The sequence below is a fragment of the Legionella maioricensis genome (genome assembly GCF_023618015.1).
GTDB classification, from domain to species: domain Bacteria; phylum Pseudomonadota; class Gammaproteobacteria; order Legionellales; family Legionellaceae; genus Legionella; species Legionella maioricensis.
The window spans coordinates 1-57,671 of record NZ_JAJKBJ010000010.1 but is presented as its reverse complement, the minus strand read 5'-3'; the positions used below and the strand labels follow the sequence as shown (position 1 = coordinate 57,671).

The following is a 57,671-nucleotide window of genomic DNA, read 5'->3' as shown; positions in this document are numbered from 1 at the left end:
AGTGCGTCCCAAGTACAGTGTCATCAACGTAGTAAGCCCTGTGATGACGTAGTAGGCGATCATAGGAATATTAAAACTTGCAATAGAAAGGACAAGTAAGCCTACTCCCCAAACCAAGCCTAATGCAGCTTTAAGCCAATGATTGTCATGTCCATGAGAATGATCATGAGAACACTCATGGGAGTCATCAGAGCACTCATGAGAATGATCATGAGAACATTCATGGGAGTCATCAGAGCACCCATGGGAATGTTCATGAGAGAGCTCATGGGAATGTTCATGAGAGCACCCATGGGAATGTTCATGAGAGAGCTCATGGGAATGTTCATGAGAGAGCTCATGGGAGTGTTCATGAGAGAGCTCATGGGAGTGTTCATGAGAGAGCTCATGGGAGTGTTCATGAGAGTGCTCATGGGAGTGTTCATGAGAGAGCTCATGGGAGTGTTCATGAGAGAGTTCATGGGAGTGCTCATGAGAGAGCTCATGGGAGTGCTCATGAGAGAGCTCATGGGAGTGCTCATGAGAGAGCTCATGGGAATGTTTATGAGCGTGCTCATGAGAGTGCTTATGGGAATGTTCTTGTTTAGTCTTCTTTTTCCGTTTTTTAATACGGTCAGGATGTACAGGTCTGGATGCATGTACATGATCTTCATGCCCCATTTCCTCTTCATCAAAAATTTCTTCTGTTTCTATTTCTTCATTTACAGTAATCCCTTCTTTTAACAAAAGCTGCGTCACTTGGGCTTGTATGGCTATAGCATCTTGAGATTTACATAATAAACTGATGCTTTTATTTTGACTGTTCAAATCGATGGCTACCCGCACTAACTCCAGGTTTTGATCTTCATTCAAAATCTGTTCGATTTTTTTTGCAGCTTTTTCCGAGTCGGGAAATTGGGCATCATCTGAAAGGCGGAAGCGATAATTATAATAATACATTAGTTTTCTCTATTTAAATGAATACCAGGATGCAAAGAAGGCAATGGCTTATAAAAAGTGTTATAATATAACACTCAATTGCTGAAAATCAAGAAACATTAAGTAATTTTTAGACAGAAAATGTTCTTTGTTAAATCATTGGGGACAGTTGTTGGATTATTTTTCCATAGAGATTATGGTAAACTACAGTGTACTAACTAAACTTGAAGATGGTTGATGAAACATAATTTGTTGGACAGGGCCTATAAACATTGCATACACCATGGCTATCGATTTACAGAGCCAAGAGAGCGTGTCCTCAAAATATTAGCGGATGAGAGAAAGCCTCTTGGTGCTTACGAAATACTGCAGAAACTATCCATGGAGGTTGAGAACCCCAAGCCGCCTACAGTCTATCGTGCCATTCAATTTTGGCATCAAGAGGGATTTATTCATTGCATCGACAGTCTTAAGTCCTACGTTGCCTGTTTGCATGGCCATCACGTGGGGCAGGCTCAGTTCCTCATTTGCAGTCAATGTGATTTTGTCAAAGAATTAGAGTGCATTCTTGATTTTACTTCTGTAACTGAATCAGCTAATGCCATTCAATTTTCAATTATAAATTGCACTGTAGAAATCAAAGGTTTATGCGCTGATTGCAATCTGACGAATCGAGGCAATTAAGGCTTAGACTCTGGGTCCTTTTGGTTCCTGAGTTTCTCTAGGCGCTTCATTCAGATTAGGTGTTTGATTATTACTCAATTTTACTTTTTCATTCTTTATAGAATAGACCAGATAAAATAGGGTGCAGCCATACAGGCCCATTTCCAAAAAAGTAAATATAGGAAAGTGAGTTTTCAATTCATGGCGGGGTATGGAGTTATTTTGAGATGAGTGATGATGAGACCGTTGATGCGTCTGTTGCGACTGTCGACTAAAAAATGTACTTCTCCTCAGGGGCGGTACTCCTGTTAGCCAACGTTTTAACATAACAATCCTTTCTTATTAAATAAAGTAAGCTGGGTCATCCGACATAACCGCCAAGCTGAGATTTATTGCTCTGCCCACAAGATCTTTGACAATTTATCTTAAAATATCGAGGACTTGAAGAGTTCTCAAAAAATTCTTTATTACAGTTGAATACGTAGGTTGGTGCTGAAGCAAAGCGAAGCCCAACACCCAAGGCTAAATAATGCCATGATTTCTAATTTATTGTTGGGCTTCGCTGAGCTCAGCTCCTACCTACTCTCGTTTTTTCAATAGTGGTTATAAGGTATTTTCAGGTTAATTCATTAAGTATTCGGCTTTATAACAACGTTTGCTGACATTCTCTCAGGTCAATTTTGCTATATTTTAATTATAGAAACCGGGGCAACAGATACCGTATCTGTTGTGTGAGTTTGGGGTTGGAAAAAGCCAACCCTTCCGGAGTTACGAATGACATGATTGCTTTTTAATTGTTTTTCCTGTGCTGGCTGAGTGAAGTTACATTCAGGATGTGAATCTAAATAATGACGCACATTGTCAGTGCAAGCTACCTCTACGGCAAAAGATACCATTTTCTTTTTTCCCTCATCAATTTGTTTATCCAAACCTCTTATTTCTCGAGCGACACGTCTCCCTTGTTGGCCAATAGATTGTATGTCTTTCTCCAAATCCTCCAGACTTGTTTTCAATTTCTGCTTATCGTCTTTTAAAATCTTAATCTGCGGTGAAGTCTGGAGTTTTTCTAACTCTGATTTTTTTTGTAATAATTCTTTGGTGAACGCCTCTTGCTCTCTTGCATGAGCCAAATATTTATCTTGTTTTTCCAATATTTTTTCTAATCGGGTAGCTATTGTACTTCCACTGCCTCCAAAAAAATGTCCGCGAATATCTTTAGCTGTAAGATCAATTAAAGCTAATGCTTCTTGCAGTTTCGTGTGCTCGTCTTTAGATGATTGGTCAATTACATCAATTTTTAACAGTAAATCACGGGTCTTATTCTTCCATTTTGAATTATTGTCTATGGCATCCTGCCCAATGGTGTTTAAGAGGGATTTAAGTGAACTAAAAGAAGTGATGTTTTCTTTGTTATCCATCACATCTTGAAGTGCGTTAGCGGTAGTACTTTTTCTACCACTAAAAAAATGGCTGCGAATATCTTTTACTGCTCTCTCTATGGCTTTCATAATTACGCTGGATTTTTCTTGCTCGGGCTGTTGAGAGGAATTTATTTTCCTGATTTCTTGATCCAAAGAAACTGCCTTGGCTTGCCATTTAGATTTGGTTTTTTTTGCATAATCAACAACTGATTCAATACTATCCTGTAATTTTTCAGATGAGAATTTTTTAGTATTATGAGTTTTTAATTTTTCTTCCAATACTTTAATTTCTTTTGTTAAGGAGTTATAACGTCCTTGCATTTTTTCCATCTCATCTTGAACAATTTTATGTTTTTCTTGCTTCTCCTTTTTTTCATTTTTTTTGGCTGCAAATTTTTCCATTAGTTCTGCTAATTCACATCCCTTACATTCTTTTTCTTCTATATCCTTGGCAATGACCACTTTCATCTGGTCATATTTTTCTTGATGAGCAGGGCTGGAAAATCCACGAATATAGAGTTTTCCTTCTTCTACACTAGGCATGGAAATCATGCTTGAAACAGCATGGGGCTGGGGAAGGCTTCGATTGGTAAATGCATTAACACGAATATTAAAACCTGCTTCTAACAGTCGTTCAGCTACTCTTCCAGCAAAACTTTTGCCGGTGGGAGAAACGTACCCGGTCAAACATCCTATTAAGTCAATGTGCATAAGATTGTCTGTGAAGCCATTCTTTTTTCCGGATGATTCGTTGGCTTCTTTGAGTCGTGCGATCAGTAAATCTGAGAAATCCTCTACTTCATAGCCCCCATAACACTGAACTCCCGTACCTTCTTCATAGGCGCTATGTCCAATAAAAGTTATTCGAGTGATGGGTTTATTGTTATGTTCTGTTAAAAATGATTTTCGAGTGCCTTGTAAAGTGTAATTTCCATCTCTTGTTCGTTGAACTTTTTCAACTTGATCTTTTCCCTTAATTAATTCCTTGGTTTTGATAATAGTTTTATCGGCATCTAACATTATTATCATAATAACCACCAACTCTATATTTTAAACCTTGCTATAATTATTAGAATAACTGGTGAACATTAATGGTTTATTAACTTAATTGAAAAGAAACTGAAAAGTTAAACTGAGCTCACTGTCGTTTTAAACGGGTAAATAATATGATTATTTCTTTTTTTGATTCAGCTCTTAATAGAAAAGGCATTGGCTCTCTGAAGTCAGAAAACGGACATTCCCTGATTATTAATTTTCCTAATTTTGAGTTTGATCAAAGTGATAAACTTACTTTAGTTTCTTTAAATGCAGACGGCTCTTTTCAAAATCTTATTGCCCCCCAAATGCTAGCCGCAAAGTTGTTACAAAGCGGCCTTCCTGCCTCTATCAAGGAGATAGAAATTATTGTTTCTGATATAGATAAGGATAATCCACTTTTAGATTATGCCATGCGCTTAGGTAAGGCTTTTTTTAATAAAAATAGAGAAATAACCATCAAAGCGGTCATGAGTATGGAGGGAGAAACCTTAATAGTGCCTCCTGACAAAGAGAGTGGTGATTGGCGTGTGTATTTAATTAATAGATCTTCTGATGCAGAAGGAAAATGCTTTGATTTTTATTGTTCCCAACCTAAAACCCTTCTTTTTGAAGGTAAGATACAAGATTTTTTACAAGAAGATTGTGTGATAACCCCCAAAGAGATTTCGTCCAGTAGTCAACAGGCTGAGATTAGTCAAAATCCATTTTATCAGCCTCAATAAATATACGGACATCATTCAACTTAAATTTTCAGAAAATCCATTTTATACCCAGTTGTGCTAATATTTAAACATATTGTCCGGTAGATTTCTTTTTAGCACGGGAATAAGTGCTAAAAACCTCATAAGCATCCGGAAAACATTCTAGTGAACAGAGGTATATATGAGCAAAAAGAAGATAGAAATCAAACATTCTATGGACACTTCAAGTGAAGAAGGAAAAGAAAAACAAACTGATGACTACCCACAAGAAGAGATGCAGGAAGCCAGAACCATTACCACGTCCGATAACGCAATTTATACGGAAGAAATGCTTCTAAATCGCATCGATAGGACCGGTTTGCTCGATGATTATATTGGCGGCAGGGAAATTACTGAACGAAGCACACATTGGGTTGAATGCTTTTCAAGAGAAGACCTTCTGCGAATATTTACAACGTTTCCCAGTGTATACGAGCGTTGCAATGTTTTGATGAGTAAAACCCTTGGCCCTGCTGTGAAAGATGTTCCACTGTTTCATGATACGTTTTGCAATCTGTTTGAAAATATTTTAGAAAAAGCAAAAAATGTCCACTTACGATACCGTTGGGCCTTTGGTGAAAATACCGCCGAATTCCATGAATTTGAGTTAGCAATATCTTTATTGTACACCTTTCTGGAGGAGGATTCTCAAGCATCCACACCAAAAGAACCGAGTCTGGCCAAGGCATTGAATAAATTCGCTGAGTCTGAATTTGTCAAATTGAGAGATACAGGGTTAGCCCCCATATATTCTCAATTATATCAAATTAGCCAACATGGACATTGCAGTGCAGGATTTACTGAGCAATTATCGAAAATTTACACGGCAATGATGCTCGTGCGCGCCATACTGTTCTACGGAAATGTGCTGCAAAAGCAAGCGATTGAAAATACTGGCGAACAGCAGGGTAATTCCAAATTGTGGGATTATAGAAAAGCGGCCGTATTTTTTAAAATGAAACCAGAATTGAAAAAAGAGATGGATTCTCCATTATATCACGGTAATATTGATACAGAGGCTGCAAAGCGGCTACTCAGTAACCCTGGTGAGTACCTGGCCAGATATTCAGCCAGAAAAGAGCATTATTTAAGCATTCTAATTGATTCATCTCCATACAACAAGATCGTCTTAAACTTGACAATCCCTGGAGATAAACTTGAATCCTGGATAGAAAAACCAATAGAAAATCGTGAGGAAATAGAACTCTTCATAAAAGAACAATTGTCTAAGGAACAACCAAAAATCGTACAGCCATTCATAGCTAACTTTTTTGCAAATGAACAGTATTCTCCAGTGTTTAATTCGGTGTGCAGTGCGGACATTCGCAATGCAGCACTCGGCACAGGCTAATCTTGTTCCCATTAGCCATACGAAATTAATCTAAGGCAATTCTCGCCCAAAGTCCTTCATTATTATTCGTCCTTAGATAAGAGCTGTCAGTTGTATCCTGACTTGATGAGTATATGAATTAGAAACATGCAAGGTGTCGTTTGTCAGTTGGGCAGGGCTCAAACCTAATGATGCCTTACCTAAATCGGCAAATTGATATCCTATACCCAGTCTTACTGGCGCGTTGAGATCGACATCCAGACCAACCCCAGCTCCCCAGGTGAACGAGCTCTGTGTTGCGCTCCTAAATGGCGACATGGGCAGTACTTCAGGTATCAGGGGAATTTCATGATATCCTGAGACTCTATTGAAACCAACTCCTAATTCTCCAGAAAGATACGGATGTATCCTTTGTTTTACCGTGCTTAATATTTTACCTGAAGCCACTATTCGCGAGTATTGAGTCTGATAACTGTAGGTCAAATTATTAAATTCAGGCAAGCCAAATTGCCATACGTCGCCACTATTAGTAACCTGAGAATCAAAATAGGCAGATACACCTAATTGCCAGAAGAGTCTTTCGGATTTAAATGACTCTATGCCTAAACCGCCCCCCAAGCTTCCGCTGCTTTGATAATTATCTGAGTTAGTATAATGATTTGAAAATGGGGGAAGCAAAGTTACTGTTTGAGATCTTCCAGAGCGAATAAAGTCAGCCCCCACATTAAAAACTCCAAATGGACGAAAAATTAAATCTGTGGATTCTTTTAATAAATGTTTCGCTAAAACTGACTCAGAAACCAAAAGCAACACGGCACAGGCTATATAGTTCTTTCTTGACATCAAAATCCTCCCTTAAATCAACAAATCAATAGAATCAAAAAATTCATTATAATTAGGGCTGTGGATATTTTATTTTGCTAATTGCTTAAAAGACCTACGTACCCAGGAAGTTGAAAGTTACATTCAAATAACTATCAGAAAATTAGTTAATATATCATTGACATAATGAGAACTAAAGGATGTTTAGAAAATTATAAATAACCGGTATGGAGTTTTCCGTATTTAATAATTAAGTGATGCATTACTGCGTCAGAAGGAGTCTGCCGGAAAGAGCACCGGCAGATTGAGCATGTTACACTAAAAAATTTGCCTTAATCTTCATCTTCCCAACTTAAAGTACCGCCTGCCTGGTACTCAATGACGCGTGTTTCAAAGAAATTTTTCTCTTTCTTTAAGTCCATCATTTCACTCATCCATGGGAATGGATTTTCAGCGCCGGGGTATTGTTCAGTCAGGCCAATTTGATTGAGACGACGATTGGCAATGAAATGCAGATATTCTTCAAACATTTCTGCATTCATTCCTAAAATACCATGAGGCATAGTATCTTTAGCATATTGATATTCCATTGCTACGCCATCTTTGACGAGTTGAATAATTTCATTTTTAAACTCAGGCGTCCATAAATGCGGATTTTCGATTTTAATTTGGTTGATGACATCAATACCAAAATTCATATGCATGGATTCGTCACGCAATATATATTGGAATTGCTCTGATGTCCCTACCATTTTATTACGACGTCCCATAGAGAGAATCTGAGTAAAACCAACGTAGAAAAATATACCTTCAAAGATGACATAAAATGCGATCAAATCGCGTAATAGACGTTGATCATCCTCAAGAGTACCAGTATGGAAACTTTCATCACCTAAACTTTGGGTGAAAGGCAATGCCCAGGCTGCTTTAGTGGCCACTGAAGGGATTTCCCGATACATATTAAATACTTCTGCTTCATCAAGTCCTAAACTTTCAATGATGTATTGATAAGCATGAGTATGCAGGGCTTCTTCAAAGGCTTGACGTAATAGATATTGTCTGCATTCAGGATTGGTAATGTGTTTGTAAACAGCAAGAACCAGATTATTGGCAACCAATGAATCAGCAGTGGAGAAGAAACCTAAATTACGTTTAATAATTAAGCGCTCATCTTCAGTAAGTCCATTAGGATCTTTCCATAATGCCACATCGGCACTCATGTTTATTTCATTAGGCATCCAGTGATTAGCGCAGGCAGTTAAATATTTGTCCCAAGCCCATCTGTATTTGAAGGGAACCAATTGGTTTAAGTCAGCACGACAGTTGATTATTTGTTTGTGATCAACCTGAATGCGCGCAGCACCCATTTCGGGCATTTCTAGTCCTGTCGCGCCCAGAATCCGGGGCGCGTCAGCAGCTTGTTGTGTATTGTTGAATGACATTAAAATTTCTCCTGATTATTGGCACGCTTCACAGTCTGGGTCCAGAATAGAGCATACTTTAGGGGCTTCATCTATTAGTTTTACCGCGTTTAGTGCGCCATCAGTAACCGTAGATTTTTCGGCATTACTTGCACCTAAACTACGTAAGTAATAAGTGGTTTTTAATCCACGTATCCATGCATGCATGTAGAGTTGATCCAGTTTCTTACCTGAGGGTTGGGCCATGTAAATATTGAGAGACTGGGCTTGATCTATCCATTTTTGTCGGCGAGATGCTGCTTCAACCAACCAGATGGGATCAATTTCAAAAGAAGTGGCATAACGTCTTTTTAACTCTTCTGGAATACGGCTAATGGGCTGTACGCTGCCATTAAAGTATTTCAGATCATTTACCATGACTTCATCCCAAAGATTCAGCGCTTTTAAATCAGCAACCAAATAAGGATTCACTACCGTAAACTCACCTGATAAATTGGATTTTACATACAAATTTTGATAAGTCGGTTCAATGGATTGCGCTACACCACAGATATTGGAAATGGTTGCTGTAGGAGCAATAGCCATTACATTAGAATTACGCATTCCTTGAGTACGAACTTTAACTCTTAACTTTTCCCAATCTAATCGTTGTGAGCGATCTTGTTCCAAATATTTACTACGAGCCTGTTGCAATAAATTAATTGAATCAATGGGCAGTATGCCTTTGCTCCACAGTGATCCTTCATAACTTGAGTAGCTGCCACGCTCTTGAGCCAGATCACAAGAAGCTTCTATTGCATAATAACTGATTAATTCCATAGAGGAGTCAGCGAACTCAATAGCCTCCTGAGAGGTGTAATCAATTTTTAACTCATACAATGCATCCTGGAAACCCATTAAACCCAAACCAATAGGTCTATGCTTCAAGTTAGAGTTTCGAGCTTGGGGTACTGAGTAATAGTTAATATCGATTACGTTATCCAACATTCGAATAGCAGTTGTAATAGTACGCTTTAACTTCTCTTTATCCAATTGACCGTTTTTAATGTGAGCGGGAAGATTCACACTACCTAAATTACATACTGCAATTTCTTCCTCGGAAGTATTTAAAGTAATCTCAGTACATAAGTTCGAACTGTGGATCACCCCAGCATGTTGTTGTGGCGAACGCAGATTACAAGGATCTTTGAAAGTCATCCAGGGATGGCCAGTTTCAAAAAGCATGGATAACATTTTGCGCCATAATTTTACAGCAGAAACGGTCTTGATATTTTTAATGATCCCTTGGCGGCCTTTTTCTTCATATTCCAGATACAATTTTTCAAAGGCTTTGCCGTATTGGTCATGTAATTCTGGTACTTCATCAGGAGAAAATAAAGTCCAATCACCTTCTTCACGAACACGCATCATAAATAAATCAGGTATCCATAAAGCAGTATTCATGTCATGAGTACGACGACGGTCATCCCCTGTATTTTTTCTCAGCTCGAGGAATTCTTCTACATCTCGGTGCCAACATTCCAGATAAGCACAAACCGCACCCTTACGTTTCCCCCCCTGGTTTACAGCTACAGCGGTCGCATCCGCAACATTTAAGAAGGGTACTACTCCTTGAGATTTTCCATTGGTTCCTTTGATATGTGAGCCCATAGCACGTACAGGAGTCCAGTCATTTCCTAAACCACCTGCAAATTTGGAAAGTAAGGCATTATCTTTAATCGCACTGTAAATACCATCCAAATGATCGGGGACTGTAGTTAAATAGCAACTGGATAATTGTGGTCTTACAGTACCTGAGTTGAATAGAGTAGGGGTAGACGACATATAATCAAAAGAAGAGAGCAGGAGATAGAATTCAATGGCTTTCGCTTCTTTATTTTTTTCGCGCATGGCAAGGCCCATGGCAACGCGCATGAAAAAGGCCTGCGGAAGCTCATAACGTACGCCACGGTCATGGATAAAATAACGATCGTATAATGTTTGCAGACTTAAGTAAGTGAATTGCATGTCACGCTCAGGCAACAAGGCGTTGCTCAGTTTATCTAAATCAAAATCAGCCATTTTGGCATCAAGCATTCCTTGAGCAATACCATGTGCTATGTAGGACTTGAAGTAAGAGGGATAGAGAGCGCTCATTTCATCAAAGGTCGCGTCTGATTGGATTTTTAATTTACTGAGTGCTTCCATACGCAAGCTGTCTAATAATAGCCGAGCGCTGACATAGGTATAATTGGGTTCTTTTTCAACCAGAGTACGAGCAGACATGATTAATGCTTTGTGCACGTCTTCAAACTTTGCTTGATTATAAAGATTGCGCAAGGCGTCTTTAATTACAGGTTCTGCGGTTACATGTTCCAGATTACGGCATGATTCATTAACGATGGTGTTTACTCTATCCATGTCTAGGGGAGCTAACTCGCCATCAGGCATAGTAATTAACAGACTTGTATTATCGCTGCTGGGTTGTTGTTTTAATTCACGTTGTCTTGCTTTGCGATGTTCTTCTCTATAAAGAACATAAGCACGCGCCACTTTATAATGACCACTACGCATGAGGGCCAGCTCTACCTGGTCTTGAATGTCCTCAATGTGAATAGCGCCACCACTCGGCAGACGACGTTTGAATACTTGGGATATTTGTCGAGTCAATTCTTCAATTTGTTGATGAATTCGATCAGATGTAGGAGCACTGCCACCTTCGTCTGCTATAAACGCTTTAGTAATAGCAACTTTAATTTTAGAATCATCATAATTCACTACTTTACCATTGCGTTTGATCGTTTTAAGCAAACCGGGTGCGTTGGCAGTCAGTTCCAATTGACTTGTTTGCGGCACATCTTGTATCGGCTCAATAATTTCAGACATTATTCCTCCACGAAATATTTTTTTAACAGTCAAATGCAACTCAATCACTGTTATATTAATTGTAGATCATAAATACAAAAAACCCAATATATAGGGTTTTTTAAAGACAGGAATAACAAGATAATGTGTTTTTGCCTATTAATCAAGAGAGCAATATGGGAATATATTGTGGATAAGTTGTGAGTTAAAATAAATAAATTGTGCTTATAACCAAATAAACGTTTATTTTCAGAGGTTTTTATCATAAAAAAATTATTTATAAATTTTGCTAATAATTTTGGTTTTATTTTCCAAAGGATGGGCAAATAAAACTAGGCTGTAACTATTCATTTTTTAAAGCCCCGGACGTCGAGGAGGTTAATTATCAACAGACCTCAAAAACTAGCTCATAACCACCCGCGAGAGTAACACGTATCGCCTAATAAATTATAGTTTTTTCACAACAATTGCGTCGCTGACGTTTGAAAAACCATGCACATTAAGTCGGAACGAATCAATATGCGCGAAGAGCTGACTGGAGCTTCCTCCATCTAAATTAATTGCATCAGTACACGAAAGAGGAGGGGACTTCAGCATTTTGGCCAGAGCCTTGGTAGTCATTGCTGAACTGGTAGAGACTAAGATAATTACTTTCCCGTCTTTGGTGATACCCAGGGCTGATCTATCGGCAACTCCCGGTTTAAGAGAGGGGATTTTCCCTTTTACCAGTAATCGGGGACCACTTTGTACTGCGAAAACAATTTCATCATCATGATTAAAATGCCGCACATTGGAAATATAAGGTTTGTTGTTTTTTACATAAAAAATACCCCACCAGCTAATCTGTTTCAGGGGATTTTCCAATTTTTTATTATTGATTCTAAGACCTAGAGGCCGAAATTCGTGATCAAAAAAACCGCCGTTGATACTTAGCAGGGCTTTACTGTGTTGAGCAAATTGATCGGCGGAGGCGTTTTTTAATGCCAAAGTTTTAGCTGTAACCAAAGCCAGCCGATTTTTATTCAAATCAATACGAAATACATGAATATGTGACCAAGGCGTTAATAATCCGCCAGCAAGATCCTGGTATTCAATACCTGAAGTTAATTTTTGCCATCCGTCTGCTGATGAGGAATAAGAGTTCACAGAGATCAGCAAACTGAACATAAAAAGAAATAAATTCAATAAATAGCTTTTGTTTGCATGATAAACATTGGTTTGCGAAGACATGTTATTGTATCCTTAAGTACATCATTCAACACCACGGAATCTCTTATGCAAATTAAAACGCAACATAACAATAGTGAAGCACATAAGTCAACAACAGAATTAACTCGATTAATGAATGATGTATTGGAATTGGCCAAAAAAGAAGGGGCAACTAATGCTGCTGTTGCAGTAAATAATGATAGAGGTTTTTCTGTTGATGTTCGTATGGGAGAGGTAGAAACAGTCGCTTTCAGTGAAGATAAAGGAGTTGGTTTGACGGTTTATATAGGCCAGCGTAAAGGGGGAGCCAGCAGTACCGATACCTCATCTGCTGCTCTGGAAGCATTAGTTAAAGCAGCTTGTGATATAGCCAGGGTTAGTGCTGAAGATCCCTGTTTTGGCTTGGCAGATAAAGAGCTGATGACGAAAAATCATCCAGAGCTTGATTTATTTCATCCTTGGGATATTACGCCGCAACAGGCAATAGAAATGGCATTAAAATGCGAATCCTATGCCTTGTCTTTAGACAAACGGATTACTAATTCTGATGGAGTGAGTGTGTCTTCTTATGAATCTCACCATGGGTTCGCGAATACTTACGGTGGAGAAGGATTTATTCACAGTACCCGTCACAGCATCAGCTGTTCTTTAATTGCAAAAGATGGGGAGGAAATGCAAAGAGACTATGATTATACTACGGTCAGAAATGCTCTGGATTTAATGGATATTCATGAAATAGCCAAAAATGCGGTAGAAAGGGCAGTAAGTCGTTTGCATGCGAAACAAATTGAAACTCAAATGACCCCGGTCATTTTTTCTTCCAGGGTTTCCAGTAGTTTATTATCCAGTTTTATCGGTGCGATTAGCGGCTCTAATTTATATAGAAAAAATTCTTTTTTATTGGATTCGATAGGACAACAGATTTTCCCTGAATTTATTCGTATTTATGAACAACCTCATTTAAAGGGAGCTTTGGGAAGTTCGCCCTTTGATAGCGAAGGAGTACCTTCTCGTGCCAATCTCTTGGTAGACAAGGGAAAGTTACAACAATATGTCCTGGGCAGTTACTCTGCGCGCAGGATGGGATTAAAAACGACAGCTAACAGTGATGGCGTTCATAATTTGACTGTTGATCCTACTGCTGGAGATTTAACGGAACTGTTAAAGACCATGAATAAAGGTTTATTAGTTACTGAGTTGATGGGGCAGGGGATTAATGGGATTACCGGGGATTATTCTCGTGGTGCCAGTGGCTATTGGGTAGAGGATGGGGTTATTCAATACCCTGTAGATGAAGTCACTATTGCAGGAAATCTAAAAGAGATGTTTAAAATGATTCTTGCTGTTGGTAATGATATTAATCCTAATATTGCTACACGCTGTGGCTCTATCTTAATAGAGAAAATGATGGTAGCGGGTAAATAACTCTCTGTGAATACAAACTCTATGTCCGGCGGTATCTATAACCTGTAGGACGGAACTGTGTCATCCCCGCGTAGGCGGGGATCCCTTTTTGCATTAGCATGGTACTAAAACAGGAATGGATTCCCGCCTGCGCGAGAAGGACAATGACCTAAATTGTCATAGCCAGACGGCTATGGGGCATGACCAGACCATGAAATTGAATGCAGGCTCACGACTCAACCTACGTTTGAGAACCAGATAAAAAGCCGTCATTGCGAGGCTCGCAACGACGGACTATGCATACTCCGCGAATGTTTACTTTACAGCAAACGAAAGCGGTAATATGAATGAAAGAGTGAGTACTGAAAAGGTCAGGAAATTAGTTTTTATCACGGAAGATAATACGACCTTTAGATAAATCATAAGGCGTTAATTCAACCTTAACTTTATCCCCAGTTAGAATTCTAATGTAGTTTTTACGCATGCGACCAGAAATGTGGGCAGTAACAACATGTCCATTTTCTAATTCAACACGAAACATGGTGTTGGGTAATGTATCTATAACGGTACCAGCCATCTCAATATGATCTTCTTTTGCCATAGGTCTCTCAATGATGTATCAAATTCATAAAGGTGAAATAGTGCACTAAAATAAGGTAAATGGCAATCTAAGTTTCGTGAGCTTTTGGTAAACACGTGCGGTAGAGCCCTAGGCTAGCCGCTAGCCTAGGCTTCAAAAAATGGAGAAGCTTTATCTTTAGTTACATTTATTTGTTGACGGACTTACATTATTTCGTGCCATGAACCATTTTTTACCTTCTACTAAACGGGCAATTAGCATATTACTGACACTGTTTCCTGTGACATTGAGCATGGTTGCAAGAGGATCAATAATAATGCTAATTGCAGCAATGGCTATTAAAGAGGTGGGGGGGAATCCATAAACAGTTAATATCAGTAATTCACCAAGCATTCCGCCACTCGGAATCGCGCCCATTACTGTTCCAACTAATAATGAAACGCCAAGAGCGGTGAGTAAGATGGAGGTGCCTGTAAAATTCAGGTGAAAAATGCCAAACAAGAAGGCAATTTTAAAAACGCCTCCTATCACTGAGCCGTCTTTATGGATTATGGAGCCCAGGGGGATGGCTGTTTCATAAATTTCGGGGGAGACTCTCATTGCTTTTGTAGCTACTAAATTGGCTGGAATACTGGCTGCGCTACTGCATGTTGCAATGGAGGTGACCATAGGCAGAAAAACATTAGACCAGAACAATTTTATTCCTGTCATTTTTCCAGCCAGATAAGCATACCCGCTGAACGCAACAAAAAAATAAATAAGCGAAGATACATAATAGATGATGGCAATTCGAACATAACTCTCTATTAAGTTGGGGCCCAGTTCACTGACTAAGACAGCAAAATAAGCAAAAAAGCCAATGGGGGCATAATACATTATGAGAGAAAAAACGCGCATGAATATTTCTTCACCGGATTGCAAGAAAGTAGCAAATGGTGCTCCTTTCTCTCTTGCACAGGTTACTGCAAGCCCAACCAGGATTGAAAATACGATTAGGGCCAGAATATGTTCATGAGACAATAGTTTTGAAAAATCTGAAACCGTAAAAATGCCTACAATTTGATTGGAGAGACTGACGGTGGATATTTTTTCTGGCATTGTTAAATGTAAAGAAACACCTTGTCCTGGAGGAAAAAGGGTTACTGTAACAATCGCATAAAGAGCAGCTACAATACCCGTAAAGATAAAAACAACAGCCATAGAGAAAGCGATTTCTCCCAGTTTTTTCAATGAGCTTACCTGAGTAATAGCAGAAGAAATACTAAAAAAAATAAGTGGAACAATCGCGGTAAAAATCAAATTGAGAAATATTTCACCCAGTGGTTTTAACAATTGAGCGTTCGGGCCAAGCCAGTAACCGGTCAGACCTCCAAACAGGATGGAGGACATCAAAATAATAGGAACAGTATAGGATCTAATGGTTGTGAATTGAGACGTTACCACCGGATGACTTCCTCTGAAATGATTTATATAGCAATTAGGGTTAGATAGCAGAATTTGTAAGAAAAGTCACTTTGAATCACATTATATTTCTGTAGACGGTTTACTCTTAAAGATCGCTGGTTGTTTTCTAAGCCATAGCAGAGTTTGATTCCAATGACTCATTCTTCATGGATAACTAAAGGGAATAGTCTAGAATTTATATAAGATCACTCCCGATTTCAAAGAAAATCTATTAAATAAATCGATGTTTTTGTTTATAAGCACAAAAATGCGCTTAGGGCGATCAGTCAATCTGGGAAAATACTGCTGAGGAATTGATTATGCGAAAAAACGACGAAGATAATGAAGTCGGAAGACTCGCTGCTTTGCATGAATTACAAATTTTAGATACGCCACCAGAAGCGCGTTTTGACCGCCTTGTTCAGCTCGCAACAGATTTGCTTGGTGTTCCTATCGGTTATATCGCTTTTTTGGATGAGCAAAGACAATGGTTTAAGTCTCGACGGGGTTTACGTGCCAAGCAAACTCCACGCAGCATTGCATTTTGTAATCATACTATTCAGCAAAACGAACCATTGGTTATATCAGATACTCTTTTAGATAAGCGGTTTGCTAATAGCCCTCTTGTAAAAAAATCTCCATTTATTCGTTTTTATGCAGGAATTCCATTAGCCAATTCAAAAGGTTTTAATGTAGGAACATTCTGTGTGGCGGATAGGGAACCTTTAAAATTACAGCCTGAGCAGTTAAAAATTCTCCAGGAATTGGCTGCATTGGTTGAAGAGCAATTATCATTTCGTCAGGCTAATGACTTATTAAGAAAAATAAAAAAACAATTGGAATTACGTAATGATTTTATCCGCAAAGTATTTAGTTTTTATATGTCCGATGACGTCGTATCGTCTATTCTCGATTCGAATACGAAACAAAAACTTGGTGGCAAGGAGTGCAAAGTTACCATTCTTTTTAGCGATTTAAGAAATTTTACCCCGCTGTCTGATTCCTTGCCAGCGGAACAATTAGTTGCAATTCTGAATAACTATTTTACTAAAATGGTTCATGTTATTGAAAAGCATAGAGGAACTATCTATTCCTTTATTGGTGATGCAATTATGGTTATTTTTGGGGCGCCTTATTCAACCCAAGATGACTCGTTAAGAGCCGTTGCTTGTGCTATTGAAATGCAACTGACACTGAAAAAAGTTAATATGATGAATAAAAAGAAAGGATTACCACAGTTGCTGATGGGCGTGGGAATTAATACCGGGTTAGCGGTAGTTGGGAATGTGGGGTCCAAAAAGCGGATGCAATACAGTGCAATAGGATCGTCAGTTAATTTATCATCGCGTATTCAGGACTTTAGCCTGGGGGGACAAGTATTAATTTCTGAGGCAACTTATTTGGAAACAAGTAAGGATCTGGAGATTAGTGGCCATCTCCGGGTTAAAACAAAGGGTTTTGATTACCCCATTCATATTTATGATGTCGTCGGAGTCAACGGAGATTATCATCTCCATCTATAATGCATGCCATCTTGAATGCATGCCATCTTGAATGCATGCCATCTTGATCTCTTTACGTCCTCTCGCTCTTCTCACGTCATCTTGACTTCCACTACGTCATCTTGATTTCCCTACGTCATCTAACTCTTCACTCCATCCCGAACCTCTCACGTCATCCCGAACCTCTCACGTCATCCCGAACCTCTCACGTCATCCCGAATGAAGTGAGGGATCTCCTGCAATACGCACCGTACTACATCAAGGAGATCTCTCGCTGCCGCTCGAGATGACGTAGGGGAGTCACGGTGGCGCAGGGGAGTCACGGTGGCGCAGGGGAGTCACGGTGGCGCAGGGGAGTCACGGTGGCGCAGGGGAGTCACGGTGGCGCAGGGGAGTCACGGTGGCGCAGGGGAGTCACGGTGACGCAGGGGAGTCACGGTGGCGCAGGGGAGTCACGGTGACGCAGGGGAGTCACGGTGGCGCATGGGAGTCACGGTGACGCAGGGGAGTCAAGGTGACGCAGGGGAGTCACGGTGACGTAGGGAAGTCAAGATGACGTAGTGGAAGTCAAGATGACGGGGAGAGGTGATCGAGATTATTTTTTAATTTCATAACCGGCATCTAACCAACCTCGTAAACCGCTTTCTAAAGAATAGACTTGCGAATACCCCATTTGTTGCAAACTGTCTGCAACCAGAGCACAACGAAAACCACCACTGCAATAAACAACGATTGGCGTATGATTATCGGGAATTGCCTTTTCAATATCCCGTTCAATGATCCCTTTACTCATGTGAATTGCTGTCGGTATATGTCCGGTAGGCCATTCATTGTCTTCTCGAACATCAATTAGAGCAAAAGGTTCTTGCTGATCCATCTTGTCTTTCAATGCTTGAGGGGTTATTTCTTTGATTCGTTTTTTAGATTCATCTACTAAGGTTAGAAATCGTGAAGAATGTTGTTTCATTATTGCTCCATAAATTAATGATCCACGGGATAAAATTTCTAGGTTACACGATATTAAAGCTAATTATTCCATAATGCCATTCCATCCTGATTTTGGCGGTTGGGTTTTAAACTGTTGACATCGTGCAATGAAAATAGGGGCTATAGCATCTGCGGGATAAATTTCCAGGCATTTTTTAAAGCAAACAATTGCCTCATCCCAACGTTGTTCTTTATACGCTGAGAATCCTTTTTCAAAGCAGGGATTGTATGCACCCAGGTCAAATTCGAGAGCTAAAGCATTGTCCGTTAATAATTCATAAATGCAGCAGCTTTGAGTCCGACCTTCAACTACAACGCAATCAATCATTCGGAATAAAAATTGATCTTTTATTTGTTCATAGACCGTATCACTGACAATTATTTTAGTTTTATAATTTTTATTGATACTCTCAAGTCGGCTGGCAATATTGATCGAATCGCCAAGGGCCGTATAATTTAATCGTTCCGATGAGCCCAAATTACCTACAATGGCATCTCCCATATGGATACCAATACGGGTAAATAAAATTTTCTTTCCTTCTTTTTCCCATTTGGTATTCAATTCATTCAATTTTAATTGACAGCGAAGAGCCGCGCGGGCTGCATGATAGCATGGGTTATCATTAGGTAAGGGTGCCCCCCAAAAAGCCATAATGGCATCACCAATATACTTATCTATGGTTCCTTTTTCAGCGATAATGATTTGGGTTAATTCCTCCAAATACTCTCCCATCTGTATCATTAGTAAATTGGGCTCTGTTTTTTCGGCGAGAGTCGCAAAATGCTCAATGTCTGAAAAGAAAACAGTAAGTGTTTTTCGAACACCTCCTATGCGTACGTCTTCTCCTGATTCAATTAACTGTCTTACGAGAATCTTAGGTATGTATCTTTGAAATAATTTAAGTCCAATTTTCATTGAATGCACTGCATCGCGCAATTGAATGATTTCTTTTATCCTGGATTTAATCGAAATTTCACCATCAAGATTAAAATGCTTTATGTTTTCTGTTTCAGCCACAAGAGATTTAAGCGGTCTTACAATACGAGCAACTAAACCGGATACGAACAGGATTCCCAAAAGTAAGATGATAAAACTGATGTATAAACTCATCAAATTTATTCTTCTCAAATCGCTGATAAAATCACTTTCCGGAACGACAATTCCGATAAGCCAGCCATAGCTTTTCAACGCTTCGACTGGTTCGTAATTTATCATATAATTTTCACCCTCATGTTTATAAGAAAATGTGAGTTTTTCCTGTCCACTTTTTTTATACAGTTCTAGCGATTTGTCGATTAAGGGTATTGAATCATTATGTACATTATGAAATTTTCCCGTAGAAACATTCATGTCAGTAAAAGGTTTTTTATTTGGATATGCAATTAATTTCCCTTTATTTGTGATAATAAAAGAATAACCACCAGCGGTGATTTTTTGATTTTTGATAAATTCAGTGAGTGTAATTAAATTGATATCAATGCCAAAAGCGCCATAAAATTTCCCATCTTTAAATACTGGCGATGCTGTTGTTATTCCTACGTCAGGAGGAGGATCAAAGAAATAGATATCAGTCCATATCGTTTTCTTTTCTTTTTGGGCCTGATGATACCAGACTCGTTTACGATGATCGTAACTCAGGTCAGGAGATAGGTATTGTTTAATTATTTTTCCAGAGTTATCTCTATTAATAATGGTATGTGTTGCAGGATGGGTTAGGCGGTTATAAATTTCGGATGTGATAGTTCCATTTTTTTCTTTTTGAGAATAAATGAAATTGCCCTGTTGGTCACCCCAATAAGCTCCAGCTACGAGAGGTAACGTTTTGACCATGCCCATGGTTAAAGGAACTAACTGGGCTGGGCCAGCTTTAATAATATTTTGCTGAATAAGATGCCCAGTAAATTGACTGTTAACTGCAGCAGGATTGATATTCTCAGTTAATTCACGTAATACGAATTCTGAGGCATGCTTCATGTGTTCATGGGCTATATAAGTTAATATTTTTGTATAGCGTACTGTGGCGACGAGAAGAATTAATAAGGCAGTGATGAGAAATAAAGAAATAAAAATAAAGAGCATACTGGATTTAAGAGGAATAATTAGCTGATTTATTTTTTTAAACAGATTTCCAATCATGCTGCGTCCTGTGCAAAGGATTAATTCCATTCAGGATTAATTATAACTCATTTTTCACACCCCATATCCCTTTTTTATTTGGATTTGCCAAGGTCTGGTTCAGGAGATGAAGAAATTCTTTTCGACTGATAATCTTGGCCCCTAAACTAAGTAAATGTGGAGTCGGCATTTGGCAATCAATGAAATCAAAACCCCACGTTGTCATCGTTTCACATAAGAAGTATAAGGCAATTTTTGAAGCATCGGTTACCATATGAAACATAGACTCGCCAAAAAAAGCAGCTCCTAAACTAATACCATATAATCCACCTACCAGATTATTTTTTTCCCAAACTTCAAACGAATGGGCATAACCCATATGATGTAAATTGATATATGCATCAATCATTTCATTGGTTATCCATGTTTTGTTAAGGCGATCAGAAGAAGTGGCACAAGCGGTAATTACTTCTTGAAACGCCGTATCTATAGATAATCTAAATGGTTTTTTTAAGGATTTTTTTAAACTTCGTGATAACTTAAAGTCGTTTGGTTTTAAAATGAGTCTTGGATTAGGTGACCACCAAAGAACAGGGCAACCGGGTTCATACCAAGGAAAAATACCTTGGGAGTAAGCCTGTAATATGCGTTGAGGGGATAAATCACCTCCAATAACTAATAAGCCTTGTCTGTCGCTGGTCTCCGGGTGAGGAAAAATATAATTATTATCGCTATAATCCAATCTCGTCCTCTCCAGATAATAAGAAATTAATTCTGTCTGAAAAAACCGGGTGAGTAAACCACTCATTAATTCAAAATAAAAATATTCATCATTAATATTTTAGCAGCTCTGAATACAAGCCCCACCTGACCGTTATTAATTGATTATCAAGATAACAAAGTGATCAATTTGTATATTTTAAGAACTTGTCTTACACTTTAGATGAGTTTAATCAGCTGGGATGCTAATATGAAAAAAATAATACTCTCGTGTGTAATAGCTTCAAGTACATTAGGTCTGTCAAGCTGTGTAACTGAGACAGTATATTCACCTGGATACAATAGTAATTACGTCTATTCTACCGCTTCTTACCCCAGTTATGGATATGGCAATTATTACGGGGTCGGTTGGTATGGTGGTCGAGGCTGGCGACATAATAATTGGTATGGTGCTAGATCATGGAATACCGGCTGGCATGGCGCTGGTTGGCGAGGTACCGGCTGGCGTAATACTGCATGGCGTGGCGGATGGCACGGCGGCTGGCATGGCGGCGGTGGTTGGCACCGTAGATAACACTTCATATTTTTGAATTAGTCTAAAAGCGCGATAAGAGATTTTTCTTTATCGCGCTAAACTTGTTAAGTAATTGTTATTAATTACTCATCTGTAATATCATTTAATCTGATTTGCAAATTCACCCGTCATCTTGAGTGTCTCATGTCCTCGAGATGCTTGGCGCACTCTAAAATGTATTGGGGTCAGTAGTGAGAATTTATCATGTTGTAAAAAATATAGTTTTTTCCCTTTTAGCGAAAAGAACAGTAGGTGTCAGAATTCTACTGATTAAAGATGAAAAAATTTTATTGGTTAAACATACCTATCAACCTGATTGGTACACTATTGGCGGTGGAGTTGAATCAGGAGAAACCCCACGCCAAGCTATAGAAAGGGAGCTTCAGGAAGAGGTTGGGGTTGTGTTAAATGCCCCACCTGAATTATTTTCAGTTTATTACAGCAGAAATGAAAAACGTGATGATTATATTATTTTCTATATTGGTCATGCAGGGGCACAAGAATTAGTGACTTCGTCTGAAATCGCAGAGCAACAATGGTTTCCCGCTAATCAATTACCCCCAGATCTTTCACCGGCAACCCGCCGCAGAATCCAGGAGTATTTCAAGGAAATTGAGATCAGTGAGCGATGGTAGACTCAATTACCCTAGTTGAAGGTTGGTTAGTTCGGCTTGTTCTTTATGCGTTGAGATGGGCTGTTCATTAAAAAAAGTCAGGCCGCTTTGTTGATGAACCTCTTGATCTGATATTCGAGTGAGAGGGGGAGCGTCCAAAGTCAATTTTTTACGAGGACTAATTTTTAACAGTCCCAACCCGCCATTTCTCTGCAGCGGTGTTTCATAATTAAAACGCAATTCCAAGAGTTCTTCGCCGCTCAGTTTAAATTTATAGGAGGCCAGCATGCGAAATAATGATAAAACTTCGGTCATGGCAATGCGTAAACCCGGGCATCGCCTTGCTCCTGTTTTAAAGGATAAGAGTCCTCCGGGTTTTTCCAATGTACCTGGGCGATTTAAAATCCCCTCCTCAGTAAAAAAATTAGAATTATAAACATTCCCGTTACTGTCCTTGGGGCCCCATCGTTCTGGAAAAATGTCCTTTGCACTCATTGTGGTTTTACCCAAAGCCTCTTGGCCCTCTTTTGATAGGGTAAGGTCAGGAAAATGAAACGAATGAGTGTGTAAGCTTTGCATGGGAATAAATACGAGCGCACCTGCGGGTAAAGTTAGAAAAGTACCATCAATATCGAGAGTAATTGTTTCATTAATAATTTCTGGAACAATAGGGGCGGGAGGTGATAAGCGTAATGCTTCCAGCAAAACTGCTTCGGTATAAGAGAAGTTATGACTATCCCAAGGTGAGTGTAATTCAAAAAGTTCCCCTGCAGCGATTTTCTGTTGAATTTCCTTTTTAACTATGGAGTAGATGCGTTTATCTTGAACTGCTATTCTCAACGCGGTGATTAAAACGGTGGCTGTGGCATCGAAACCTAATAAGGGAATGAATAAACTTTCATTGACCACATCTCTTATGAGCGCGGACAAAGGGCTATCATCTTCATGTGCAATAGCATATTTCAACAGAAGTTCAGCCTGTTCGGCGCTCAGCTTGCTGGAGGTAATACCCAGTTGTTCCAGTTGGCTTTTTATTTCAGGATTCTGGATGACTCTAACAGTGAGCAAATAATTAAGCCAACTTTGTTCTTGCATTAACTGTGAGGTTATTGCTTTTGTTGAAAAAATAAGGCGGCAACCCAGTTCAAATATTCTATTCCTTAAGAGGAAAAGATTTTTCTCTTCCTCTTGTCTGATCGGCTCAAGGCTGAATAAACAGTCTATTAATTCCTTGGTTAACTTGGAGCTATAAAGGGTTTCAAATGGATTAATGATGTCCTGACCAAAATAAGTAGCGAGTAAAACTCGCCGGGATAGTTTGTCCATGACTTCGCTAAGTGTCTTGCCTTGCGTTTTTTGTTGGGCTTCATATTCCTGGAAAAAATCAGCGACTACTTTAGCTACCTGAGGTCTAAAGGACTCGTTACGCAATAATATAGCGCTACGTATCATTCCATGAGTATTTGAACCCAGATTGGACGACATCAAATTATCTTGACCCAATATGACTGCCAAACGATTAAAAAATTGTTTTTGTCCAAATTTTTTCTCATTATTTCTTGCATAAAGCCGTTGAATTGCCGTTTTGTTTGATAACACAAAGACCTGAGTCGTATTAGGCAATCTAAAATAGCCAATACCAGAATGTTGTTTATCCAGCGAACGTGTGGCAAGTTCTGAAATGAAAGTCATGAAATGGCTTTGCAATGCCAATTTTGCTGAAGGTGAGTTCGTCTTCAACATAGTAAGATCTTTTATAAGAGTCAGATAATCAACTGAAGAGGGGGAAGTTATTTTTGCAGTCATGGCTCTCTGGCGCAGTTGATAATTTAGCACGAGCAAAATGGCGCCCATAACAAAAAGAACAGTAAGTGTCATACACACGCCTCCCGCAGGTATAAAACAAGGATTAATCCAGCTTGGCTCAAATTACATTTTGTCATTAAAAACAGTAAACCGTCTACAAGAGAGATTAATTAAAAGAATGTACTCGTTTTTAGACGCATTTTAGTCATATTAAATACTTGAAGTATTTTGTGATCAATAAAAATCATTCAGAGTCTAAGGTGGGATGGACTGCAAAAATCATCTCTTTACTTAAAGAATAACTATCAATATGATAAATACCATGTACCAAAGGATGTTGTGCCCCCTGAAGTCCATCGGTATAGCGTTCTCTTATAATTACAATAATGGAGTAAATTGATGAAGAAGGTATTTTCAATAGGAGTAGTACTCGGCGCAATGGTTAATCCTCTCTGGATGACTAGTCTTAATGCTGGGACAATGGGACCGATTGGAACAGAGCACCAGTGGACTGGTTTTTACGTTGGCGGTAATTTGGGCGGCAAATGGGGTAAATTTACTGCCCCGGTAACTATTGAAACTGCCACAGTATTAGGAAGAGTTTTAGGGCCATCTATTCAATTTTATGATGTTACTCCCAGTTCATTCACGGGAGGTGGTCAAGTTGGTTTCAACTGGCAACATAATCACTGGGTTTTGGGTGCAGAAGCTAATATAAATGGCGAAGATTTAAATGACTCTCATATTGTGTCGGCAGCAGAGCTTTATCCAGGAACTCAATTTGTAGCTGGGGATATTCTCTCTACTGAGAATGATGTGCAGGCCTCTATACTTGGTCGTCTTGGCTATGCAGCGGATAATTGGTTATTGTATGGGACCGGTGGTGTAGGGTTTGCCAACGTGAAGTTTCTCGGTACCTTTGTTCCCTCTGTTAGTGGAGGTATTCGTTTTCCTGGCGCGTATAACTCAAGTACTCATAGGCTAGTTGGAGGTACTTATGGTGCCGGTATAGAATATGCGTTGACTCAAAATTGGCGCATGGGTGTTGAGGGTCGTTATACTGATTATGGAAGAAGACAATATCCTCTTGGAAGCGTAGCCATTTTTGGTCTTTCTAATTCCGCCTTTATTTATCGCCCGGCCTCAGCTGATCTTTGGTTGCGAACAGGAGAAGTTGTACTCAAAGTTAACTATCAATTCGCCTGATTTTTTGCCGGTTGCTGGCTTCTTTGCATCATCAGGCCTTGTATAATGCTATATTAAAGCAAGTTTCTCACCGGCCTACCGCAGGCCGGTGAGGTTTTAATAAGTATTTAAAATACGAATACTAATAATTATTCCACTCGTTGAAATTGAATAACCACATCTGCGCTTATTCCTCGAGCTACAGATAAAGTTCCTTTTGCATCTCCTGAGTTTTGCGAAAAATGACCAGCCAGGTCGCCGTATTCTGTTTTAATCGTAACAACCCCATTAATACAAGTTCCTGTCAGTCGTTTTTTGGCATGAGCAGGGCAAAGGAGACTTCCTGAGTCTTTGTTTGAGGTCACTTCTATTTTAAATGAACCGGTATTGTCTACAGTGCTAACTGTTCCTGCTCCATGATAGATACACTCACCTATAACCCAATTCGATGCTTTACCAGTTCCCGCCCAATGCCCAGCAATATATTCACAAGCGTCGGGGGTGTTTGAATGAACAGTAATATCAGCTTGGGACACGGGTGTAAAAGATAGTGTGGCTGCTGTAAGTCCCATCAATAAAATTTTTTTCATTTCTTCTCCTTGAATAGTAGGGGTTAATAATATAGACCCAATATGGTTAGTTGCAAATAATATTGCTCAAGGGAATTTCAATAATTGCTGACAAAACTAATGAGAAAAGATACTGCTGGTTAGCATCGCGATAACAAAATACTTTACTTAACTTATAATTTTATTGATCTAAAATAAGTGCTAAGTCTATGATAGGAAGCAAAATATTCTCAAAAAATGGATTTTAAGATGCAAAAAATAGTTAAAGTCGCTTTATGCCAACTTTTTATCGCTGTAGTATCTTTTCTATTTGCTCCCCTAAGTGATGCAGCCAAACCACTATGGACATTTACTCCTGATCCTTATTACTCGCCAACTGTGTCGATAACATCAGTGGGATCGGCAACCGTTAAATACGTGGTAACCAATCAATCCCATCAACGACATACTTTGGTGATGAAACCAATTGCAGGGATTACTCAGATCACCACAGGAAGTTGTAAGAACCCATTTATTTTAGGTTACCTGGAGTCTTGTACCCTTAATTTGTTTGTGAACGGAAGCGCGCTGACCAGTAATATTCAAGGTGGTCCTGTTGTGTGTCAACAAGGAAGCACTTCTGAGTGCTATCAACCTGCTGCTAATAATGTTTTAAATATTACTCGCATTCCCTTAGCACAATATCTAATTACTCCCACTGCCGATGTGAATGGAGCCATTACGCCAAGTACGCCACAAACCGTTGTTGCCGGAAGCAGCCTAACCTTTACTGCCATACCTAATGCTCATTATCTTGTAGAGCAATGGTTTGTGGATGGAGGTATTGCACAGCAAGGGGGCTCGACGTTTACTTTGTCTTCCATTACCGCTAATCATACAGTGGAAGTAACCTTTACTCGGTCAGGGATCATATATGCCGGGACTTTAAGCGGTTATGTTTATTTTTCTACCGATAATGGTTTAACTTGGGCTAATACGACTGTGCCATCACCTGGCTCTGCAGTAAATAGCGTATTTGCTACGCAAAGCACCTTATATGCCGGTAGTGCAGATGGTAAAGTATATTATTCAACCGATAATGGTATTTTGTGGAGTTCTACCGCTTCTGTTCCTGGTGGCGTATCCGTAAATAGTGTTTTTGTTGCAATTATTAATAGTGTTCCAACCATTTATGTCGGAACCCAAGACGGTCATGTATATCACTCAACTGACGGAAATACTTGGACTGCTACTGCAAATCCAGGTTCTGGAGCGGTAAATAGCCTGTTCATTACCTCTTCAAATACTATTTATGTAGGCAGTGGGGATGGCAATGTCTATTACTCCACAAACAATGGTATTAATTGGACACAGATTAATGGCCCAACAACCCCGGTTGCCGCGCCCATCCAAAATGTTTTCGCCACTAACAGCCAACTCTATGTTAATACGCGACAAACCTCATCTAACAGCACCTTACCACCAGGAACAATAGATTTTGAATACGCTTATTCCAGCAATAGCTTGACCGCCCCCAACCCAACATGGACTCTGTTTTCTCAAATAACGTATACCTTATTTGTCATTTCAGATGCGAGCGTTATCCATGCGGGTACCCAGAATGGTCATGTGTTTTCCTTAACTACTGGGGATGAATTGGGATTCATCACGTATAGTCCAATTACCAGTTTATTTTTTCTAAGCGCAGCATAGGGAGATGATTCATGTTAAAAATTAAAAAAGTAGGGTTGTTCTTATTGCCATATAGTTTCATGGCGATGACTTCCTATGCCGATCAAGCAAATGCCTTAGCGAATTTGCCAAGCTCAGGTTTAAATTTGTTAACCCATGCGACGGTGATTAAACCTGTTGAACCAAAGACAAAAATATCCTTTATTGTCTGGTTAAAGTTACGAAATAAGGAGGAATTAGATCAACTGGTTAAAGATGTTTATGATTATAATAGCCCTCGATATCAGCAGTTCCTAACCCCCGCTCTTTACGAGCAAGAATTTGCGCCAAGTAAGGATGCAGAAAATGCGGTGCAACACTATTTTGCTTCTCAAGGGATGCAAGCAAAGGTCATTAACCATAGCGTTCGTGTAACCGCAACTGTGGAGCAAATTGAGCAGGCACTTCATGTGCAAATAAACTATTATCAATATCAAAATGAACGGGTTCGCTCCCATTCAAGCGCTCCGAAATTAAATCCAGAGATTGCCCAATATATTTCGGAAATTACTGGGCTTAGCACCATTCCTGAATTTCAGTCGAATATAAAGAGCGCTCAGACTAACAAAAAAGTAGTGCATGACTTAAATTTTATTTGGAATACTTTTAATCCTTCAGCTATTCCTACCGATATCTCATTGCAAGGCTTTAGCGGAAAGAACTTACAAAAAGCCTATAATTTGAGTAATATTCCTCCTGTTAATGGCATACATCTTGATGGATCGCAACAAACTCTGGTTATTGTTGATAACTGCGGTACCAATGGAGCGGCTCAAATTTTAAGTGATGCCAATCAATATTTTAATATGAATGGTATAAAACCTTTTGTGACCACCGGACCATTCAAGAATTTTGCAATGATCAACCCTGATGGCTCTCCTTATACAACATGCCCGAATGCCACATCTTTTAGTCGGGAAGTAGCATTAGATGTTGAATCCTCTCATACGATTGCACCAGGAGCCAATACGGTGTTGGTCTTAGGTGCTACTGATCAGCGAAGTACACTAATTGATGTAATTACTACGCTCCTTCAGAATTCTTATACCATTGCAGGTTTTTCTAATGCTTATGTAATTTCTAATAGTTGGAGCAGTCCTGAAAACGGCATCGATACAGCGCTTGAGTCCACGCTACAGTTGGCTGCAGCGGCCGGAATCAGTGTTAATTTTTCTTCTGGGGATTGTGGCGATAATACTTATAGTACGCAAACAAAATGCACTGGGACTTCGTCTTCGCCTCTAACCGTTAATTATCCTTCAAGTTCTGCGTATGTTACTGCTGTTGGGGCGACAGCATTATTTGTCGATAATACCTATCGTTATGCGTTTGAAACGGTTTGGGGAACAGTGAAACGAGTTAGCGGTACCTTATCCTACGATGGCGGCACCGGTGGAGGCATTAGTCAGCTCTATGGACCTGTTGCCTGGCAGAGTTCGATCAGTCACTTCACTGCAGGGGGGTATGGAGTGATTAACAATTATGGAAATCGTCGCGCATTACCTGATATTGCCATGCTTGGTGATCCGCAAACCGGACTGCTGATCATCGCCGATGGGGTCCAGGTTCAGGATGGAGGAACCAGCTTGGCTTGTCCTTTATTTTCGGGAACATTAGTTTTAGTAAATCAAGCCCGCAGTTTACTTAATAAAGGAACTTCTATTGGACAGGCAGCACCTTATTTATATCAAATGAATCAAGTGTTACTGGCGAATAGAGCTATTAATCTTATTATTCCTCCCGCTCTTATTATCAGTGGGGCAACACCACCACCGTCCTCATTGATACAGGGTACTCCAGCTCCGGCGTCTGCATTTACAATTAACAATATAACTTTTGGATGGGATTCAGCGCTTACCCTTGAACCTGAAGATCAATTTTGGAATGATGGGGTTGGGGTTGGCTCTCCAAATATTCCCAATTTTGTCTTAACGATGGCTAACATGTAGCAAGGAATAAATCTTATACTCTAACCAAGCCCAAGTTTATTTCGATATAATGAAACTCTTGGGCTAAACTAACCAAAATAATTAAAAGTGTGTCCTTAGATGGGGCCGATGCCAAGTATTTCGGATATAGAGGTAAATTAATGAACATCGTTGTTAAAGTTGGAACCCAAAGTATTTTGTCACATGATGGAACCCCTTTTGAACCTATTATGCTGCATTTGGTTGAGCAAATTGTGACCTTACAAAAAGCAGGACATCAGGTGGTATTAGTGAGTTCGGGGGCAGTGGGTTCAGGCCGCAAGGTCGCCCATCAGACTCTTGGGCGTCAGTACGGTAGTTCTACGGGTGAAAAACAACTTTTAGCTTCATTAGGACAGCATGAATTGATGCATCTTTATGCTTCAATGTTCAAAGTACACCATATCCTGGCCTCTCAGATATTGCTTACCAAACAGGATTTTCAAACAAGACAGCATTACTTAAATATTGCCCGATTACTACGAGAAATTTTGCAGCAAAAAAATATTGTGCCCATCGTTAACGAAAATGATAGTGTTGCTATTGAAGAATTGATGTTTACTGATAACGATGAGTTGGCTGGCCTTATTGCCGCACAAATGAATGTTGAAAAATTAATTATTCTAAGCAATGTCAAAGGGGTTTATACCGCTCATCCAGATACGCAGGGTTCAGAAATTATTCCTGTTATTGATCCGGAAAAAGGTTGGCCGGAAGTTTCTCCTGCTAAAAGTGCGCAAGGCAGGGGGGGGATGAGCAGTAAGCTTGCAACGGCCCGTAAAATGTCAAGTTTAGGCATCACAACACATATAGCCAGCATTGATATTCCTTCAGTGATTACTCGTATAATAGGAAAGGAGGAGTTAGGTACGGTTATTTTGCCATCTAAGAAAAAGTCAAATATAAAGAAATGGATGGCTTATAATAACAATAAGCAAAATGGGTCGATTTCAATAAATCAAGGTTTATTTGATATTTTAAAAGAAAATAAACGAGTTATCAGTATATTGCCTGTAGGCATAGAACAATGTAGTGGTGATTTTAAAAAGGGCGATTTGGTTGAAATACTTACCCCAAAAGGACAGAAAATAGGTATAGGAATAGCTAAATATGATGCAAACAAATTAAATGAGTACTTGGGGATAAAAGATAAACCAGGATTTATTCATTACGATCATTTGCATATTTTTTAGGAGTTTTTTTGCTAATGGACACTCTTATTGAACAGTTGAAAGCCGCCAAAGAAACAAGTTATCGCTTAAAGCTTTTAACCAAGACGAAACGTAAAGAAGTATTGTTGAGTCTTGCTGCTCATTTGCGCAAAGCGAGTCATAAAATAATTGCAGAGAACCAGAAAGATCTTCTCTTGATGGCAAAAGATGATCCTCGATACGACAGACTGCTTTTATCTGAAGAGCGAATTAGTGCGATTGCAGATGATGTGGAATTAGTTGCTTCTTTACCCGATCCCTTAGGAACTATTTTAGAGGAACAATTGCGCCCCAATGGTTTGCGAATTCAAAAAATTTCTGTTCCCCTTGGTGTGGTAGCGGTGATTTATGAGTCCAGACCTAATGTGACTATTGATGTTTTTTCTTTATGCTTTAAAACAGGGAATGCTTGTGTTTTAAAGGGGGGAAAAGAAGCCTATCATAGCAATAAATATCTTGTATCGCTGATTCATCAAAGTTTGCAAGAGCATCATCTTAGTAAGAGCGCCGTTTATTTATTGCCCCCTGAACGCGAGGCCACGCATCAGCTTTTGAATGCAACGAAATTGATTGATGTTTGTATTCCAAGAGGAAGCCAATCATTGATTCAATTTGTTCGTGAGCACGCTAAAATACCGGTGATTGAAACAGGCGCAGGTATTGTTCATATCTATTTCGACTCCAGCGGTGATATAGAAAAAGGCCGTTTGATTATCAATAATGCTAAAACAAGAAGAGTCAGTGTTTGTAACGCTTTAGATACTTTAGTCATTGATGAAAAAAGTTTAACCCATTTGTGTTTTTTAGTAGAGTTACTTGCATCAAAAAATGTTGAAATTTATGCAGATGATTTAAGTTATAAAGCCCTTAGGGCCGCTTATCCTGAATCGCTTCTTCATCAAGCAAGTCCTGATGACTTTGGCCATGAATTTTTATCCTACAAGATGGCAATCAAAACAGTTTCTTCAGTAGAAGACGCGGTGAAGCATATTATGGAATACACCTCAGGTCATAGCGAGGCCATTATTGCCGAAGATCCCTTGGCAGTCACTTATTTTTTAGATCATGTTGATGCAGCTGCGGTGTACGTTAATGCTTCGACTGCGTTTACAGATGGTGGGCAATTTGGTATGGGGGCTGAAATTGGGATTAGTACTCAAAAGTTGCACGCTCGCGGCCCCATGGGTTTGGCTGCCTTAACCAGTTATAAATGGCTCATTTTTGGAGACGGTCAAATCAGAGCGTAAAGGGTTAATCAGTTGTAAACAAGAAGCAAAATATCCATAGGTACTCTTTGAAATCTTAAATTGCACTAGGGGGACAATTGGTTCTTCGTCCCGCGACTTATCCGGTGTTGTTGTATCAATCAATTTCAGTACTTACGTCCGACGGCTTGTCTGTGGGACGTAGGGCATAAATTTGATTGATGCAATAATACCGACTTGTTTGCGGGATCCAGTTAGAGTTACTCGAATCCAAGAGGCTTTTGTTTTGTGATATTTCCAAACGCCACGAATAAAATTGCGACGTGTCGGGAGTTAGGACTCGATATCTGGGAAAACCCTATGCTATGCTAAACATTGTTTTTATAACCGTGTAAGGAAACATGATGTATTTAAATATAAGAAATTTCTTAGGTCCGCTGTTCCTCATTCTTTCATGCCCTATTTTTGTGATGCTGATGTGGTATACCAATACCGAGCTTAACGGTTCTTTGTCTGCTTTATGGAATTTGGTAAGTGAGCAAGGCTTGGTGCAAACTGTTTATAAGGTATGGGCACCATTTTTTTGGGGTTCTTTTACAGCCTGGAAGATTATTTTTGTTTTTACTCTGTTTCAATTGGCATTAATGCGGTTATTGCCCGGAAAAACATTTGAAGGTCCGATTACACCCAAAGGAAATATTCCTGTTTATAAAGAGAATGGGGTATTAGCATTCATTACTACTATGTCCGTATTTTGTCTGGCTACTTTTGGCTTGAATTTATTTTCAGCTACTATCCTGTATGACAATTTAGGGGCCATTTTAGGTGCACTTAACCTGTTTAGTCTTCTATTTTGTGTGTTTTTATATATCAAAGGGCGTTTTTTCCCTTCATCTACGGATTCAGGCATCACGAATAACATGCTCTTTGATTATTATTGGGGAACGGAGCTGTATCCTCAGGTGCTGGGCTGGAGTATCAAGAAATTTATTACCTGCCGTTTTGGAATGATGAGTTGGGGACTTTTTCTGCTCTCTTATGCTGCAAAACAGGCAGAGTTAGGTGGCTTGGCCAATTCGATGTTAATTTCTGTTGCCTTACAGCTTTTATATATTGGGAAGTTTTTTATTTGGGAAAAAGGCTATTTGCGTTCACTGGATATTATGCATGACCGGGCTGGTTTTTATATTTGCTGGGGTTGTATGGTTTGGGTTCCCTGCATTTATACTTCACCGAGTATGTATCTTGTTCTTCACCCTATTCAGTTAAGTCTGGGATGGGCAGCAGCTATTTTTATTTTGGGGGCTGGAAGTATTTTTATCAATTATTGGGCCGATGCACAACGACTTATTACCAGAGCAACTCAAGGACAATGTACCATCTGGGGAAGAAAGCCTGTTACAGTTTTAGCTCATTACCAAACTACTGAGGGAGATAAAAAACAAAGCCTATTACTTGCTTCCGGATGGTGGGGAATTGCAAGACATTTTCACTATGTTCCTGAGATAGCCGGAGCATTTTTTTGGTCAGTCCCGGCCTTGTTCGAACATTTTTCTCCTTATTTTTATGTCTGTTTTTTAACAATCCTTTTATTGGATCGTGCATTTCGTGATGATAGACGATGTGCTAATAAATACGGTCAAGACTGGAATAAATATTGTCAATTGGTCCCATATAAAATTGTCCCATTTTTGATTTAATAGCGACTAATGGATTAGAAAGGAGAATTATCGAGTTACTCATTTAAAAAATCATAATAATAAAAGAAAAGGAGTTTCTTTATGGATACCAGCGAGCATACAGAATTAGGTGATTCATTACGATTTGGAGATTGGGATGAATTACAAGGCAACCCTTATGTAAGATTTAATGAGCAAGGTACCTTGCTTTTAGAATTGCAGGGTATTAATGAGAACGGTCTTCCAGAAGGTATAGATTTAGAGATGACTGCCGGACAGATTATGGCGATGTCCGGTGATTATTTCGGTGGCAGGGAGGTCGAACTTGATCTACCCAGCCAACAGGACTTTGCTCGTCATCGAAAGAGTTTTCAAACGACTTACCAGTGCGAAGATCTGGGGGAATACTTAGTTAAAAAACCGGTTACAGCTACTGAAGAGCAAAAATTAGTCAAGTCATACCAGAAGTTAGCTAATTCTAATGTCAATGAAAGTGATATAGAAACGATTTATAAAATTAATAATGCGAACTATATTCCTTTCTCATCAACCTTGAATAGTTATGTCCAACAATTAATGTTTGCTCTGCGCGTCAACAATTATAGTGAGATACTTAATCGAAATTTATCGCATTTTACACCCTGGTCTGTTCGTGTTTATATGCTGGGACATCATATAGCACTCAAATATGGCCGTATTTCCTATGAATTAAATCAATTGATTAAAGACCAGCATTATCAATCAGATAACCAGGACTTTAATTCCCTGATAGAGATGATGCATCAATCAGGATTCAGTATAACAACAGAAAAACTAAAGGATTTAGCTTATAGATATCAAGCCTTAGCTCTGGGAATGGAGCTGTTTTGTTTTCATTACTATAGCGATCATTATGCCGCAGGTCACGGAGCCATGATGGGGGATTTGCGGGTTTTATTGCCAGCCCGTTTTGGAACTTTAGGTAGTATTTTAGTTAATAATTTACATGATGAATTAAATCAGGTCACTGTTTATACTAAAAGACCTTATGATCCAACACCTGATCTTACGGAACCACCAGTTGAAACAGGGGGCGATGGTGATTTTAATAGCGCCAAAAATTATTATAACAAACAATCTTGTATTGCCGGTCTTCAGGAGTCGATGGAAGACATTCGTCGGGTTTTTCAAGGCAATGAATTACCTAGCCAGATAGAATATGGCGGGTTGCAACGATTGCCAGATATTGATGTCAAGTACCGTCAGCCTCAGCCACTTTTTTTATTGGGTGAGGATAATAAAATTTATTATCGCACGGAGCTGAGTAAAATTCATATGCTCTCTCCCTCCGATTTTAGAGCCGCTCATGCTAGTCCTCAAGAGCATGGTTATACGGAATTAAGCAATATATTTGAGGCTCTTCTTTTGGTTACAAAGTTACGTTTACTTTCTTATTTTTATCAAGGAAAATTGCAAACGCTTACAGCAGACGAACTCAGTCGTATTGAGCAGGAAGAAGCGCAACTTAATCCGGGACGACAACCTATTCCTCAACCTCCTCTGTCAACTGGACTACAACCAGTTCCAGTTGCGGTTACCGTACCTCATTGGCAAAGACCTGCGAGCAATGACACAATGATGCACGGTTTAAACAGGAATGGTTTATTAGCCTCGTCTAAAAATCAAAAAACCGATATTGCTCTCGATATAACAGAAGATGTTGGTTTTACTTTATAACGACGATGATTGAGTAGGAGACTCATCAGGTATGCGTTCATAACCTGATGAGCTCCTTTTTCAAATTTTTTATTACTGACTTCTTTGATCTGCGTTTGTATTCAGGCGTGTATTCGTTCCAGTTTTTCTTGATGAGGAAGATCTGTTTGCAGAGCTTGCCTGTGTCGAATGAGTACTCACTCTGTGGGATGCATTTGGGGAGCCTGTTGCTTTATTTTTACTATGTTTTGTAGCTGGGTGGGCCGATTTAGAGCGTTGTTTCGTGCTTTCTTTTAAATGTCCCGTCACACTATTAGCTACCCGAGTACCGGCTTTTCTTAGATCATTCATATTATTCTGCGCAGCTCTTTGAGTTTGACTGATGGTTTCTTGTGACTGTCTCATCATTTGACGGGACATATTAAGCCAATGATTTTCCATAATATCAAACATATCTTGCACGTAATCCAATGCTTTGTGTCCATTTTCAATCATTACTTCCATATTTTTTTCTAAGACTAGTTCAGGTCTATTAGAATTTAACAATTCATTAGGTTTGATATAACTAAAACTTTGCATTGTTTTCACATTTAAATCGAGTAATTGACGAAATGGTTTTTCTAAGGCATTCATATTTTGGTACTGCGTGTATTGATTTGGCATCATCATCTCCTTATGGTGCTTTGCACAATAATAAGCCTAGTAGTTAAATTTTATTTGTCAATATAAGGTGGTTTAAGCCAAAACTAAGGCAAACAGTAAATTTATAAGAAAAACCATTATCCTATTCGACAATTGCTTTTCCAGTCTGATGGAGGGAGATTCGAACAAAATGCTTCATTTTTATTTGTTTGTTATTGTCTCATTTTGGTTATATTTTGAATTGAAATTGGTTATTGGCTATAATTAGAAACAGTTACTAAAGTGGTTTTTCACCAAGACGTGTTTAAAAATCATTTTTTAACTGACTTTCAATATTTGCGTTTTTTGGGCAATGGTTGTCCTTTATATTCTTTAGCCCTGATAAACAAATTAATTTAACTGACATCAACTAAAGGATATTTACATTTAAAGGAGAGAAAAATGAAAAGACACATTATAAATACTGAAGACGTTATTGGCGTCGAGGTCAGAAATACTCAAAATGAGAGTTTAGGTAAAATTGAAGCCTTAATGTTAGATAAAGTTGAAGGAAGAGTCGCATATGTGGTTTTATCCTATGGGGGCTTCCTCGGTATGGGGGATAAATTATTTGCTTTGCCTTGGTCTGCTTTTTCTTATAATGCGATGAAAGATTGCTTTGTTCTTCCCATTGATAAAGAAAGGCTAAAATTATCTCCCGGATTTGACAAAGATCATTGGCCTGATATGACTAATCCCACCTGGATCTCAACAATTAATAGTTATTATCAATCACTTCCTTCAGACAGAACCCATTAATAGAATAAAGCATGTTAGGTTTTGCCTAACATGCTGTGCTTATAACCAAAAATACAATAAATGAACATACCGATGACAAACCAAACGATAAATCGGAAAATAGTGAACCAAGGCAAATTAATAATAAGATAGAGACAGCTTAGTATTCCCAAGATCGGAACATAAGGCATACAAGGTGTTTTAAACGGCCGAGGTAAATCCGGTTTCGTGTAATGTAGAATGAGAACACCGCTACAAACCATGGCAAAGGCGACAAGCGTTCCTATATTAACTAATTCTGCTAAGGTACCCATAGGGACAAGGGCGGCAACAAAACCAATTAATAGGGCACAAAATAAGATAATCCGGGCAGGGGTTTGGGTTTTTTCATGGAGAGCAGCAAAATAGTCGGGTAATAAACCATCTCTTGCCATTGCGAAAAAAATTCGACTTAAACCATAAAACAACACCAGCATCACAGTAGTAAGACCTGCTATTGCTCCAATACTTATAATACTCGCTGCAGTTTTATAGCCTATGAGAATAAGCGCATAACTAATGGGGGAGGCAACATTGAGTAGTTTATAAGAGACAATGCCTGTAAGAAGACCCGAGACAACAATATAAAGAATGGTTGCAATGAATAGAGAACCAATAATGCCAATGGGTAAGTCACGTTGGGGATTGATGACTTCTTCAGCTGTTGTAGAGACAGCATCAAATCCAATATAGGCGAAAAAAATCAATGAAGCTCCTTTCGCGATACCTGCCCATCCAAAGGGCATGAACGGAACCCAGTTTTTGGTTTCCACGTGAGTTGCAGCGATGATTATAAATAATAAAATAACAGATAACTTGATACAGACAATGATATTGTTGAAGCGTGTACTGATTTTTGCACCACCAATGAGCATTAAAGCTAATAAGCCAATGATGATTAATGCTAAGCTATTTATTATGCCACCTGTACCAGGGCCTTGGAGAAGTAACTTAGGAATTTCAATATTCAAGGACAATAGCAGACTATTGAAATAACTACTCCATCCCACGGCTACAGCAGCAATGGAAATGGAGTATTCCAGCAACAAGTCCCAACCAATTATCCAGGCAATCAATTCTCCAAAGCCAACATAAGCATAACCATAGGCGCTACCGCAACCCCCAATAGACGTAGCTAATTCCGCATAGGAGAGGGCCGTAAAAAGACAGGCAAAACCGGTGATGATATACGATAAGACGATTGCAGGACCGGCATCTGTCGCGGCAACTACGCCGGTGATAACAAAAATACCTGCGCCAATAATGGCACCTATCCCTAATAAGGTAAGATCAAATGCCGATAAACATCGTAAGAGGACTGCTGATTTTTCTGTTTGGATATCTTTTTTACGAAACAAGTCCATTTTGTATCTTCGCCTGTGAAAAATAGGTTATAAACGATCATTAAATAAATAGCATTGAACACCTTAGAGAATCAAATACCGTTTCATAAAAATGTTAGCACGCATTAAAAGTTACATTGGCTTAAATGGATTATTTTGGTTTTATTTATCCATTTATTACTAAACCAAACCAAGAGAAATAATGGCAATCCTATATAAGAAATAATGAGTTCTTGCCAGTTGATGTCATGATGCATAAAAGCGATGACATTATGGCTGGCGATAATCAGGATGCATAAGAAAAATATTCCCAATGGGACATAAGGATAACCTTTGGCTAAATAAGGAAGCTGAGTTAGATCTTTTCCTTGATGAATGTATGCTTTACGAAACCGATAATGGCTGATGGCAATACCCATCCATGCAATAAATCCGGACAATCCTCCAGCGTTTACTAACCATAAATAGATAGAATCATGACCAAATAGAAAAGACAAAAAAGCCAGTAATGAGATGCTTGCTGTGGCTATTAATGCGTGTATAGGTATCCCTTTTCTGGTGACTCTGGAGAATAATGAGGGAATATGTTTCTCTTTTGCTAAAAACCAAAGCATGCGACTTGCGACATACATGCCGGAATTAGCCGTTGATAATATAGCTATTAAAATAACCGCATTCATCATGAAAGCGGCACGTTTATGATCAAATACAGCAAAAGCCTGTGTGAATGGACTCATCATGACATCTTGATCGATGTTTTGCGCCGAGGTATAGGGGACTAAGAAGCTAATCACCAGTAAAGAAAGAATAAAGAATAAAAAAATTCTCCAAAATACCAGTTTAATAACTTTAGGTACATTTTTCTGAGGATTTTTGCTTTCTCCGGCGGCTATACCGATGAGTTCTGTTCCTTGAAAAGAAAAACCAGCTAGGATTACCGCGCTAAAGATACCAAACCAGCCGTCATGAAATGGAGCATCACCTATACGCCAATTAGAAAACCCTACCGAATGATGGGAGGTAAAGCCGCATATCATTGCAAAACCTATAATGATGAACAATCCAATGACACTGATTTTAATCAATGAAAGCCAATATTCAATTTCACCGAATACTTTAGTGGATATGGCATTAAATGCTACTATAAATAATAAAAAAGCCCCAGACCAAAGCCATGCAGGAGTATTAGGAAACCAGAATTGCATGAGTAGAGACGAAGCAGCTATTTCCGCTGCTATAGTTATTGCCCAGCTATACCAATAATTCCAGCCTAATGCGTAGCCTAATGATGGATCAACAAACTGAGCTGCATATTGATAGAAGGAACCTGAAGAGGGCATAAATGCAGCCATTTCGCCTAAGCTGGTCATTAAAAAATAAATCATAATTCCCATCAATAAATAGGCTATCAATGTTCCGCCAGGTCCTGCTCTGAAAAGGACACTGCCACTTGCCAGGAATATCCCCGTTCCTATTGAGCCTCCTAGGGTAATCATTCCCAAGAGGCGGCCATCCAAATTTTTATGAAGTTTATCCGTAGGGGGTGATGCGTCCATTTAATCATCCTAAAATTGATTATATAGGCTTCTTAGGCATTAAAAAATTCACACAGCAAGCGCTGGAAGTGATGAGTTCCCTGTTCCTTAGTCGGTGAAAAGCGGCCTGTATCATAAAAGCGTGAGCGTATTCCTTTTTGTACTGCTTCCACCACTGCTTCATCTTCACGCTCGACCTGATCTAAATCACCCCCAGCTCCTTGACCTAATTTACTTTCATCAAAGACAAAGGTTAAAAATGAAACTTGTGTTAAATCAGGGGCTAAGGGCTTAACCACATTGACTGAACATCCCCATGGATAAAAATTCAGCATGGTGTTAGGGAAAATCCAATAGTAGTAAGCAGCCACGTTTTTTCCATAGTCTTGAGATTCTTTGGGAATAGTGAAACTTGCTTCTCCAGGACTTGCTAAGGCCAATTGTAAATTACAGAAGCGATAGAGTTCGGTGGTATACGTGGTGCAGTCTATTAATTGCCTTAATGAGGGATGCACGAAAGGAATATGCAAAGCTTCCAAATAGTTCTCACAATAGAGGGCCCAATGGGCTTTCACCAGATAATCGCGGGAGCGTTGTTTATCGAAACGCATTTTATCCATAGGTAACCAGAATAAACGCTCTTTTATATCACAAATCACTTCGTAAAAAGGAACTGTGGGAGATAAGGAAGTAAAAATAAATGGTTCTAAAATACCCATAGGGATCTGAGCCAGATTATCTTTAGGCGTAGGAAAGTTTTTAGTTTTATCGAATTCGGGCATATGTAACATATCGCCACAAAGTGAAAACCGCCGCCCGTGATAACGGCATTTAATTTTTTGGGAGCTGCAAGGCGCATCGACCAGAATGTTTCCTCGGTGTGTACAGACATTGCTCACGCAACGTAATGTGGCTTGTTCATCCCTGACAAATAAGAGCGGCTCATCTAATAGTTCAGGAAGCAAAGTGAAGGGGACCATGGACGAGGGCTGTTGAATGTCCTCGGTTCCAAGACAAAATTGCCAGGTGGTTGCGAAAATTTTTTCTTTGCTTCGTTCAAACCAATCTGGCGAGGTATAAAATTCGGAAGCAATGGTTGATGCTTTTTCAATATCAGAATCAATAAATAGAGGGTTCATGCATAGTCCTTTACAAAACGCTTATTTCGATGGGAGTAAAGCTATTGCATTCATCAAGGCTCTGTCAATTGAAATATTCACTGAGTAAAAAAAATTGGTAGTTATAGCCCTCGTTAACACAATGTAAGAGGGCACAATAGATTGAAACAAGGCCAAAGATAAACCCATAAAGTCTATGGTATGGGCATCGCCTGATGCCCATAGGATTTAAATTATTCTACTTAAAAGGATCGAGAGCACCGAACTCCACACATGAAGTACTTAACCCCGGTGCTTTGAATGTTGCTGCCGGAGTCGAAAATCTCGCTCCATGCGTTGTCGCGTTGAAAGAGCGCATCCTCAGTAGAGCTCCAGTAGCGGTCCGTTAGGCAGTTTGCACCCCATGCGCAGGAGGTGTCTGGAGAGGGACCAATGATGCCAATTAAATCAGGTAAATTATCGATGATGTTCTGCGTGCCAGCAACACAACCAGAACCATTGTTTGCTGGGCCCATCTCACAAATCGCGGGAAGGTACCAATCGGAATAACCGCTAATCGTTTGTTTACACAATCCTGCCGCGTAATAGGATAATGGTGTTGGCCCAGGGGATGCGGTAAATGGAGCAGTACCCCCGTTCCCTAGCGTATTATTTGTCATGAATTGATTATAGAAAGTTACAAGATTACGTGTATTGCACTGACCATCGGTCAGTCCCTGACATGCACTAAATGAGGAACTAGTAAACGGGTCTGGGTTAGTATAAGTTGATGCAAAAAAAGCTTGAAACGCAGAAAAAGTGGGCGAAGGTGCTGAGGGTGTAGAAGCAGCATCAACTCCAGGAATCAGATCATAACTTACGTCTGTGGGGTCAAAGGGAGGGATGCCATGGCCTATACCACCATTTGAAGTCCAATCAATACCATTAGGATACCTGGGAGCTTGATCGCTAAGAGACGTTACTGTGCCACTAATGCTTGCTGATGGATTAGCTGTTTCTGTCATGGCATAAATATAACCCCCTTGATAAATACAGCCATAACCAAGAACCTCCACTGTAGTTGATGATAAGATTACACCATTTGCAGTGACCGTGACCACTCCTGGTATTGGCGCAATTCCTGTAGTGCATGGTGCATTCCCTGCTCCTGAGGTAGCTATGGTGCCCGGAACTACTGTAATCGTGCATGAACCACCCACTGGTAGAATAGTACCGTTGGCGCACGCGGAGGGGGATGTGGTGTCTACCGTAGTTCCTGTTGGCCATGTGGGATAACTAATGGATAATCCGGTTGTAGGAGTATCCCCCCTGTTGGTGACGGTAATAACCCGGGATTGTCCTGAGGATTGTCCATTTAAGGTTAGTCCTTTGACGCTGAGTGCTAAATTTGCCATAACGGTAATGGCTAAACTGTCTTCTTTGCGCGGATGATAACACTCATTGGGGTTAGGCGCCCCATCAGGATTTACTTGACACAAAGTAGGACCTCCAAAGAGTCCGCTTGCAGGTAGCGCACTGCCACTAATGGTTAATGACAACAAGCAGGTGGAGGTTGTAGTGCCTTTGGGTCCTAGCACACATGGGCCGTTTTGACTTACCCCTGTCTGTGGTAGGATAACCAAGTTGTGGGAACTTCGTGAATTATTGCTTACGGTATATTGTACCGCAACAGAGCCGGTTGGGGCCACTGTCGCTGTAGGGGGATGATTGATATTGGGCGTAAAGCTCCATACAGGAATCCCGGCTTGCGTTGAACTGATTAAACAACAAAAAGTACTGAAACCCATGCCTAATTGTGGCATTAAACGCGCTAATTTCATCATGTATCCTTATGCGATATAGGTGAGGTTAAATAAAAAATTATAGGAATGGTTTAACGCCAGAACAGGCCTCATAGTACCTGTGTGGGTACTACCGGTTAAAAGACTTGCTGATAACGGCAGTACAACAGAATTCTTGTTCATCAATGCTCCTTGCCATACTAAAGGGGTTCATAAAAAACAGCGGGTGGTTAAGAGAATCAGTCTGAAAGAACTTACAGACTGATGTGCTAGAGTGCACGACTTTTTAATTTTTAATGGATAGCTCATGCGCGATCCCGTCCCTTGGTAATTTATCAATAGTAATGCTTATAAAAAATTTTAAGCGGTAAGCATAGTAAAGGTTATGCTATCTTAACTGTTATAGAAAATCAAAAAATTTCCTGTAATATCAATTGTTCAACTCGACTCAACTCAATCATTTCACGGCAGTGACCATTTATGTTATATACAGCCTTTGTGGGTAACTTTTTATGAGACTGATGAGGAACTCAGTAGGTTTTGTTATTTTTAAATTTTATTATTTGACAAGTACGCTCCAACCTTTTTATCAGCAGAATAAAATAGATATAAATCAATTTTAAAGAGTAATTATATTTTTTAAATATGTTGTTTGGAAAGGAGTTATTTTAAGTGGGACGAATCGAATAAAATCAAGGTGTTGCAGTAGATACTGATTGTTTGAAAGAGGGGATTTGTTTAAAAAACAAATAAAAATAATGCGAGTCAAGACTGTTTTTTCATTATTATTTTGTTTAAGATAGACGTGCATAATATCCATGTTTATTTTAACATCTTTCCTTGTGGATATTTTATTCGCGCACTTCCCATTTATTTCTAAATATTCTTGCAATTTCTATAAGAACCCTTGTTCTATAAGGATTATTGCTTTTTCTTATTATTTCCCATTCTATTTAGTTATCCACATTTTCTGTGGATATGTCTGTGTATACTCTGTCAAATTCCTTATAAAATAGGGTGATTTCCCCCTGCTTATCCCTTTGACATATGTTAACCATGATACAAAAAACATCGATATCGGCTCATGACAATCAATGACTTAAACTACAGATAGTTGAATAAGAGCTGAGTAAAGAAACTGAAGCATTATCAAGCTTAGTGTCCCATTTATTCCTCATTTGAAAATAAGGATGGTTGATAGTAATCCTGCTCAATAGAGGGATGATGAAAATGAACGCCCACTCCGAGAAGTCTGATTGGTTTGGGGTGACTCATATAAGCTTTTTGGAATAGCTCTATATATTGTTTGAGGTTGACTTCGGTACTTTTTATTTCTGCGGAGACCAGTTTGAAATCATTATTTTTGATTTTAATAAATTGATTTTTTATTGATAAATCAGGGGCGCTTTTCTGTATTCTCAAGGTCAATTCATCACAAAGTTCCTCAATTATTTTAATTGCTTTATCAGGCTCTACCAGATCGCGTAGTAGGGTTCTTTCTACACTTAATGATTTTCGCAATCGATTAGGTTGAACCGGACGATTATCAATCCCTCTGGCTTGATAATAAAGTTGTTGACCGAGCTTTCCGAAATGCTCTGTTAAAAAGACTAAAGAATAATCGTACAAATCATTACAGGTAAAAATATTCAACTTATTTAATTTTAATGAGGTCACTTTGCCAACGCCAAATAACTTATTAATTGGGAGCGTTTTAACAAAGCTGCTTACTTGTTCTGGCGTTATCACAAACAATCCATTCGGTTTTTTCCAGGCGCTGGCAATTTTCGCTAAAAATTTATTTGGAGCCACTCCTGCTGATGCAGTGAGTTCCTGCTCTTTAAAAATTGCTTGTTGAATGGCTTGGGCTATACGAGTAGCGCTCCCCTGACAATGGAGGGAGTGGGAGACATCAAGAAAGGCTTCATCAAGTGACAGCGGTTCTACCAGATCAGTAAATTGGTGAAAAATAGAATTTATTGATTGAGATACTTCTTTATATTTATTCATATTTACTGGTAGTACGACTAAATCAGGACAGCGACGATGAGCCATTGCTGTCGGCATGGCCGAATGTATCCCATATTCCCGGGCAATATAATTACAGGTGCATAATACACCGCGTTGAGTTGCAGAACCGCCTACTGCAACAGGTTTATTCTTTAACAGGGGATTATCTCTAATTTCAATGGCTGCGTAAAAACAGTCCATATCAATATGGATTATTTTCCTAAGTTTTGAGCCATTCTCGTCTGGTTGAATTTGCATCATTAGTAATTTGTGGAGCTACTCATACGATTATAGAAGAAATGATCTGAATGATAACTCAAATTTCTCAGGAGAGTCATTGCGTTGTATGCTGATTTATATCGCCAAGAATACTGAGGCTGAACTTACGATGGAATAAAGTTCATACCCGTGAACGGTTACAAGTTTTTGAGTGCTAATCGTATACATCATCGGACATCAACCCGCAAAAAACATCTTTTTTTGCGGGTAAGAACAGGAGAATCAATTTAAATTGATTGTAAATCTAAATATTTTTCTGCATCGAGTGCTGCCATGCAGCCAAAGCCTGCTGAAGTAATTGCCTGGCGGTATACATGGTCTGCAACGTCACCACAGGCAAATACTCCCGGGATTGAGGTACTGGTAGCCATCCCATCCAAGCCCGATTTAATGGTGATGTATCCATCCTTCATTAATAATTGATCAGTAAATAATGCAGTATTTGGTGTGTGACCAATGGCTATAAATACACCATCCACCTTTAACTCTTCTTTAGCATTATTATTCACATTGCGGATGGAGGCTCCAGTTACTTTTTTTCCATCGCCTAACACTTCATCAAGAGTAAAATTCCATATTATCTTAATGTTGCCATTTTTGGCTTTCTCAAAAAGCTTGTCCTGGAGAATTTTTTCAGCACGTAAACTGTCTCGTCGATGGACTAAGGTAACGGTAGATGCAATATTAGACAAATACAATGCTTCTTCAACTGCGGTATTGCCGCCACCAATGACGCAAACGTCTTTATTACGATAAAAGAAACCGTCACAAGTCGCGCAGGCTGAAACGCCTCGCCCCTGATAGGCTGATTCAGATTCTAATCCCAAGTATCGAGCCGAAGCTCCAGTGGCAATAATTAAAGCATCACAAGTATAGATTGCACTATCGCCCTGAAGTACAAAGGGTGCTTGCGCTAAGTTAGCTTTGACAATATGATCAAAAATGATTTGAGTATCGAAGCGCTCTGCATGCTGCTGCATACGTTCCATAAGAGCGGGGCCTTGTAGGCCTTCAATATCCCCAGGCCAGTTATCCACCTCTGTGGTTGTAGTTAATTGACCACCAGGCTGCATACCAGTGATTAACACTGGATTAAGATTAGCTCTTGCGGCATAGACTGCGGCGGTGTAACCTGCTGGACCAGAACCAAGTATGATTAAGCGGTGGTGAGTGCTTGTGCTCATCGTCTCTGCCTTCCTTATATTTTGTGTTAAGATGGCAAATATTATGACAAAAATGAACATATTAAAATACCTATGGCAAAACAACATTCTAGAAAACAGGTTGGCACTCCCCCAAAAAACATGCCAGATTACATTATAAAGCGCTTAACTGAAGGCAGTTTTATATTAATTTTATCAAGTGCTCTTTTTGTGCTCTTGTCTTTATTTACGTATCACTTGAGCGATCCCGGATGGTCTCATGCCTCACGTTCGGGGATTAGAATTGCTAATTCTGGAGGACAGGTGGGTGCTTATCTTGCCGATGCACTTTTTTTTGTCTTTGGATATTTTGCATATTTGTTGCCGCTCATTTTTGTTTATGTAGCTTGGGCTATATTGAAGGATTTTCATGCATTAAAAACTATTGATAAATCGGTATTGATGCTCAGAACAATAGGTTTTATCCTGATGATTTCTGGGGGGTGCGGTTTATTAAGTTTGGAACCGCAAATTAAAGAGTTGGATTCAATTCACAGTGCTGGTGGAATTATTGGTCAGGCAGTAAGTAACGGATGGTATCAAATGCTTAATTTACATGGTGCGACTTTGCTTTTATTAGCTATGCTTTTAGTGGGTATTACCTGGTTAACAGGTCTATCGTGGGTAAGAGCTATTGAATTAATCGGTTTTTATACCCTCTGGGGGTTCAACTCAGCCTATGCGCTATTGAAAAAAGGATTTCATTTAAGCCTTGCAGGCATAGACCGTTATAAGTCTCGTGAACCAGTATCTATGGCCCCAGAACAGACTACACCAAAGCCTGCACCGCAATTATTTAAAGCCAGAAAAGAAAAGGAAAAGGAAAAAGAAAGGACAACTCCTATTCTAATTGCGAGCAGTGAAGAAAAATCCGAGGTGATTAAACCACCAAAAGAATATAAAGAGATTCGTGCCCCTAAATTAAATACCTCAGGATTAAATACCTCCGGAACTTTGCCCGGCTTAAATTTGTTAGATAAGGGACAACCAGGTAAACCCATGGGTGGTTATACTCATGAAGAGCTGGAAAATGTATCGCGTGATGTGGAACAACACTTATTGGATTTTGGTATCCAGGCTGACGTTGTGGCTGTTCATCCAGGGCCTGTAGTAACTCGTTTTGAATTGCAGCTGGCAGCAGGGGTTAAAGTGAGTAAGCTTACTGCTTTGGCTAAAGATTTGGCTCGTTCCTTATCTGTTATCTCTGTTCGTGTTGTTGAAGTGATTCCTGGTAAAACAGTGGTTGGTCTCGAACTACCTAATCAGTCTCGCGAAATAGTTCGTTTGTCAGATGTTTTATCTGCAGAGGTGTACCAACAAGCTCACTCTCCATTGACCTTGGCTTTAGGGGTAGATATTGCCGGACATCCTATGGTGGTTGATTTAGCTAAGATGCCTCATTTACTTGTTGCTGGAACTACTGGGTCAGGTAAGTCAGTGGGTATCAATGCGATGATTCTAAGTATTTTGTTTAAGGCAACTCCTGAACAGGTTCGTCTCATCATGGTTGATCCTAAAATGTTGGAGTTGTCCGTATATGATGGTATTCCGCATTTATTAACCCCGGTAGTCACTGATATGAAAGAAGCAGCCAGCGCTTTACGCTGGTGCGTGGAAGAGATGGAAAGAAGATATAGATTGATGGCTTCATTGGGAGTAAGAAATTTAGCCGGTTATAACACTAAAGTTGCGGAAGGAATTGCCAGTGGAGAACCTTTGGTTAATCCTCTTTGGAAACCTGTCGATTCCATGGATGAAGCGGCTCCTCAACTAGAGGCTTTACCTTATGTCGTAGTGGTGATCGACGAGCTTGCGGATATGATGATGGTGGTGGGCAAGAAAGTAGAGCAGTTAATCGCTCGTATTGCACAAAAGGCTAGGGCTGCAGGGATTCATATGATCCTTGCAACTCAAAGACCTTCAGTGGATGTACTGACCGGTTTGATTAAATCTAATATTCCAACGCGCATTTCTTTCCAGGTATCCTCAAAAATTGATTCGCGTACTATACTTGACCAACAAGGTGCAGAACAATTACTCGGACATGGAGACATGTTGTATCTGGCTCCTGGTAGTGGGGCTCCTTTGCGCGTACATGGTGCTTTCGTTGATGATAAAGAAGTGCATCGAATCGCTGATGATTGGCGGGCAAGAGGTGAACCTGATTATATCGATGACATCTTGAAAATGACTGGTGATGGTACTGAGGGTGGTTTTGATGAGGACGGACAATCCTCTGCTGAAGAAGATGATCCGCTCTATGATCAGGCAGTGGAGTTTGTTATTCAAACTCGTAAGGCAAGTATTTCTTCCGTACAAAGACGTTTGAAAATTGGTTATAACCGTGCGGCAAGAATGGTTGAAGAAATGGAGCGAACAGGAATTGTTGGTCCTTTAGAAGGTGGTTATAGAGATGTATTAGTCACTTCAGTAACTGAGGAATAAAGATGAAAAAATTAATTTTGAGTTTGCTATTGGCATTTTCTGGTAGCGTATTTAGTCAAACTTCCGGTGAATTATTACAAACAAAACTTAACGCCATACGTTCCATGACTGCAGACTTTAAACAAGTAGTTAAAGCAAAACAGCGCGAAGTATCTCGTTCATCAGGTACTATGGCATTAGAAAGACCTGGTCGTTTTCGTTGGCAAACCAAACAACCGATGGAGCAATTGGTGGTGGCTGATGGGAAAAAAATGTGGGTTTATGATGTTGACTTAGAGCAGGTTACCGTTAAAAAACAGGAAAAAGGTTTAGGTGGAACAGCCGCTTTGTTTTTAAGTGGCTATGATGATACGGTGGCTAGAGATTTTGATGTAACTCAAAAAAATGAAGGAACTACCATTACCTTTAACCTGAAATCAAAGTCAGTCAAAGCGAATTTTCAGCGAATCAAACTGATATTTACGGCAGATAATTTAACTGGCCTGGAATTGCATGATCAACTAGGTCAAACTACTACAGTAAAATTAAGTCAAATTAAATCAAATCCTAAACTGGCAGAAAAATTGTTCCAATTTAAGCCACCGAAAGGAGTCGACGTAGTAAAGCAATGAAAGAGTGGCCACCTTTGATGCATCTTGAACGAAAATATGAGCATTCTTTCAGATAGGGCTTTGTTGAATGGTTTAATTAGATATTCGTCATCCTGAGCGCAGTGAAGGATCTCCAAAGGTAGGTACTATGCCAATGTCAGGAGAACTTTCACGGTGTTCGCGACGAAGTTTGCCAGATTCGCATATCGTACACTGTTGAGTAGCTATCCAATGAGCTTATTTAAAAAAGATCCTATTCCTCCCTTGGCTGAGTTTTTAAGACCTAAACATATTGATGAGGTGATCGGCCAACAGCATTTATTGGGGGAGGGTAAACCCTTACGACTTAGTTTTTTAGGCCGCAAGCTCCATTCAATGATTCTTTGGGGACCGCCCGGGGTTGGTAAAACTACCATTGCCCGATTAACAGCAGAAGCTTTTGATTGTGAGTGGATTGCCTTATCTGCCGTTTTTTCTGGTGTGAAAGAAATACGTGCTGCAATGGAAATGGCTCAAGATAATTTAGCTCATGGCAAACAAACGATATTGTTTATCGATGAAATTCACCGATTTAATAAAGCACAACAAGATGCTTTATTGCCTTATACCGAATCAGGCCTTGTTACTTTTATCGGAGCTACTACAGAAAATCCCTCTTTTGAAGTCAACTCTGCATTATTATCACGTGCTCAAGTCTATGTTTTAAAATCATTGACCGATGAGGAGCTAACCCAATTATTTAAAAGAGCACAGAATGAGGTGCTGTCTGAGCTTCAATTTGATGAGGAAGCCCTGGAGATCATTATCGCCTGTGCTGATGGAGATGCCAGGAGGTTGCTCAATTTATTAGAGCAAATTAAAACCGCATGCACCGCAATGCAAGTCACCCTTGTTAACAAAGAGTTGGTGAATAATGCCTTAGCTCCAAACGCCAGGCGATTTGATAAGGGCGGCGATAATTTTTACGATCAAATTTCTGCCTTACATAAATCAGTGCGCGGCTCTGATCCGGATGCTGCTCTTTATTGGTTATGTCGTATGTTGGATGGCGGTGTTGATCCGCATTATTTGGCCAGGCGGATTGTAAGAATGTCTTGGGAGGATATTGGCTTGGCTGACCCAAGAGGAATGCAAATTGCCAATGAGGCTGCTGCAACTTATGAACGACTCGGTTCTCCTGAGGGCGAGCTGGCATTGGCACAGGCGGTCATTTACCTTGCTATTGCTGCTAAAAGTAATGCGGGTTACAAGGCATTTAATCAGGCGATGGACTTTGTTAAAAAAGATAAATCCAGAGAAGTGCCTGTTCATTTGCGAAATGCCCCTACTCGTTTAATGAAACAATTGGGTTATGGTCATGAATATCGCTATGCTCATGATGAACCGCATGGTTATGCTGCCGGAGAAAATTATCTGCCAGAAGGAATTCCAGATCCAGGCTGGTATAAACCCGTAAACCGTGGTTTAGAGACTAAAATTGCTGAAAAACTCGCATTTTTAAAAACATTAGATGAGAAAAAGTAACCGCTCAGCATCTCATCTTAAAGGCAAAACGTAGAAGCAATATAAAGCTGATGTATAATTATCTTTTTGAACTATAAAGGGAATTAAGGACTTATGAATAAATTGAGAATAATAAACAGTGCCTGCTTGATCATCGGCTTATCATCAACAGTATGTGCAGGGAGTATGGGGCCAGTAAGTAAGACTGAAACCTGGTATATGGTTGGTGGAGCAGGATATTCCGCTTCAATCGATCCTGATATTACCACTGATCCGGCCGTTTGGGATTTTGCTAATCAGGGTTACTCCAATGATTTGGGTTCTTCAGCCCCCATATTTTTTGGATTTGGCCGGTATCTTACTGATTATCTACGTCAGCACGGGGAGTAGTTTTGCATGGCATGTTGGAGCAGGGCTAGCGGCTCAATTAACGTCCCGAACAACATTGGCTGTAGGTTACAATTATTTTGATGGTGGTAAGATTCCATTTCCTGATTATATCCTGTCTTCCTTATCAGCCCGAAGTGGTAGAACTGGGGTCAGCGTTACTCCTTGGAATGGTACTTTTCGAGCAAATGAAGTATACGCCGAATTACGTGTTTTGGTTTAATCAATCACATAAGATTTGTTGACCAATGGCCAACAGATCTGGATTAAAAAATGGAAAGGCTTACTCATTCCAAGTGGAATCGCTTAAATGCTCGTCCATTTTTTTATCCGGGGAGCATTCTTTAGAAAAATAGGAATCGCTTCGCATCAGATAATAGTTTTTATAGTAATCAAGAGCATTTTGCTTGGCGATTCCATCGGGCACGCCAAGTAATTTTGCTGCCCGGTAATTTCTTTGCACTGCCTGACATTCAGTTTTAGCTTCATTGTATTCACCGCGCGCATGCATACTTTCATGAGTGAAGGTATTTAGGCTGATGATTTCTTCCTTGCTTGCGCGATCAGGATGAGCAATATAGTCCATCAATAGGGAGCATCGTGGGTATTGGATGACTATATATCCAGTTTGGGGATCGGCATGTCCTGCAACCCGTACCTCTTCGTCGAATAGGGTGTCAAATAAGGTGTTGCAATGCACGGTAACAGGATGATTGTCAGCCAGTTGACTCGCTGTGGCAGTTAAAAAGCGCTCAAAACGCCAGTGATGAAACGGCGGCCATGCAAAGGACAATGCTAAGAGCAATAATACGGCAATATAAGATTTGGATATAGGTAAGTGACGGTGAGTTCACGGTAAATTAACCAGCAGAAAAATAGAGAAATCAGAGTCCAAAGCATGATGGTTCTCTTAACAAGAGATTCAGAAATTGAATCTCATAGTCCCTCGTGGGAAAACGAAATCCAGCGAATAATAAAAGAGTATCAAGGATTGCCAAAAAATTATATGTGCCCATCTCACTTAGTAACGGTATTTTATTTAATAGGTTTTTTAGCTAAAAACAGGAATTACAAAATCAATTGACCATTTAATTAATCATATGATTTTAATCACATTTTCATTTTGTCTCAAAGTTTGTTAGAGTCATCATATATTATTAAAAAGTAAAATTATTAATGCATTATTCTACTTATCAAACCTGCGCGGTAAAACCCCAGATTGAGTTATCTGAATGGGATATTTTATCCAGCTTGCCTAACGCCTTGGTGATCTTAAATGCTCGAGGGCGAATTGTTTGGTTAAATCCCTGTGCTGAAGCCATGCTCGGTTATGGGTTAATTGACACTTTATGGCTGGATGTGATTCAAAGAGCGTTCGTGCCACGAGATGATGATGGGCATGAAGTGTCTTTAGCGGACGGACGTCGTGTTCACGTGGCCATTTCTTCTTTGGATAGTTTACCGGGTATTTTAATTACTTTATCCGATATTACCGCCACCAGAGATTATGAAAAAGCTAAAGAAAATGAGAAGCGATTAGTCTCGATTGGAACAATGACTGCGCAATTGGCTCATCAAATTAGAACACCTCTATCTTCTGCCATTTTATATACAGAACATTTAAACAATGTTCCTAATTTAGATATTCGAATTCAAAATTGGATTCGTAGGCTGCAAGAATGTCATGCCAGTATTGAACAACAGGTTCAGGATCTATTATTATTTGCCAGAGGAACCTCAATCGAGCCTAAATTTATTAACATGGAGCATTGGTGTTCTCAATTAATAAAACGGGCTCAACCTTATATAGAATCTTATTCTGCCTTATTCAAGGTGAGTAATCTGCTTAAAACTCGCGAGTCATCGATACACGGAGAATCATTAATTGGGGCCGTTTTAAATCTGGTTATTAATGCATTACAGTCTGAAGCAACAGAAATTTATTTAACTCTTGCATCTATGGATGATTCGGGTATACAAATATCAGTAGAGGATAATGGTAAAGGGATGCCAGAGAAGGTTAAAGCGCAAGCATTTTCACCATTTTACACCACTAAAGCTCAAGGTACGGGGTTAGGTTTGGCGGTAGTGTTTGCTGTGGTCAAGGCGCATGGAGGACAAGTACAACTGGAATCAGCTGAAGGAATGGGGACTCAGGTAAATATTTATTTACCGGGTGAGAAGAAAGGCATACGATAAATATAAAAATAAAGGATTTTCTATGAGCCATGTTTTAATTGTTGAAGATGATCCAGTATTGAGAGAAGCGCTGGCTGAAACGATGACTATTGCTGGCCATACTTATATTACTGCTAAAGACGGTAAAGAAGCTTTGGTTCTTCTTGATATACATAATCCTGCGGTAGTACTAACGGACATTCGCATGGATCAGCTGGACGGGAATCAGCTATTAAATGAAATTCAAAAAAAACGTCCTGGTTTACCCGTTATTTTAATGACTGCCTATGGATCTGTCGAAGATGCTGTTGTAGCCATACGCCATGGGGCAGTAGATTATTTACAAAAACCGTTTAGTGCACAAATTTTAACAGAAAAAGTCAATCAATATATCAAAGTTGAATTGGATGATGAGAGCGGCGACCCAATAGCCCAAGATCCTAAGAGTCAGGCCCTGTTAACCATGGCATTGAAGGTGGCTCAATCTGATGTAGGGGTTATGATTAGTGGTGAGAGTGGGACAGGTAAGGAAGTATTGGCTCATTTTATTCATGATCATTCGCCCCGGAAAAAACAGCCATTTATCGCGATCAATTGTGCCGCTATTCCAGAGCAAATGTTAGAGGCTACTTTATTTGGTTATGAAAAAGGGTCTTTTACAGGCGCTTATAAATCAACTGCTGGTAAATTTGAACAAGCTCAAGGTGGAACGCTACTTTTGGATGAAGTCAGTGAAATGTCTTTAAGTTTACAAGCCAAGCTGTTACGAGTTTTACAGGAAAAAGAAGTAGAGCGTATTGGATCGAATAAGATGATCAGCCTGGATGTTCGAATCCTGGCAACAACGAACAGGCAGCTAAAGGATGAAGTTCAAGCAGGTCGTTTTAGAGAGGACTTGTTTTATAGATTGAATATTTTTCCCTTACAATGGCATCCTCTCAGAGAAAGAAAAAATGACATCATTCCTTTGGCAAATTATTTGATTCGCAAACATTGTCAGCACAAACAACCTGTAGTGCCGGTAATTAGTCCCGCCGCACAAAAATTAATGTTGGCTTATCCATGGCCGGGCAATGCGCGTGAACTCGATAATGTGGTTCAAAGAGCCTTAGTCTTGCAAAACCAGGGAATTATTGAGGCTGAACATTTACAATTGTCAGTAACCTCAACAATGACCCCTGAAACTACAGCTGCGGCTAGTAGCAAAAACTTACAAATTCATGAATTTGAATTGATAGAGAAAACATTATTAGAACATGAGGGGAACAGACAACAAGTAGCAGCTTTATTGGGCGTTAGTGAGCGAACTTTGCGTTATAAGCTGGCTAAAATGCGTGAAGAAGGGTATGTTGTTTAGATCGATAAAGGAATGCGAGAGGATAAGGAAATGAGCGAGATTAATACAGTTAATTTAATCAATCAAATGCGTACAATGGCTGCTCAGGCAGATGGTTCTAAGATAGAAGCCGGCTCAAGTCAGGCACCATTCAATCTGGTTCTTCAACAGGCATTGAATCAGGTAAATGACCTGACTCAATCAGCTGATTCATTAAAAACTCGTTTTGAAATGGGAGATCCTGGCGTGAGTCTCGGTGAGGTCATGATAGCCAGTCAAAAATCCAATTTGGGCTTTGAAGCTACTTTAAGAGTAAGAAATAAAGTAGTCCAAGCGTACCAAGATATTATGAATATGCCAGTATAATTAATTTTAATGTATTGATGTGTTAATCCATTTAATGTGATGCTAATAAGCATAGGATAAGATTACAGGAGTTTATGATGGCATTGGCTGATAATGCTTCAACAGCAGCAGCAAAATTTGCAAGCTTATCGATACCTCGCCAAATCGGCTTATTATTTGGATTGGCTGCAAGTGTAGCAATCGGCTTAGCAGTAGTATTATGGTCTCGTGATCCGAGTTACGTGCCTTTATACAGTCAAATGAATGCACGTGATTCAGCTGATGTAGTTGCTGTTCTTGAGCGTAGCGGCATCGAATTTAAGATAGACAAAAATAATGGTATTTTAATGGTGCCTGCAGATAGTTTGCAAAGGGCGCGCCTTAAATTAGCCGCTGAAGGCTTGCCACGTGAGTCTAATGGGAGTGAAGAGGTTTTTGGAGGCGCCGGGACTTTTAATACCAGTCAGTTTATGGAGAACGCTCGCTATAAGCAAGCGCTGGAAGCCGAATTGGCGCGTACCATTAGTAAATTTAATGACATTAAATCAGCCAGAGTTCATCTCGCAATTCCCAGAGAATCAGCTTTTGTACGAGATGCTCATGAACCCAGTGCGTCCGTATTTATTGATGTCTATTCAGGTGTAGAACTCAAAAAACATACCATTGCCGCCATCATCAATTTAGTTGCGTCCAGTATCCCCAATTTAAGTGCAAGCCGAGTTACGGTAGTGGATCAAGATGGTCAGTTATTAAATGAGGGAGGGGGGCAGACTTTATTTTCAGATACGGAGCGTTTTCTTGATTATCGTCAGACTCTGGAACATCAGTATGCTCAAAAAATTCAGGATATTTTAACTCCCATGCTAGGTTATGGTCGAGTAAGGGCAAAAGTTTCAGCGGACATTGATTTTACAAGTTATGAACAAACCCAGGAAATGTTCAATCCTGAGCTGCCTTCTTTGCGTAGTGAACAGACTATGGAAGAAAAGCGTAATGCGAGTAACAATGCCAGTGGCGTCCCAGGTTCTTTAACGAATACCCCTCAACCTAATCCGAGTCTTGGCGCAAAAAATATTCCACCTAAAAATGGCGCTCAGAAAAATGCACCACAACAACAAACTACTTCTGATCAAAGTACTGCCCAGGATGTACGTACCCAGAGTACTAAAAATTTCGAATTGGATAAAACGGTAAGCCATACAAAAAACCAGCCTGGAACAATTAAACGGTTGTCTGTTGCTGTTTTGGTTGATAATCGAGCGGTAATGAATGATAAAACCAAAAAGATGGAGAAAAAACCGTTAACTGCCAAGGAAATAGATCAATTAAAAGCTCTTGTTTCAGATGCAATTGGATTAGATGCCAAACGTGGTGATAGTTTAAATATAATCAATAGCAGTTTTATTAAACCTGATCCAATCGAGCCCTTACCTGCGGAACGTTTTTGGCAAAAAGACAGTTTCTGGTCGATAATCAAACAAATTGGTGGTGCTTTATTTGTATTGGCGATGATATTTGGCGTGTTAAGACCCATGCTAAAGACCTTGGCCAGTAACAAGAAAGAAGAGCAAAATGATGGGGAGAGTTCCCCGAATGAACTAGGTTTCGATGGTAAGTTATCGCTCAAAGATGTTCATGATTATGAGTCTCAACTCAGTCTATTACGTCAAGTGGTAGATAAAGAGCCAAAGCGGGTAGCGCAAGTAGTTAAAACGTGGGTTGATCGAGGATAAAGATGGACGGAATAGAACGTGCAGCTATTTTATTATTAAGCATGGGTGAAAAAAATGCTTCGGAAGTATTAAAACACCTGGAGCCCCGACAAGTACAAAAAGTGGGTATGGCCATGTCGACCATGAGTTCTGTAAGTAAGGCAAAAATGCAAAATGTTTTGGTTGATTTTATCAGTGCAATTGACGATCAGACCAGTTTAACCGTAGACGCTGAGGATTATTTGCGCACCGTGCTGATTGAAGCTCTAGGCGAAGAAAAAGCCACTCCTTTTATTGATAGAATTCTGGTTTCGGATAAAGACAGCGGACTTAACAGACTAAAATGGCTGGATGGTCGCTTAATTGCTGATGTAATTCGTAATGAACACCCGCAAATCATCGCCACTATATTAATTCACCTTGATAGTGAGCAATCAGCAGAGGTAGTCAGTTATTTTAGTGCGGAAAAACGCGCTGAAGTATTATTACGTATGTGTAATATTGACACCGTAAAACCAGAAGCCATCACACAGCTGGGACAAGTAATTGAAAAGCAGTTAAGTGGTCAAAAGGTGGCTAAGACTGCTTCGGTAGGTGGAATTAAAAGTGTTGCTGACGTGATCAACTTTCTTGATGGAGCAATGGAAGAAGAGGTCCTTGAAAAAATTAAAGATTGGGATGAAGAGTTAAGCGATAAAATCCGAGACAAAATGTTTGTATTTGAAAATTTAACCGATATGGATGATAGAAGTGTCCAGACTTTGCTACGTGACGTTACTTCTGAACAATTAAAATTAGCATTAAAAGGGACAACTGAAACGACCAAAGAAAAAATATTTTCTAACATGTCTAAACGAGCTGCAGATATATTGCGAGACGATATAGAGGTTCAAGGCCCAGTTAAGGTAAGTGATGTGGAGCGGGCACAAAGAGATATTTTAGCTATAGCAAGAAATCTCGCTGAAGATGGCAAGATTGCACTTGGTTCGAAGGGCGGGGATGAGATGATTTAATGCCGTAGGTTGGGCTAAACGAAGAGCAGCCCAACAAAAGGTTGGTTGCTATGCTCCGTTGCT

The 57,671-nt window shown here is 39.6% G+C and carries 49 protein-coding genes (1 of these 49 running past the window's edge); 26 read left to right on the top strand and 23 right to left on the bottom strand.

Annotation, left to right across the window (positions count from 1 at the left end; all coding sequences use genetic code 11):
* Positions 1–63: the beginning of a heavy metal translocating P-type ATPase gene (locus LOX96_RS09720; RefSeq protein WP_431606635.1), read on the bottom strand. The gene continues 2,019 nt to the left of window position 1, outside the view; only the first 63 of its 2,082 coding nucleotides appear in the window; the start codon lies at positions 61–63; the stop codon falls past the left edge of the window.
* A gap of 155 nt (positions 64–218) precedes the next feature.
* Here LOX96_RS09720 and LOX96_RS17710 point away from each other — a divergent pair, with 155 nt between their 5' ends.
* The gene (locus LOX96_RS17710) at positions 219–587 is read left to right on the top strand and encodes a hypothetical protein (protein WP_431606634.1); all 369 of its coding nucleotides are present in this window, start codon (positions 219–221) and stop codon (positions 585–587) included.
* A gap of 568 nt (positions 588–1,155) precedes the next feature.
* A complete protein-coding gene (locus LOX96_RS09715) occupies positions 1,156–1,602 on the top strand; it encodes a Fur family transcriptional regulator (RefSeq protein ID WP_250421704.1) in 447 nt (148 codons plus the stop codon).
* A gap of 3 nt (positions 1,603–1,605) precedes the next feature.
* Here LOX96_RS09715 and LOX96_RS09710 read toward each other — a convergent pair whose 3' ends face one another.
* Both LOX96_RS09710 and LOX96_RS09705 read right to left on the bottom strand, forming a co-directional pair.
* Positions 1,606–1,908, bottom strand: coding sequence for a hypothetical protein (locus LOX96_RS09710; protein ID WP_250421702.1), 303 nt, complete (start codon positions 1,906–1,908; stop codon positions 1,606–1,608).
* A gap of 356 nt (positions 1,909–2,264) precedes the next feature.
* The gene (locus tag LOX96_RS09705; RefSeq protein WP_250421701.1) at positions 2,265–4,031 is read right to left on the bottom strand and encodes a hypothetical protein; all 1,767 of its coding nucleotides are present in this window, start codon (positions 4,029–4,031) and stop codon (positions 2,265–2,267) included.
* A gap of 137 nt (positions 4,032–4,168) precedes the next feature.
* Here LOX96_RS09705 and LOX96_RS09700 point away from each other — a divergent pair, with 137 nt between their 5' ends.
* Positions 4,169–4,762 (top strand): hypothetical protein, encoded by a 594-nt coding sequence (locus tag LOX96_RS09700; protein ID WP_250421699.1) that lies wholly within the window; start codon positions 4,169–4,171, stop codon positions 4,760–4,762.
* A 160-nt stretch (positions 4,763–4,922) separates the two neighbouring features.
* Positions 4,923–6,131 carry a hypothetical protein gene (locus tag LOX96_RS09695; protein WP_250421697.1) on the top strand — a complete coding sequence of 403 codons (1,209 nt, stop codon included), beginning with the start codon at positions 4,923–4,925 and terminating at the stop codon, positions 6,129–6,131.
* Positions 6,132–6,203: 72 nt separating this feature from the next.
* On the opposite strand, the gene LOX96_RS09690 is transcribed toward LOX96_RS09695, so the two are convergent.
* The 4 genes from LOX96_RS09690 to LOX96_RS09675 form a co-directional block, all read right to left on the bottom strand.
* Positions 6,204–6,953, bottom strand: coding sequence for an outer membrane protein (locus LOX96_RS09690; protein WP_250421695.1), 750 nt, complete (start codon positions 6,951–6,953; stop codon positions 6,204–6,206).
* Between the two features lie 311 nt (positions 6,954–7,264).
* A complete protein-coding gene (locus LOX96_RS09685) occupies positions 7,265–8,374 on the bottom strand; it encodes a ribonucleotide-diphosphate reductase subunit beta (RefSeq protein ID WP_250421694.1) in 1,110 nt (369 codons plus the stop codon).
* A gap of 15 nt (positions 8,375–8,389) precedes the next feature.
* The gene (locus LOX96_RS09680; RefSeq protein ID WP_250421693.1) at positions 8,390–11,218 is read right to left on the bottom strand and encodes a ribonucleoside-diphosphate reductase subunit alpha; all 2,829 of its coding nucleotides are present in this window, start codon (positions 11,216–11,218) and stop codon (positions 8,390–8,392) included.
* Between the two features lie 426 nt (positions 11,219–11,644).
* On the bottom strand, positions 11,645–12,427 hold the full coding sequence (locus LOX96_RS09675; RefSeq protein ID WP_250421692.1) for a phosphodiester glycosidase family protein: 783 nt from the start codon (positions 12,425–12,427) through the stop codon (positions 11,645–11,647).
* A gap of 45 nt (positions 12,428–12,472) precedes the next feature.
* Here LOX96_RS09675 and pmbA point away from each other — a divergent pair, with 45 nt between their 5' ends.
* Positions 12,473–13,831, top strand: a complete 1,359-nt coding sequence (gene pmbA, locus LOX96_RS09670; RefSeq protein WP_250421691.1) for a metalloprotease PmbA — start codon at positions 12,473–12,475, stop codon at positions 13,829–13,831.
* 358 nt (positions 13,832–14,189) lie between these two features.
* Here the strand turns inward: pmbA and infA are convergent, their stop codons facing one another.
* Together infA and LOX96_RS09660 are read right to left on the bottom strand one after the other, a co-directional pair.
* Positions 14,190–14,411, bottom strand: a complete 222-nt coding sequence (gene infA, locus LOX96_RS09665) for a translation initiation factor IF-1 (protein ID WP_006872751.1) — start codon at positions 14,409–14,411, stop codon at positions 14,190–14,192.
* A 156-nt stretch (positions 14,412–14,567) separates the two neighbouring features.
* On the bottom strand, positions 14,568–15,779 hold the full coding sequence (locus LOX96_RS09660) for a dicarboxylate/amino acid:cation symporter (protein ID WP_250421784.1): 1,212 nt from the start codon (positions 15,777–15,779) through the stop codon (positions 14,568–14,570).
* Between the two features lie 374 nt (positions 15,780–16,153).
* On the opposite strand from LOX96_RS09660, the gene LOX96_RS09655 reads away from it, so the two are divergent.
* A complete protein-coding gene (locus LOX96_RS09655; RefSeq protein WP_250421690.1) occupies positions 16,154–17,356 on the top strand; it encodes an adenylate/guanylate cyclase domain-containing protein in 1,203 nt (400 codons plus the stop codon).
* A gap of 574 nt (positions 17,357–17,930) precedes the next feature.
* On the opposite strand, the gene LOX96_RS09650 is transcribed toward LOX96_RS09655, so the two are convergent.
* The 3 genes from LOX96_RS09650 to aat all read right to left on the bottom strand — a co-directional run bounded on the left by LOX96_RS09650 (position 17,931) and on the right by aat (position 21,180).
* Positions 17,931–18,302: a rhodanese-like domain-containing protein gene (locus LOX96_RS09650; protein WP_250424059.1), complete on the bottom strand. Its 372-nt coding sequence runs from the start codon at positions 18,300–18,302 to the stop codon at positions 17,931–17,933.
* A 63-nt stretch (positions 18,303–18,365) separates the two neighbouring features.
* Complete coding sequence (locus tag LOX96_RS09645) at positions 18,366–20,459, bottom strand: adenylate/guanylate cyclase domain-containing protein (RefSeq protein ID WP_250424049.1); 2,094 nt, start codon at positions 20,457–20,459, stop codon at positions 18,366–18,368.
* A 40-nt stretch (positions 20,460–20,499) separates the two neighbouring features.
* The gene (gene aat, locus LOX96_RS09640; protein WP_250424047.1) at positions 20,500–21,180 is read right to left on the bottom strand and encodes a leucyl/phenylalanyl-tRNA--protein transferase; all 681 of its coding nucleotides are present in this window, start codon (positions 21,178–21,180) and stop codon (positions 20,500–20,502) included.
* Positions 21,181–21,408: 228 nt separating this feature from the next.
* On the opposite strand from aat, the gene LOX96_RS09635 reads away from it, so the two are divergent.
* Together LOX96_RS09635 and LOX96_RS09630 are read left to right on the top strand one after the other, a co-directional pair.
* The gene (locus LOX96_RS09635) at positions 21,409–21,732 is read left to right on the top strand and encodes a hypothetical protein (RefSeq protein WP_250424045.1); all 324 of its coding nucleotides are present in this window, start codon (positions 21,409–21,411) and stop codon (positions 21,730–21,732) included.
* 191 nt (positions 21,733–21,923) lie between these two features.
* Positions 21,924–22,367 (top strand): NUDIX domain-containing protein, encoded by a 444-nt coding sequence (locus LOX96_RS09630; protein ID WP_250424043.1) that lies wholly within the window; start codon positions 21,924–21,926, stop codon positions 22,365–22,367.
* Positions 22,368–22,373: 6 nt separating this feature from the next.
* Here the strand turns inward: LOX96_RS09630 and LOX96_RS09625 are convergent, their stop codons facing one another.
* On the bottom strand, positions 22,374–24,224 hold the full coding sequence (locus LOX96_RS09625; RefSeq protein ID WP_250424041.1) for a cytochrome P450: 1,851 nt from the start codon (positions 24,222–24,224) through the stop codon (positions 22,374–22,376).
* Positions 24,225–24,551: 327 nt separating this feature from the next.
* Here LOX96_RS09625 and LOX96_RS09620 point away from each other — a divergent pair, with 327 nt between their 5' ends.
* The gene (locus tag LOX96_RS09620; protein ID WP_250424039.1) at positions 24,552–25,358 is read left to right on the top strand and encodes an outer membrane protein; all 807 of its coding nucleotides are present in this window, start codon (positions 24,552–24,554) and stop codon (positions 25,356–25,358) included.
* A gap of 128 nt (positions 25,359–25,486) precedes the next feature.
* Here LOX96_RS09620 and LOX96_RS09615 read toward each other — a convergent pair whose 3' ends face one another.
* Positions 25,487–25,927 carry a hypothetical protein gene (locus LOX96_RS09615; protein WP_250424037.1) on the bottom strand — a complete coding sequence of 147 codons (441 nt, stop codon included), beginning with the start codon at positions 25,925–25,927 and terminating at the stop codon, positions 25,487–25,489.
* A gap of 228 nt (positions 25,928–26,155) precedes the next feature.
* Here LOX96_RS09615 and LOX96_RS09610 point away from each other — a divergent pair, with 228 nt between their 5' ends.
* The 6 genes from LOX96_RS09610 (at position 26,156) to LOX96_RS09585 (ending at position 35,394) form a co-directional block, all read left to right on the top strand.
* Positions 26,156–27,598, top strand: a complete 1,443-nt coding sequence (locus LOX96_RS09610; RefSeq protein ID WP_250424028.1) for a DUF6242 domain-containing protein — start codon at positions 26,156–26,158, stop codon at positions 27,596–27,598.
* Between the two features lie 11 nt (positions 27,599–27,609).
* Entirely contained in the window at positions 27,610–29,565 is a 1,956-nt protein-coding gene (locus LOX96_RS09605) for a S53 family peptidase (RefSeq protein ID WP_250424027.1), read from the top strand.
* Between the two features lie 140 nt (positions 29,566–29,705).
* Positions 29,706–30,776: a glutamate 5-kinase gene (proB, locus tag LOX96_RS09600; protein ID WP_250424025.1), complete on the top strand. Its 1,071-nt coding sequence runs from the start codon at positions 29,706–29,708 to the stop codon at positions 30,774–30,776.
* 14 nt (positions 30,777–30,790) lie between these two features.
* On the top strand, positions 30,791–32,041 hold the full coding sequence (locus LOX96_RS09595; protein ID WP_250424008.1) for a glutamate-5-semialdehyde dehydrogenase: 1,251 nt from the start codon (positions 30,791–30,793) through the stop codon (positions 32,039–32,041).
* 362 nt (positions 32,042–32,403) lie between these two features.
* Positions 32,404–33,699: an ERG4/ERG24 family protein gene (locus LOX96_RS09590; protein WP_250424076.1), complete on the top strand. Its 1,296-nt coding sequence runs from the start codon at positions 32,404–32,406 to the stop codon at positions 33,697–33,699.
* Between the two features lie 81 nt (positions 33,700–33,780).
* Positions 33,781–35,394: a hypothetical protein gene (locus tag LOX96_RS09585; protein ID WP_250424006.1), complete on the top strand. Its 1,614-nt coding sequence runs from the start codon at positions 33,781–33,783 to the stop codon at positions 35,392–35,394.
* A 72-nt stretch (positions 35,395–35,466) separates the two neighbouring features.
* On the opposite strand, the gene LOX96_RS09580 is transcribed toward LOX96_RS09585, so the two are convergent.
* Positions 35,467–36,036 carry a hypothetical protein gene (locus LOX96_RS09580; protein WP_250424004.1) on the bottom strand — a complete coding sequence of 190 codons (570 nt, stop codon included), beginning with the start codon at positions 36,034–36,036 and terminating at the stop codon, positions 35,467–35,469.
* 420 nt (positions 36,037–36,456) lie between these two features.
* Between LOX96_RS09580 and LOX96_RS09575 the strand changes: the two genes are divergently transcribed.
* Positions 36,457–36,813: a PRC-barrel domain-containing protein gene (locus LOX96_RS09575; RefSeq protein ID WP_250424002.1), complete on the top strand. Its 357-nt coding sequence runs from the start codon at positions 36,457–36,459 to the stop codon at positions 36,811–36,813.
* A gap of 14 nt (positions 36,814–36,827) precedes the next feature.
* Here the strand turns inward: LOX96_RS09575 and LOX96_RS09570 are convergent, their stop codons facing one another.
* The 7 genes from LOX96_RS09570 to trxB form a co-directional block, all read right to left on the bottom strand.
* A complete protein-coding gene (locus tag LOX96_RS09570) occupies positions 36,828–38,195 on the bottom strand; it encodes an amino acid permease (protein WP_250424000.1) in 1,368 nt (455 codons plus the stop codon).
* A 104-nt stretch (positions 38,196–38,299) separates the two neighbouring features.
* Positions 38,300–39,730, bottom strand: a complete 1,431-nt coding sequence (locus LOX96_RS09565; RefSeq protein ID WP_250423998.1) for an amino acid permease — start codon at positions 39,728–39,730, stop codon at positions 38,300–38,302.
* 32 nt (positions 39,731–39,762) lie between these two features.
* Positions 39,763–40,848: an SRPBCC family protein gene (locus LOX96_RS09560; protein WP_250423997.1), complete on the bottom strand. Its 1,086-nt coding sequence runs from the start codon at positions 40,846–40,848 to the stop codon at positions 39,763–39,765.
* 221 nt (positions 40,849–41,069) lie between these two features.
* Positions 41,070–42,650 (bottom strand): DUF1566 domain-containing protein, encoded by a 1,581-nt coding sequence (locus tag LOX96_RS09555; RefSeq protein WP_250423985.1) that lies wholly within the window; start codon positions 42,648–42,650, stop codon positions 41,070–41,072.
* A 6-nt stretch (positions 42,651–42,656) separates the two neighbouring features.
* Positions 42,657–42,791 (bottom strand): hypothetical protein, encoded by a 135-nt coding sequence (locus LOX96_RS17560; RefSeq protein WP_284498350.1) that lies wholly within the window; start codon positions 42,789–42,791, stop codon positions 42,657–42,659.
* A gap of 984 nt (positions 42,792–43,775) precedes the next feature.
* Entirely contained in the window at positions 43,776–44,879 is a 1,104-nt protein-coding gene (gene dinB, locus LOX96_RS09550) for a DNA polymerase IV (RefSeq protein WP_431606651.1), read from the bottom strand.
* A 245-nt stretch (positions 44,880–45,124) separates the two neighbouring features.
* Positions 45,125–46,081 carry a thioredoxin-disulfide reductase gene (gene trxB / locus LOX96_RS09545; RefSeq protein ID WP_250423983.1) on the bottom strand — a complete coding sequence of 319 codons (957 nt, stop codon included), beginning with the start codon at positions 46,079–46,081 and terminating at the stop codon, positions 45,125–45,127.
* 72 nt (positions 46,082–46,153) lie between these two features.
* On the opposite strand from trxB, the gene LOX96_RS09540 reads away from it, so the two are divergent.
* From LOX96_RS09540 to LOX96_RS09520, 5 genes are all read left to right on the top strand, one after another.
* Complete coding sequence (locus tag LOX96_RS09540) at positions 46,154–48,544, top strand: DNA translocase FtsK (RefSeq protein ID WP_250423975.1); 2,391 nt, start codon at positions 46,154–46,156, stop codon at positions 48,542–48,544.
* Between the two features lie 2 nt (positions 48,545–48,546).
* Positions 48,547–49,155, top strand: coding sequence for an outer membrane lipoprotein periplasmic chaperone LolA (gene lolA / locus LOX96_RS09535; RefSeq protein WP_250423960.1), 609 nt, complete (start codon positions 48,547–48,549; stop codon positions 49,153–49,155).
* A gap of 210 nt (positions 49,156–49,365) precedes the next feature.
* Entirely contained in the window at positions 49,366–50,658 is a 1,293-nt protein-coding gene (locus tag LOX96_RS09530) for a replication-associated recombination protein A (RefSeq protein ID WP_250423952.1), read from the top strand.
* Positions 50,659–50,751: 93 nt separating this feature from the next.
* Positions 50,752–51,027: a hypothetical protein gene (locus tag LOX96_RS09525; protein WP_250423950.1), complete on the top strand. Its 276-nt coding sequence runs from the start codon at positions 50,752–50,754 to the stop codon at positions 51,025–51,027.
* Positions 50,948–51,247: a hypothetical protein gene (locus LOX96_RS09520; RefSeq protein WP_250423948.1), complete on the top strand. Its 300-nt coding sequence runs from the start codon at positions 50,948–50,950 to the stop codon at positions 51,245–51,247. Before LOX96_RS09525 ends, LOX96_RS09520 begins: the two co-directional genes overlap by 80 nt.
* 60 nt (positions 51,248–51,307) lie before the next feature.
* Here LOX96_RS09520 and LOX96_RS09515 read toward each other — a convergent pair whose 3' ends face one another.
* Positions 51,308–51,817, bottom strand: coding sequence for a hypothetical protein (locus LOX96_RS09515; RefSeq protein ID WP_250423946.1), 510 nt, complete (start codon positions 51,815–51,817; stop codon positions 51,308–51,310).
* Positions 51,818–52,200: 383 nt separating this feature from the next.
* On the opposite strand from LOX96_RS09515, the gene LOX96_RS09510 reads away from it, so the two are divergent.
* From LOX96_RS09510 to fliG, 5 genes are all read left to right on the top strand, one after another.
* Complete coding sequence (locus LOX96_RS09510; RefSeq protein ID WP_250423945.1) at positions 52,201–53,223, top strand: sensor histidine kinase; 1,023 nt, start codon at positions 52,201–52,203, stop codon at positions 53,221–53,223.
* 22 nt (positions 53,224–53,245) lie between these two features.
* Entirely contained in the window at positions 53,246–54,559 is a 1,314-nt protein-coding gene (locus LOX96_RS09505) for a sigma-54-dependent transcriptional regulator (protein ID WP_250423942.1), read from the top strand.
* A gap of 30 nt (positions 54,560–54,589) precedes the next feature.
* Positions 54,590–54,904 (top strand): flagellar hook-basal body complex protein FliE, encoded by a 315-nt coding sequence (gene fliE / locus LOX96_RS09500; RefSeq protein ID WP_250423940.1) that lies wholly within the window; start codon positions 54,590–54,592, stop codon positions 54,902–54,904.
* A gap of 77 nt (positions 54,905–54,981) precedes the next feature.
* The gene (gene fliF, locus LOX96_RS09495; protein WP_348645859.1) at positions 54,982–56,616 is read left to right on the top strand and encodes a flagellar basal-body MS-ring/collar protein FliF; all 1,635 of its coding nucleotides are present in this window, start codon (positions 54,982–54,984) and stop codon (positions 56,614–56,616) included.
* Between the two features lie 2 nt (positions 56,617–56,618).
* Positions 56,619–57,608, top strand: coding sequence for a flagellar motor switch protein FliG (fliG, locus tag LOX96_RS09490; protein ID WP_250423930.1), 990 nt, complete (start codon positions 56,619–56,621; stop codon positions 57,606–57,608).
* Positions 57,609–57,671: the final 63 nt, after the last annotated feature.

What these genes read in the sequence shown, in the direction of transcription:
- LOX96_RS09715 (WP_250421704.1), top strand. Translation starts at nt 1,156, where the DNA reads ATGAAACATAATTTGTTGGACAGGGCCTATAAACATTGCATACACCAT.
- LOX96_RS09710 (WP_250421702.1), bottom strand. Translation starts at nt 1,908, where the DNA reads ATGTTAAAACGTTGGCTAACAGGAGTACCGCCCCTGAGGAGAAGTACA.
- LOX96_RS09705 (WP_250421701.1), bottom strand. Translation starts at nt 4,031, where the DNA reads ATGATAATAATGTTAGATGCCGATAAAACTATTATCAAAACCAAGGAA.
- LOX96_RS09700 (WP_250421699.1), top strand. Translation starts at nt 4,169, where the DNA reads ATGATTATTTCTTTTTTTGATTCAGCTCTTAATAGAAAAGGCATTGGC.
- LOX96_RS09695 (WP_250421697.1), top strand. Translation starts at nt 4,923, where the DNA reads ATGAGCAAAAAGAAGATAGAAATCAAACATTCTATGGACACTTCAAGT.
- LOX96_RS09690 (WP_250421695.1), bottom strand. Translation starts at nt 6,953, where the DNA reads ATGTCAAGAAAGAACTATATAGCCTGTGCCGTGTTGCTTTTGGTTTCT.
- LOX96_RS09685 (WP_250421694.1), bottom strand. Translation starts at nt 8,374, where the DNA reads ATGTCATTCAACAATACACAACAAGCTGCTGACGCGCCCCGGATTCTG.
- LOX96_RS09680 (WP_250421693.1), bottom strand. Translation starts at nt 11,218, where the DNA reads ATGTCTGAAATTATTGAGCCGATACAAGATGTGCCGCAAACAAGTCAA.
- LOX96_RS09675 (WP_250421692.1), bottom strand. Translation starts at nt 12,427, where the DNA reads ATGTCTTCGCAAACCAATGTTTATCATGCAAACAAAAGCTATTTATTG.
- pmbA (WP_250421691.1), top strand. Translation starts at nt 12,473, where the DNA reads ATGCAAATTAAAACGCAACATAACAATAGTGAAGCACATAAGTCAACA.
- infA (WP_006872751.1), bottom strand. Translation starts at nt 14,411, where the DNA reads ATGGCAAAAGAAGATCATATTGAGATGGCTGGTACCGTTATAGATACA.
- LOX96_RS09660 (WP_250421784.1), bottom strand. Translation starts at nt 15,779, where the DNA reads ATGTCCTCCATCCTGTTTGGAGGTCTGACCGGTTACTGGCTTGGCCCG.
- LOX96_RS09655 (WP_250421690.1), top strand. Translation starts at nt 16,154, where the DNA reads ATGCGAAAAAACGACGAAGATAATGAAGTCGGAAGACTCGCTGCTTTG.
- LOX96_RS09650 (WP_250424059.1), bottom strand. Translation starts at nt 18,302, where the DNA reads ATGAAACAACATTCTTCACGATTTCTAACCTTAGTAGATGAATCTAAA.
- LOX96_RS09645 (WP_250424049.1), bottom strand. Translation starts at nt 20,459, where the DNA reads ATGATTGGAAATCTGTTTAAAAAAATAAATCAGCTAATTATTCCTCTT.
- LOX96_RS09635 (WP_250424045.1), top strand. Translation starts at nt 21,409, where the DNA reads ATGAAAAAAATAATACTCTCGTGTGTAATAGCTTCAAGTACATTAGGT.
- LOX96_RS09625 (WP_250424041.1), bottom strand. Translation starts at nt 24,224, where the DNA reads ATGACACTTACTGTTCTTTTTGTTATGGGCGCCATTTTGCTCGTGCTA.
- LOX96_RS09620 (WP_250424039.1), top strand. Translation starts at nt 24,552, where the DNA reads ATGAAGAAGGTATTTTCAATAGGAGTAGTACTCGGCGCAATGGTTAAT.
- LOX96_RS09615 (WP_250424037.1), bottom strand. Translation starts at nt 25,927, where the DNA reads ATGAAAAAAATTTTATTGATGGGACTTACAGCAGCCACACTATCTTTT.
- LOX96_RS09610 (WP_250424028.1), top strand. Translation starts at nt 26,156, where the DNA reads ATGCAAAAAATAGTTAAAGTCGCTTTATGCCAACTTTTTATCGCTGTA.
- LOX96_RS09605 (WP_250424027.1), top strand. Translation starts at nt 27,610, where the DNA reads ATGTTAAAAATTAAAAAAGTAGGGTTGTTCTTATTGCCATATAGTTTC.
- proB (WP_250424025.1), top strand. Translation starts at nt 29,706, where the DNA reads ATGAACATCGTTGTTAAAGTTGGAACCCAAAGTATTTTGTCACATGAT.
- LOX96_RS09595 (WP_250424008.1), top strand. Translation starts at nt 30,791, where the DNA reads ATGGACACTCTTATTGAACAGTTGAAAGCCGCCAAAGAAACAAGTTAT.
- LOX96_RS09590 (WP_250424076.1), top strand. Translation starts at nt 32,404, where the DNA reads ATGTATTTAAATATAAGAAATTTCTTAGGTCCGCTGTTCCTCATTCTT.
- LOX96_RS09585 (WP_250424006.1), top strand. Translation starts at nt 33,781, where the DNA reads ATGGATACCAGCGAGCATACAGAATTAGGTGATTCATTACGATTTGGA.
- LOX96_RS09580 (WP_250424004.1), bottom strand. Translation starts at nt 36,036, where the DNA reads ATGCCAAATCAATACACGCAGTACCAAAATATGAATGCCTTAGAAAAA.
- LOX96_RS09575 (WP_250424002.1), top strand. Translation starts at nt 36,457, where the DNA reads ATGAAAAGACACATTATAAATACTGAAGACGTTATTGGCGTCGAGGTC.
- LOX96_RS09570 (WP_250424000.1), bottom strand. Translation starts at nt 38,195, where the DNA reads ATGGACTTGTTTCGTAAAAAAGATATCCAAACAGAAAAATCAGCAGTC.
- LOX96_RS09565 (WP_250423998.1), bottom strand. Translation starts at nt 39,730, where the DNA reads ATGGACGCATCACCCCCTACGGATAAACTTCATAAAAATTTGGATGGC.
- LOX96_RS09560 (WP_250423997.1), bottom strand. Translation starts at nt 40,848, where the DNA reads ATGAACCCTCTATTTATTGATTCTGATATTGAAAAAGCATCAACCATT.
- LOX96_RS09555 (WP_250423985.1), bottom strand. Translation starts at nt 42,650, where the DNA reads ATGATGAAATTAGCGCGTTTAATGCCACAATTAGGCATGGGTTTCAGT.
- LOX96_RS17560 (WP_284498350.1), bottom strand. Translation starts at nt 42,791, where the DNA reads ATGAACAAGAATTCTGTTGTACTGCCGTTATCAGCAAGTCTTTTAACC.
- dinB (WP_431606651.1), bottom strand. Translation starts at nt 44,879, where the DNA reads ATGATGCAAATTCAACCAGACGAGAATGGCTCAAAACTTAGGAAAATA.
- trxB (WP_250423983.1), bottom strand. Translation starts at nt 46,081, where the DNA reads ATGAGCACAAGCACTCACCACCGCTTAATCATACTTGGTTCTGGTCCA.
- LOX96_RS09540 (WP_250423975.1), top strand. Translation starts at nt 46,154, where the DNA reads ATGGCAAAACAACATTCTAGAAAACAGGTTGGCACTCCCCCAAAAAAC.
- lolA (WP_250423960.1), top strand. Translation starts at nt 48,547, where the DNA reads ATGAAAAAATTAATTTTGAGTTTGCTATTGGCATTTTCTGGTAGCGTA.
- LOX96_RS09530 (WP_250423952.1), top strand. Translation starts at nt 49,366, where the DNA reads ATGAGCTTATTTAAAAAAGATCCTATTCCTCCCTTGGCTGAGTTTTTA.
- LOX96_RS09525 (WP_250423950.1), top strand. Translation starts at nt 50,752, where the DNA reads ATGAATAAATTGAGAATAATAAACAGTGCCTGCTTGATCATCGGCTTA.
- LOX96_RS09520 (WP_250423948.1), top strand. Translation starts at nt 50,948, where the DNA reads ATGATTTGGGTTCTTCAGCCCCCATATTTTTTGGATTTGGCCGGTATC.
- LOX96_RS09510 (WP_250423945.1), top strand. Translation starts at nt 52,201, where the DNA reads ATGCATTATTCTACTTATCAAACCTGCGCGGTAAAACCCCAGATTGAG.
- LOX96_RS09505 (WP_250423942.1), top strand. Translation starts at nt 53,246, where the DNA reads ATGAGCCATGTTTTAATTGTTGAAGATGATCCAGTATTGAGAGAAGCG.
- fliE (WP_250423940.1), top strand. Translation starts at nt 54,590, where the DNA reads ATGAGCGAGATTAATACAGTTAATTTAATCAATCAAATGCGTACAATG.
- fliF (WP_348645859.1), top strand. Translation starts at nt 54,982, where the DNA reads ATGGCATTGGCTGATAATGCTTCAACAGCAGCAGCAAAATTTGCAAGC.
- fliG (WP_250423930.1), top strand. Translation starts at nt 56,619, where the DNA reads ATGGACGGAATAGAACGTGCAGCTATTTTATTATTAAGCATGGGTGAA.